Raw genomic sequence first — 56,937 nt, 5'->3', positions numbered from 1 at the left:
AACCGGTCGGCATGGGCGCCCCTTCTGTGGTGTGATCCGTGAAACGTATTTTCGATACAGATACGTATCCTACAGTGAGTGCACGCAAAATAGCTGGAGAAACCGCGAGATGGCGGTAGGGCGATTCGCGACGATCAGTCATCTGGTTGATCTGTAATCAAGCATTATTCGTGCCAGCATCTTCGGATGCAGCTCCTCTTGACGGGTTTTCCGCAGCGGGGGTAGCTTGTGATCATCAGATACAGATATGTATTGAAAGGTGGGTACATGACCTCCGGAGATGTTGTGGTGGACGAGGGATTGTCCGCGTACATGGTCGGTTCCGCCGATGCCGTCCCGATGAGTCCGGCCCCGGCGGCGACGGTCGAGCAGGAGCGTGATCGCCGACTGCGTGAGTTGGCAGCCGCATTCCGGATATTCGGGGCATTCGGCTTCTCCGAAGGGGTGGCCGGGCACATCACCGTCCGGGACCCGGAGTTCCCCGATACGTTCTGGGTGAACCCCTTCGGCATGAACTTCCGGCACATCACCGTGTCCGACCTGATCCAGGTCGATCACGACGGCAACGTGATCACCGGCAGCCGGCCGGTGAACAGGGCGGCGTTCTGCATTCACTCCGAGGTGCACAAGGCCAGGCCCGATGTGATCGCCGCGGCGCACGCGCACTCGATACATGGCAAGGCGTTCTCATCGCTGGGGCAGCCGCTACTGCCCATCACGCAGGATGCATGCGCCTTTTACGAAGACCACGCGGTGTACACCGACTACCGCGGCGTGGTTAGCGACCTCGAAGAAGGCCGGGCGATCGGATCCGCGCTCGGGTCCACCAAGGCGGTGATCTTGCAGAATCACGGGCTGCTTACCGTGGGCCACTCGGTGGCGGAGGCCGCCTGGTGGTTCATCACGATGGAACGCTCCTGCCAGGCGCAGCTGCTCGCGATGGCCGCTGGTGAACCACGATCGATCGACCATGACACCGCCGTCTCGGTCTACAACCAGATCGGCACCCCCGCCGCCGGATGGTTCCAGTTCCGGCCGCTCTGGGACGACGTGATCAAAACCGCCCCCGAGGCCCTCCAATGATGCCCGGAATCGCGAGGCGCCCGATATGAGCACCACGGTCGAGCAAGCCAGGAAGCTCAACGACACCGCGCTGACCATCGACATGCACACCCACGGCCTGAGCATTGTGCCGCGATGGCTGCGCACATTGGGCGCCAAGACAATAGACATGCAGTCCGAACCGCTGTCGCAGTTGCCCAAGGGCAAGGTGAACCTCGCTATCGTCACCGCAGTCGGGGACGCATTGCTGGGTACCGCATGGCGACTGCGCTCGCCATGGAATGGCGTGAAGGCCCAGCTGGAGCTGGCCCGGGCCGAGGCCTCCGCGGCGGGTATCGCGGTGGTGGAGACCGTAGAGCAGATCGAAGCAGGCGACACTGCCACAGTCATGCTCGGTGTCGAAGGCGCCGATGTGGTGGGAGCACAACCGGATCGGCTGATCGACCTTCACCGCATGGGGGTGCGGGTGCTGGGTCTGGTGCACTACGCGGACAACGCCCTTGGAACGATCGGTACGTCGCTATCCGGGAGTAGGGGCAGCAGGGCAGTGCGGTCCGGACGATACTCCTCGGGTCTGACCGCCCTCGGTAAAGAGGTTGTCGCAGAAGCCAACCGGCTGGGCATGCTGATAGATCTGGCGCACGCCGACGCGGCTACCACTTTGGCCGTCTGCGATCAGACGTCCGCACCGGTGGTCAGTTCGCACACCGGCGCATTGGCGGTCCATGAATTTCCGCGCTACATCAGCGACGAGGAGGCGCGTGCGATATCCGCCACCGGCGGCCTGATCGGATTGTGGCCGATGGGATTTCGCGGCATCGGCATGCGAGACCTGGATGAATTCGCTCGGCACGCCTCGCACCTGGCAGAGCTGGTCGGCCCCGAGCACCTCTGCATTGGAACGGATATGAACGGCATACCCAGGTATGTCCCGGGGTTCGACGGGCCCACCGGATTTCCGTCGCTGATCGACGCACTGTTGCGCACCGGCTTCGATGCGTCCGGGGCAGCCGGGGTTCTCGGCGGCAATGCCCTGCGCGTCCTGAGAGAAACCCTTCCCCGCCCGTCCTCGAGCGGACCCACCTCATAACCGTCTCATTCATTTGGTAGCAAAGGAGTTCGGATGGCCAAGGCTCAGATCGAAACCAACGCGGCGCCAGATCCCGTCGGCGCCTACTCGCAAGCCATACGCATTGGTGACACCCTGCAGGTGTCCGGGCAAGTGGGGATCAATGCCCAGACCCGTTCGCTGGCCGGAGAGACCGTCTACGCGCAGACCGTCCAGGCATTGCGCAACATCGAGGCGATCTTGAATGCGGCCGGAGCCGATTTCGGCGATGTGCTGATGCTGCGGGTATTCCTTCACGCACCAGAAGGATTCGCCGAGCTGAACAAGGCGTTCGAGGACACCATCAGCAAGCCCTACCCGGCGCGGACCACCCTTTTTGGTGGGCTCCCGCCCGGGCTGCTGGTGGAGATAGATGCGCTCGCGAAGCTTTCCGGGTCAGAGGATTAACCATGCGCATTCATCACCTGAACTGTGGCACGATGGCGCCCGTCGGGAAACGGCTCATGGAAGGCGCGGGAGCACCCTGGCAGCGCGGCCGGCTGATTTGCCATTGTCTGCTCGTCGACACCGGAACGCGGCTGCTGCTTGTCGACACCGGATTCGGCCTGCGCGATGTCGCCGATCCGGTGGCCAGGATCGGCCGTCCCCTCAAGCTTCTGCTCAACCCTCGGTTCGCCGAATCGGAGGCAGCGGTGCGCCAGGTGCAGGCACTCGGTTATGACCCTGCCGATGTCACCGACATCGTGCTCACCCATCACGACCACGATCACGTCGGCGGAGTCGACGACTTTCCCAACGCGCGTTTGCATGTGCACGCGATCGAAGCAGAATCCATACGTGCGCAGCTGACACTTCACGACAAGGTGCGCTACAGCGGGCAGCCCGAACTCATGGGACGTAGAGAAGGTGACCGCTGGTCCGAGTATTCGATCGGTGGCGATCAGTGGTTCGGCTTCCGCGCCGTGCGGCAACTCCACGGTCTGCCCGAGGAGATCGCGATCATTCCGCTTCCGGGGCATAGCCGTGGGCATGTCGGCGTGGTGATCGACACCGGTGGCATCGGGCGCCCGCGGTGGCTCGTACACGCGGGTGATGCCTTCATGCACCCCGATGAAATGCTCACAGATCCGCGATGCCCGTTGGTGTTCAAGGTGTTTCAGAGTCTGGTGCAGGCCGATGCCACCTCGCGGCTGTACAACGCGCAACAGCTACGTGAGCTGGTCACGCGCGACGATGTGGAGGTCATCAACTCGCACAATCCGTACTATTGGGATCGTGCCCGCGCGACCGCGCAGAGCGTTGAGTTTGGAGCCCAATGAGAATCGCTGTCGCGGGGGCCGGAAGCATCGGCTGTTATGTGGGCGGCAGGCTGCAGGCCGCCGGGCATGACTTGGTGTACATCGGCCGCGCCGCCCTAGGCGAGTCGATCACCGAGCGTGGTCTCGCTCTTTCGGACTATCTGGGTTGGTCGGCGACGATTCCCGGAGACAAATGCGTGTTCTCCGAAGACATCGATGCGGTCCGCGCCGCCGATGTGGTGCTGGTGACGGTGAAATCGGCCGCGACCGCGGAGATGGCGGCGTCGCTGGCCGACCGGCTCCGGCCCGGAGCTGTGGTGGTCAGTCTGCAGAACGGGATACGCAACCCCACCGAGATATCGCGATACGTCACGCAGCACCGCGTCATTACCGGAATGGTCGGCTTCAACGTCGCGCAGGTCGGGCCGGCGCACTTTCATCAGGGCACGCAGGGAAAGTTGTCGATCTCTACGGGTGCGGAGTCCCTGGCACAGGCACTGACCGAGAGCGGGTTGCCTACCGCCGTGCGTGAGGACATGTCGGCGGTTCAGTGGGGAAAGCTCGTGGTCAACCTCAACAATGCGGTCAACGCACTCTCGGGCTTGCCGCTGAAAGCCGAACTGGGACAGCGGGACTACCGTCTGGTCCTGGCCGCCGCGCAACGCGAGGCACTGGGGCTGCTGCGCCGCAGTGGCCAGGCAGTGGTCAGTCCTCTTGCGGCGCCGCTCGCGTTCATGCCCTGGGTGCTGCGGATGCCGGACGCCGTGTTCGCCCGGGCGGCTCGGCAGATGGTCGAGATTGACCCTCAGGCGCGCTCGTCCATGCTGGACGACCTCACCCGTGGCAGGCCGACCGAAATCGACTACATCAACGGGGAAGTAGTCGAGCTTGCCAAGAAGCTCGGCGTCAGTGCGCCGGTCAACGCCGCGCTCGTCAGCCTGATCCACCAGGCAACCGCATCCGGTGAGAAGTGGTCGGGGCCAGAACTGCGCCGCGAAATCGACGATCGCACGGCAGCGAAAGTCCGCTAGTAGACAGCCCCACAGCGATCCGGCAGGGTTAACGCGCCACGAACGGCGGTGAAACTCCTTCTAGGATCGCGTTTCCTGCGCCAGGATGGCCGCATGGCTGAGATCGACCTCTCGCTGTTGGACGTCCCGCGAACCGGGCCCGTCCCAGATCCCGAGGCCTACTTGCGTGCCGCGATCGCCTGGCATTTCGGCGAGGACACCGGGTCGGCGTTCTGGTTGCGCACCGCGCAGACCCTGAACTTCGACCCGTTGACCGACGTAAAGGTTTTCGAGGACCTTCGGCTGTTCCCGAACCTGGTCAACGAGCTGCGTGATGCACCCGTCGAGGACCTCATCCCGCGCGGCTATGGAACCCCGGCGCCGGTGCCCAAGATCTTCGAATCCGGTGGCACCACCGGTGCACCCAAACGCACGGCGCAACTACCCGATTGGGTTGAGCAGGTCACGCAATGGCAGGTCGAGGACTTCACCGCCGGCGGCTTCGTAGCAGGGCAGGGTCTGTTGTTCCTCATGCCCAGTGGCCCGCACGGGGTCGGTCATTTCTCGCGTGCGGTCAGCGAGCGGCTGGGTTCGGTGTTCTATGCGGTGGACCTCGACCCACGGTGGGTCAAGAAACTCTCCGCACGCAACGCCACCGCCGAAGTGTCTGGGTATGTCGAGCACGTCCTGGAGCAGGCCAGGTTCGTGCTGCAGACCCAGCGGGTCGCCAACCTGCACACCAGCCCGCCGCTGCTGGGCGCCATCGCCCGCGACGACGCCATGGTGGACCTGGTCAACCAGAAGATCCGCTACATACTGATCAGCGGCGCCCACGTAGACCTGGACACTCTCGATCTGCTCCGCGAGATCTTCCCGACGGCCGAGATCGCGATGGCCTTCGGTAGCACAATGATCTTGTCCCAGGCAAGGACTCGCGTTGACGGGGACGCCTTCGTCTTCGATCCGCGCTCACCCTACGTGGTGTTCTGGGTGATCGATCCCGATACGGGGGAGTGTGTGCCCTACGGTGAGCGCGGCCAGGTGGTGATGAATCACATCAGCAAGGGCATGTTCATTCCGAACAACCTCGAACGCGACACTGCGATTCGAAGGAATGGCCCGGACAATCAGATTGGTGATTCCGTCAGTGAAGTGGTCCCGGTCGCCAACTTTGAGGGTGAGCCGGTGATCGAGGGCGTTTACTGATCGTGATCGCACTTGACGCCCTTGGCCCCGGTGGCGAGTACCGCACCCGAAACCGTGAGGTGATCACCGATGTGGCCGGAGCGCCGGTCGCCGAGCTGAGCATCGCGCCCCCGCTGTATGTGAGCCGCAGCATTCAGGCGCAACGCACGGTCAAGCCCCTCCCACACGATCGGTGTAACGCCGCGCTGGCAGACGCTGCCGCGATCTTCGTCGACGCGCAGCTCGGCGGCCTCGGCTTCGAGCAATACGTCGAGGTGGTCAGCCGGGTGTCGGGGCTACCGATCGCGATTGCACGGGCCAGTGCCCGTGGTGTCGCGGACGCGGTACGGGTCGCGGCCGATTCGGTGGCGCCTGCCCGCCCGATGGGCGCCGCCATCGACTGGCGCGACGAGCGCACCCGGCGAGGAAGCGCGGTGTGGGCGCGCCGCGGTGAGGTGCTCGCCGTGCACGCGTCGGGGAACAGCCCCGGTGTGCACAGCACGTGGGCGCAGGCGCTGGCGGTGGGTTACCGGGTGGCAATCCGTCCATCGCGGCGCGAACCCTTCACCGGACACCGGCTTGTCAATGCCCTACGCCAGGCCGGATTTCGGCCCGAAGACGCCCTCTATCTACCCACCGACCATGCGGGCGCGGCCGAGATCATCACCGCCGCCGACCTCGCCGTCGTCTACGGGGGACAAGACGTCGTCGACGGCTATGCCGACGACCCGACGGTGCTGACGAACGGGCCGGGCCGCACCAAGATCTTGATCACCGCCGAACAGGACTGGCGCGACTACCTTGACGTCATCGTCGAGTCGATCAGCGGGCAGGGCGGGATGGCCTGCACCAACGCCACCGCCGTTCTCTACGAAGGCGATCCGCGACCCCTGGCCGAAGCGATCACCGCCAGGCTGGCGACGATCCCCGCGCTTCCGATCACCGACGAACGTGCTGCGCTACCAGCTCAGCCCATAGCGGCGGCCAGACGCTATGCCGAGCACCTGGCGGCCGTATCTGTCGGCACCACAGCGCTGCTGGGCGCCGACCAGGTGGTCGCAGACCTCGGTGACGGCTCGGCGGTACTGCGACCGGCAGTACACCTGCTGGCGCGACCAGACATCGGCCCACTCAACACGGAGCTGGCGTTCCCATGCGTGTGGGTCTCGCCGTGGACACGCGCCGACGGCCTTGCCCCGCTGCGGCATTCCTTGGTGATCAACGCGATTACCAAGGACGAGGAGCTGATCGACGATCTGCTCAACGAGCCTACGGTGGCCAACGTGTACAGCGGCAGGCATCTCACGTCGTATGCGGACCCCGAGGTCCCACACGACGGATTTCTCGCGGACTTCTTGATGCGCACCAAGGGCATCGTCCGCGACTGATGTCAGGGTTGTGGCGCCCAGGGGCCGTGGCCGCCAACCGACTCGACACGGATGCGGGTGAGGTACCCCTCGGGAGAGCCGGGCGGCGGGAAGTGCTCGTCGGAGCCCAGCAGGGCGATCGCGAGCTGACTGAGCAGCTCGGGTGCGCCGCCTTCTACTACGCGAGCCGAACCGGTCACGGACAGGTACTCGCGCTGCTGTCCGGGCTGGCTGGGCGCCAGGATGGTCACCGCGACATGGGGATCGCGCCGGATGTTGCGCAGCTTCTTGTAATTGCCGGACAGATGAGCGGCCACTAGCTCGTCGCCCTCGGGCGTGGATTGCAGGGCTACCCACACCACGGACACCTGTGGAGTGCCGTCGGGATTGATGGTGACCAGCGTGGCATCAGCACCCGCCCCGATGAGTGTGCGCGCGGCCTCATGGAGTTCCATGTCAGCTTTATACCTCGCGGAGGCGGGTCTTATTCCCGTGAGCGGAATCTGCTGGAGACGGCGGTGTCCGGCCGACGACGTTGTCAACCGGGCACCGTGCCGAAATCTTTTATTGCAGAACGGTTGTGGTATTCGTGCCGTAGGGGACCTGCGGGTTGGTGCCCAGCGGCGTGCGTGGGTTGGCGCCCTCATGGGTGGGCTCGTGAAATCCGCGGTCGTACAGGTTGGTGCCGGGCTGGGTGCAGGCCCCGCCGACGCGCGGTGCGCCGCCCGCGCACGCGGTCCGGCAGCTGTGGTTGTACGGCGTCTCGCCGGCCGAACACACCGGGAGGTCTGCAGCCGCCACCGGGGCGATGAACATCGCGGCCGAGGCGCCCAGGGCTCCGGCGAACAGCGCGATGCCAGCGGGCAGGGAAACCATGAGGTTCAGAGCTCCTAAAAACGCATGAATCGAAGTTGAACAAAAGGTTACACATCATAACGATTCGAATGCTCGGAAGATTTGCTGAACAATGCGCCTGTTTGTCTTTCGGCGCTAAATGACCAAGACACGCCCGCTTATTCGACGCGCCAGTGAAGTAGCTGTATCCGTCACCCAGCTAACATGTAGGTTACCGGGGGAGGGTTATGTGTGCAGCAACCGATCGCGCGTCGCTCACAGTGCGTGCAGGTAGCGCTGAGTTACCACACGTTGTAGCTGCTTGACCACCAGATTGCCCACCCGGACCCACCAGTACGACGGCCTGGAGAATGCGGTTATCTCTACGGAGACAACGTCATTGGATGGATCAAAGCGCACGATGAAGACCTCTTCGCCGGTTTCCGGGTGTCCTCGAAGCGTGCCGTATGCGAAACCGCGCCGATTCGGCTCGTCCACCACGTACACGATGCGGCACAGCGCCCAGAACGGCCATAGCCGCGTCATCACGTTCACGCCGGCGGCGGCCTCCGGTGCCGACGTCTGTACGGGCAGCCCGATCCCACGTTGGATACCGAATCGCATGAGGCTTGCGGCAGCATCGTCGAACCGCGCCCTACCCGTTCCGATCTGCCGAGATTCGCGCACATGGTGATATCCGGCGGGTAACTCGGTGGCCGTCGCGCCGATCTCGGAGTAGGTGAACGGGAGCTGGCTCAGCCGTGCAATATCCACCCCAATAACGTAGGGGAGTATGACCACCGAGGAAGCAGTAACAGCGCATGAGGGTGGCGGGTTCAATCCGCCCGACCCGACCCTCAAGGGCGGCCCCGACTACGGCCGTTTCATCGATGCACTGCGGACTCTGCAGGATCGCGCTCGCGCCGCCCTGCCACCCGATGAGGTGATCACCAATCTGGCCAACCAGCTCGAGGCCATGAACGAGCTGCTGGACCCGTACGAGGTTTCGGAGTGGGACTCGCCCTCGGGCCGTCGCACCGATCTTCCGCTGCGTGGAAACATCCTGCTGGTCCCGATGACAATCGATAGCTTCGACAACGGAGTGCTCACCGGCACAGCCACTTTCGGGCGCTACCACCTGGGCCGAAACGGGGCGGTGCATGGCGGATGTCTCGGCCTGCTCTTCGACACGATCATCGGCACCGGCACGATGCTGCTCACGGACCTGCGCAAGCTGCGTACTGCGTACCTGAACATCAACTACCGCAAGGTCACGCCGATCGAGAAGGAGCTGCAGTTCGACTGCACCCTGGACCGCGTCGAGGGCCGCAAGGTGTACCTGACCAGCAGATTGCTCGACGGCGACGATGTGCTCGCCGAGGCCGACGCTCTCTTTGTGAAGCTCAATCCCGGTCAGCCGTGAGCGGCCGTACCCGTCGGTGGGCCCGATGGCGCGACGGGGTGCGGGACCGTCCGGCATTGAACGTCTTTTACCGCATGGCGGTTGCGATCATCGGTCTGGCAGTGCTGGGTGCGGGCATCATTGCTATCCCCTATCCGGGGCCCGGCTGGGCGATCGTCTTCCTCGGCCTGGCGATTCTTGCCTCCGAGTTCTCTTGGGCAAGAAAGCTTCTTCACGCAGTCAGGGCCCGGTACGACAGGTTCATGGCCTGGTTTTCCACTCAACCTCAGTGGTTGCGGGGGATCGGGGTGCTGTTCACCGCGGCGTTGGTGGTGGTCACGCTGTGGGTGTTGGGTGCGGTCGGCTGGGTCGCCGCGCTGGCCGGAATCGAGGCGCATTGGCTGAAGAGCCCGCTAGGGCTTGGCGGCTGACCTTCGCCGCACCCGGTCGATGACGTTCGCCCACAGCACCTTCGAGCCCGCCACGACCTCCGCGCCGGCATCGCGTGCCGAGATCATGCCCTTCATCATCAGCACCGCATCTGCCTTGTTGCGGGCCGAGGCCTTGCTGATGTGGCCGGTATCGAATGGCGGCCGCGGGTCGTATTCGATGCACAGCTGAGTGGCCTCGGCGCGCGGCTGTCCGGCGATCTCGCCGACGAGCCACAGACCAAGATCGAGCCCTGCGGACACCCCTGCGGCGGTAATCACCTTGCCGTCACGGACGATTCGCTTGTCCCGCTGGGGATTGGCCCCAAAGGTCGTGAGCACCCGCTGCCCGGCCCAATGGCAGGTGGCGTCCTTTCCCCGCAAGATCCCGGCGGCACCGAGAATGAGCGACCCGCTACATACCGATGCGGTCCACGTCGTGCCCAGGTGAACCTTCCGCAGCCAGGTGAGAACGCCGTCGTCGGCGGCGGTGCTCATGGTGGCCGGTATCGAGCCGCCGATCAGGACGATGTCCGGTGCCGGGGTCTCCTGGAAGGAATGCGTGGCGCCGACCACCAGGACACAGCTATCGGTCACTATCGGCCCCGGCTCGTGCCAGACGAATCGAAACTCGGCCTCGGGCAGCCCCCTCAGCATTTCGTAGGGGCCTATCGCGTCGAGCGCCGTCATGCCCGGGTACGCCAGGATCGCTATCTGCATGATTGCCATGGTTGTCGGCCGATCACGGCGGCAGAAGTGGCCAGATAGACAGTACCCAACGAGATATTGCCAACAACGAGTTACGCTCGCCGCATGCATTCCGTTCCGGGCTGTTCGGGCGAGCCTCACTCGGTGCTCTTGGGTCGTTCGGGCGAGCCTCACTCGGTACTCGTCCTCGCCCTTCCCGACACCATCGGGTTCGACCTGGCGACCGCTGTGGAGGTGTTTCGCCGCGTGCACCTCGCCGACGGCACCCGGCCCTACCGGGTGCGGGTGTGCGGCACGGCACCCGTCGTCTCTGCCGGACCGTTCGGCATCGCCACAGATCTTGGGCTTGAGGCTCTTTCGAACGCCGACACGATCGTGGTGCCCGCGCGCAACGACGTGACCGCGCCCACGCCCGACGGCGTCATCGAGGCACTGCAGGCCGCGCACGCCCGCGGTGCGCGCATCGCTTCCATCTGCGCCGGAGCCTTCACGCTCGCCGAGGCCGGAATTCTGGACGGCAAGCGTGCCACCACGCACTGGCTCGCCGCTGACCTGTTTCGGCAGATGTATCCGGACGTACGCCTGGATGCCGATGTGCTGTACGTGGACGAGGGCCAGGTGCTCACCTCCGCCGGGGCTTCGGCCGGGCTCGATCTGTGTTTGCACATGGTCACGTGCGATCACGGCACGGCGGTCGCTGCCGAGGCGGCCCGGGTGGCCGTGGCGCCGCTGCACCGGGACGGCGGTCAAGCTCAATACGTCATCCGGAACCGTCAGCGCACCGAGGCAGGCCTCGGCGAGATGCTGGCGTGGATCGAGCACAACGCCCATCGAGAACTTTCCCTGGAGGACCTCGCGGTCCAGGCATCAACCAGCGTGCGCAGCCTCAACCGGCGATTTCGGGCCGAAACGGGACAGACGCCGATGCAGTGGCTCACCGGCGTGCGGGTCCGTCATGCCCAGCAGCTGCTGGAATGTTCGGCGGACTCCGTGGAGTGGATCGGGCGCGAGGTGGGGTTCGGTTCACCTGCGAATTTCCGGGAGCAGTTCCGTCGGCTCACCGGGGTCTCCCCGCTCGCTTACCGGAATACCTTCCGGGCGCGCTCGGCCTGAGTGCTCTCGGTGCCCATCGGCTGGGAAGGCGCTGGTGTGGACCGATAGCATGAGTTCGCAAACCCCCCGTCTCTGAAGTGGAGAACTGCTGATGACTGCGCCCAACCCGTCTTCCCCTGTGCCCCCTATCCGGGTGCCGGCCGGGACGACGGCGGGGACTGCGGTGCGCGAGGCTGGTCTGCCGGGCAAGGGCGAGGACGCCATCGTCGTCGTCCGGGTGGACGGTGGGTTGAAGGATCTGTCGTGGACTCCTGAGGTCGACACCGAGGTAGAGCCGGTCGCGGCCAACACTGAGGACGGGCGCAGCGTCATCCGGCACTCGGCCGCCCACGTGCTGGCGCAGGCAGTGCAGGACCTCTTCCCGAAGGCCAAGCTTGGTATCGGTCCGCCGATCACCGATGGCTTCTACTACGACTTCGGGATCGATCACGCCTTCACACCTGAGGACCTGGCGGCCCTCGAAAAGAAGATGAAGCAGATCATCAAAGAGGGGCAACGCTTTTCACGCCGGGTGTACGGCTCGGTGGAAGAGGCGCAGGCGGAATTGGCCAACGAGCCGTTCAAGCTGGAGCTTGTCTCCGATAAGTCGGGCGCCGACGATCCCGAGGTGATGGAGGTCGGTGGCGACGAGCTGTCCGCCTACGACAACCTGAATCCTCGTACCGGGGAACGGGAATGGTTCGACCTGTGCCGTGGCCCGCACATTCCCACCACCAAACACATCCCGGCGTTCCGGCTCACTCGCAGCTCGGCCGCCTACTGGCGCGGCAATCAGGCCAACGCCAGCATGCAGCGCGTCTACGGCACCGCCTGGGAGTCGCAAGAGGCGCTCGACAAGCACCTCGAACTGCTGGAAGAGGCGCTGCGGCGCGACCACCGCAAGCTCGGTGTGGAGCTCGATCTGTTCAGCTTCCCCGACGAAATCGGTTCCGGTCTGCCGGTTTTCCACCCCAAGGGTGGCATCATCCGCAAGGAACTTGAGGACTACTCGCGCGCCAAGCACACCGCCGCCGGGTACGAATTCGTCAACACTCCGCACATCACCAAGGAAAACCTGTACCAGACCTCTGGGCACCTGGACTGGTACTCCGACGGCATGTTCCCTCCCATGCACATCGACGCCGAACTCAATGACGACGGCACCGTGCGCAAGCCGGGGCAGAACTACTACCTCAAGCCCATGAACTGCCCGATGCACCACCTGATCTACCGGGCGCGGGGCCGTTCATACCGTGAATTGCCGTTGCGGCTCTTCGAATTCGGATCGGTGTACCGATACGAGAAATCCGGTGTGGTGCACGGTCTGACCCGGGTGCGGGGCATGACGCAGGACGACGCGCACATCTACACCACCCGCGAGCAGATGCACGAAGAGCTGACGTCGCTGCTGCGGTTCGTGCTGGATCTTTTGTCCGATTACGGGCTCGACGACTTCTACCTGGAGCTGTCGACCAAGGATGAGACGAAATTCGTTGGATCCGATGAGGACTGGGAGCAAGCGACCAAGACCCTGGAACAGGTGGCGCTCGACTCCGGGCTGCAGCTGGTCCCGGATCCGGGTGGCGCGGCGTTCTACGGTCCTAAGATCTCGGTACAGGCCAAGGACGCGCTGGGCCGGTCTTGGCAGATGTCGACCATCCAGCTCGACTTCAACATGCCGGAGCGATTCGAACTGGAGTACACCGCTGCCGACGGAACCCGTCAGCGTCCGGTGCTCATCCACCGCGCACTGTTCGGGTCTATCGAGCGGTTCTTCGGTGTGCTCACCGAGCACTACGCGGGTGCCTTCCCGGCCTGGCTATCGCCGGTGCAGGTTGTTGGTATCCCGATTGCCGACGCCCACGCGCCGTACCTGAGCGACATTGTCTCGCAGCTCAAATCGCAGGGCATTCGGGCCGAGATCGATGTCAGCGATGACCGCATGAACAAGAAGATCGTCAACCACACCAACCAGCGTGTGCCGTTCCTGCTGCTGGCCGGCGATCGTGACGTGGAGGCGGGCGCGGTGAGCTTCCGCTTCCGCGACCGTACCCAGGTGAACGGAGTGCCCCGTGATGAGGCCGTGGCCGCCATCATCGATTGGGTGAACAGACACGAGAACGTTTCTCCGACCGCCGAACTGATGAAGCTGGGGACCCGTGACTGACGAGGACTCGACCATCACCGACCGGGGAGTGGGCGACCCCGATCACCTGCAGCGGCTCTGGACCCCGCACCGGATGACCTATCTGGTGGAGGCGGTGAAGTCGAGTGGGGCGGAGTCCGCTCCGTTCACCGACATTCCCGAGATGGCCGACGAAGACGGTCTGGTGGTGGCGCGCGGGGAGCACGTGTACGCGGTGCTCAACCTGTACCCGTACAACCCGGGACATCTCATGGTGGTGCCGTATCGGCAGGTCGCCGAGCTCGAGGACCTCACCGAGAATGAGAGTCGCGAGCTGATGGCGTTCACCCAGAAGGCGATTCGGGTGATCAAAAAGGTGTCACGCCCGCACGGTTTCAACGTGGGACTCAACCTGGGCACGGCGGCAGGTGGATCGCTGGCCGAACATTTGCATCAGCACGTGGTGCCGCGCTGGGGCGGCGACGCCAACTTCATCACCATCATCGGCGACTCCAAGGTGCTGCCGCAGCTCCTGCGGGACACCCGCCAGCTACTCGCCAGCGCCTGGGAGCAGCTGCCATGAGCGGCTTCTTGTCCCGGGAGACGTTCGCGAAGATCATCAACCCGCTTGCCGGCGCGGTGCTGCGCGCCGGATTCACCCCGGACACCGTCACCATCTTCGGGACCGCGGCGACGGTCGTCGCCGCGCTCACCCTGTTCCCGACGGGCCACCTGTTCTGGGGTGGCATGGCGGTCTGGCTGTTCACCATGTTCGACATGCTCGATGGAGCGATGGCGCGAGCCCGTGGTGGTGGCACCAGATTCGGCGCGGTGCTGGATGCCACATGTGATCGTGTGGCCGATGGCGCGGTGTTCGCCGGACTGCTGTGGTGGGCGGCATTCGGTTGGGGATCAACGTCTTTGGTCGTGGCCACGCTGATCTGCATGATCACCTCGCAGGTGATCTCGTACGTGAAGGCGCGGGCCGAGGCCTCCGGGCTGCGTGCCGACGGTGGGCTGATCGAGCGCCCGGAACGGCTCATCATCGTGCTTGCCGGAGCGATCTTCAGCGGCGGGTTCGGGTTACCGGAGCCGCTGCATGTAGCGATGTGGGTGCTCGCGATCGCGAGCCTGGTGACGGTGGCGCAGCGCATGCATGCGGTGCGCACATCTCCCGGCGCACTTGATCTGCTGCCCAATTCCGATGCCGGACAGGACACCGCGGAGACGAATCAGTCATGAGTGTGTGGGGCGAACGTGCTGCTGACTGGGGGTATGCCGCCGGCTGGAATCTGACGCAGATGACGCCAGATCTGCTCGCCCGCGCCATATTCGATGTCGGTGCCATGGTGGGTGCCCGCAACGGTGGACCCGAACAGCTGCGTAAGAACTTGGCCCGCGTGCTTGGCGTGCATCCGCGCGAGGTGCCTGACCGGCTGATGATCGACTCGATGCGTTCCTACGCCCGGTACTGGCGTGAAGCATTCCGGCTGCCGTCGCACAACATGGAGCGCCTGGCCGCTCGCCTGGACAGTTCCCTGTTCGGTCGCCGGAATCTCGATGAGTCGCAGGCCCAGGGACGGGGCACGATCATCGCCCTGCCGCACAGCGGAAACTGGGACATGGCGGGGGTGTGGCTGGCCCAAACCTACGGGACCTTCACCACGGTGGCCGAGCGTCTCAAACCCGAGTCGCTGTACCGCCGCTTTCTGGACTACCGGGAAACCCTGGGCTTCGAGGTGCTCGCATCCAGCGGCGACTCCACCGGGCCGTACGAGACGCTGGTAACGCGGCTGCGGGAAAACCGCGTCGTCTGTCTCATGGCCGATCGCGATTTGAGCCGCAGTGGTGTCCCCGTCGACTTCTTCGGCGCAGAAGCTCGGATGCCCGCGGGCCCGGCCCGGTTGGCGATCGACACCGGAGCACGCTTGCTGCCGGCACACTGCTGGTTCGAGCCGCACGGTCAATGGGGCGTGCGGATCCAGGCGCCCATCGATACGTCATCGGGCGATGTCGCGGTCGTCATCCAGGCGCTCGCCGATGAGTTCGCCGCCAATATCGCCGAGCGCCCCGCGGACTGGCATATGTTGCAGCCGCTGTGGCTTGACGACCTGTCCGAAGAGCGTCGAACTAGGTTGCGGACCTCGCCGGTCCAACCGGCGCCGGAGAACCATCCCGCGCCCGCCCCGGAATCGGACACTGATGGTCGGGCAGCCCCCCGGGAGACTGATCCCGTTGGTGGGCAGGCGTAATGCGCATCGGGATGGTCTGCCCGTACTCCTTTGATGTACCGGGTGGCGTCCAGTCCCATGTGGTGCAGCTGGCGGAGGTCATGAGGGACCGCGGACACCACGTCAGCCTGCTCGCACCGTCCTCGTCGGACGTTGAGCTGCCCGAGTTCGTGGTATCCGGCGGCAAGGCCGTCCCGATTCCGTACAACGGTTCGGTAGCGCGGCTGCGGTTCGGTCCGGCCACCTATGCCAAGACCCGGCGCTGGCTGGTCGACGGCGACTTCGATGTATTGCACCTGCATGAACCGAACGCGCCGAGTCTGTCCATGCTGGCGCTCATGGTGGCCGAGGGCCCGATCGTCGCCACCTTCCACACGTCTACCACGAAGTCGTTGACGCTGAGCGTCTTTCAGGCGGTGCTGCGCCCGTGGCACGAAAAGATCGTCGGTCGGATCGCGGTCTCGGAGTTGGCCCGGCGCTGGCAGATGGAAGCACTCGGATCTGACGCGGTCGAGATTCCCAACGGCGTCGATGTCCGGTCCTTTTCCGGCGCGCCGATGCTGGAGGGCTACCCGCGGGCAGGTAAGACGGTGCTTTTCCTGGGCCGCTATGACGAGCCACGCAAAGGTATGGACGTGTTGATGGGGGCGCTGCCGAAGATCGCGGCCAGTTTCTCCGATGTGGAGATCCTGATCGTCGGTCGAGGAGATGAGGCCGAACTGCGCACGCAGGCAGGGCCGTTGGCGAAACATCTGCGCTTCCTGGGGCAGGTGGACGATGCCACCAAGGCCTCGGCCATGCGCAGCGCCGACGTCTACTGCGCCCCCAACATCGGCGGCGAGAGCTTCGGCATCGTGTTGGTGGAGGCGATGGCGGCGGGTACCGCGGTGGTCGCCAGCTCGCTGGACGCCTTCCGCCGTGTGCTCCTGGACGGCTCGGCAGGCCGGTTGACACCCACCGGTGATGCGGATGCCTTGGCGGCGGCCATCATCGACGTGCTCGGCGACGACGAGGGGCGCGCGAAGCTGGTGACGGCAGGCACCGAGGCAGTGCAGCGGTACGACTGGTCGGTGGTCGCGCAGCAGATCATGCTCGTCTACGAGACCGTCACCGCGTCCGGTGCGCGTGTGAAGGTCGACAGTTGGTGACCTTCTCGGCGTTGACCGTCATCGTCATCGCCCTCATCGGCACGCTGGTCGCGCTGGGCCTGCTGTGGGCCTATCTGGTGGCCAACCGGCTGGACCGACTGCACGTGCGCAGCGACCTGTCCTGGCAGGCCCTCGATGCCGCGATGGCACGCCGCGCCGTCGTCGCACGGGCGGTAGGAGATGCGCTCAAGGACGACCAACTGATCAAACTCGCCGCGAAAGCCGAGCGGGCCGAACGTGACCGGCGCGAGTATGCGGAGAACCAGCTGGCCTCAGCGTTGTCCACCGTCGACTCCGAGCGGCTGCGCCCTGCGCTGGTGGCCGAGCTCGCCGACGCCGAGACGCGGGTGCTGATCGCGCGGCGCTTCCACAACGACGCGGTACGCGACACTCTGGCCCTGCGGGTGCGCCGACCGGTGCGCTGGTTGCGTCTGGGCGGAACCGCACCGATGCCAACGTATTTCGAGATCATTGACCGCCAGGGCGCGGGCACCGAAGACCCGGCCCTGGCCAACTTCCGCACCTCGGCGCGGATCATCCTGCTCGACGAGGATGGCCGGGTGCTGCTGCTGCGCGGCTTCGATCCCGCCGCCCCCAGCCCGGCGGTGCATTGGTGGTTCACCGTGGGCGGACAGACGTTGCCGGGGGAGAAGCTGTGCGACGGCGCGGTGCGCGAGCTGGTCGAGGAGACCGGCTTATCGGTTCCCTCCGGGCGCCTGGTGGGCCCGCTGTGGCGTCGGGTGGCTGTCTTCGACTTCAACGGAACCACCATCCGCTCCGAGGAATTGTTCTTCGTGCACCGGACCAAGAGGTTCGAACCGGCCACGGACGGCCGCACCAATTTGGAGCAGCGCTACATCACCGGGCACCGCTGGTGCGACGCCGAGGAGATCGCCGCACTCGCGGCCTCGGGGGAGCAGGTGTTCCCGAATCAGCTGGGAGAGCTGCTCGGAGAGGCCGCCACTGCCGCGGATGCGGTGGCCGCCGGTGGGCGCCGCGACCCGATCCTCATCGGGTGAGGCCGGTCACCGCACCTCCCGGGACAAAATCGCTGGTGTGGCCGCATTAGACTGGTGCCAGAAACCGACATCCAGGAGCCCTCAGTTGACTAGCACGACCAACGGAACGTCCCCCGAGACCGGAACCGGCACTGCGCGCGTCAAGCGCGGCATGGCCGAGATGCTCAAGGGCGGCGTCATCATGGACGTCGTTACGCCGGAACAGGCGAAGATCGCCGAAGATGCCGGTGCTGTCGCTGTCATGGCGCTGGAGCGCGTACCCGCGGACATTCGCGCGCAGGGCGGCGTGTCCCGCATGAGCGACCCGGACATGATCGACGGCATCATCAGCACTGTCAGCATTCCCGTCATGGCCAAGGCTCGCATCGGGCACTTCGTCGAGGCGCAGATCCTGCAGAGCCTGGGCGTGGACTACATCGACGAGTCGGAGGTGCTGACCCCGGCCGACTACACCAACCATATCGACAAGTGGAAGTTCACCGTGCCGTTCGTGTGCGGTGCCACCAACCTGGGCGAGGCGCTGCGCCGCATCACCGAGGGTGCGGCCATGATCCGTTCCAAGGGTGAGGCCGGTACCGGCGACGTGTCCAACGCGACGACGCACATGCGCAAGATCGGTGGCGAGATCCGTCGGCTCACCTCGCTATCCGAGGACGAGTTGTACGTTGCCGCAAAGGAATTGCAAGCACCGTATGACCTTGTGGTCGAGGTCGCGCGCGCCGGCAAGCTGCCGGTCACGCTGTTCACCGCTGGCGGCATCGCCACCCCGGCCGATGCCGCGATGATGATGCAGCTGGGCGCCGAGGGTGTGTTCGTCGGATCCGGAATCTTCAAGTCCGGCAACCCCGAGCAGCGCGCCGCGGCGATCGTGAAGGCCACCACCTTCTACGACGACCCGGACGTGCTGGCCAAGGTGTCGCGCGGACTGGGTGAAGCGATGGTCGGCATCAATGTGGAGGACATCGCGCAGCCGCATCGGCTCGCCGAGCGCGGCTGGTAAAACCATCTGATGGCCGATATCGAAGAGATCCTGACGCTCGAGCAGCTCGAAAAGGACATCTTCCGAGGAAACGTGACCCCGAGCAGCCTGCGCCGCACCTTCGGTGGCCAGGTTGCGGGGCAATCGTTGGTCTCGGCCGTCCGCACCGTCGAGCCTCAGTACCTGGTGCATTCCCTGCACGGATACTTCCTGCGGCCCGGAAATCCCAACGAGCCCACTGTGTTTCTCGTTGATCGGGTACGCGACGGCCGCTCGTTCAGCACCCGCCGGGTCACTGCGATCCAGGACGGGCAGGCGATCTTCAGCATGTCGGCCTCCTTCCAGACGCTGGACACCGGCATTGAGCATCAGGATCTGATGCCGCCCGTCCCGGCCCCCGAGGACCTGCCCGATGTGCAGGACGCGGAGGGGTCGTTCAGTCACGATCTCTTCCGGCAGTTCGCCGAATGGGACATCCGGATCGTCCCCGACGAGCTGATGGACCGGAACCCGCGGCTGGCCGCGCAGCAGCGGGTGTGGTTCCGCTGCCGCAAGCAGCTTCCCGATGATCCGGTGCTGCACATCTGCGCGCTGGCCTACATGAGCGATCTGACGCTGCTGAGCTCTTCCAAGGTGCCGCACCGCGACGCGGTACTGCAGACCGCGTCCCTGGATCACGCGCTGTGGTTCCTGCGTCCGTTCCGTGCCGATGAATGGCTGCTGTACGACGAGACGTCGCCGTCGGCCGGATACGGACGGGCGCTGACTCAGGGCCGGATTTTCGATCGCGAGGGCCGGATGGTCGCGGCGGTGGTACAGGAGGGGCTGACCCGGTACGAGCGCAACCCCGACGAGGCGTCGATCGCCAAGGGGAACATGGCGTGAGCCCGTTGATCGGCGTGCTGGCATTACAGGGTGATGTCAGGGAACATGTTGCTGCTCTGGAAGATTCGGGTGCGGACGCGCTTGGCGTGCGCCGTCCCGAGGAACTCTCCAAGATAGACGGGCTGGTCATTCCCGGCGGGGAGTCGACCACCATGAGCAACTTGCTGCGCGTGTTCGAACTGCTGGACCCGCTCACCGAGCGTCTGCGTGGTGGTCTGCCGGTTTACGGATCCTGCGCGGGCATGATTCTGCTGGCTAGCGAGATACTCGATACCCGCCCGGATGCGGTGGCGCTGGGCGCGATCGATATGACGGTGCGGCGCAATGCGTTCGGGCGCCAGGTGGACTCATTCGAGGGTGATCTGGATTTCGTGGGGCTCGATGGTGGGCTGCACGCGGTGTTCATCAGGGCGCCGTGGGTGGAGCGGGTCGGCACCGATGTCGAGGTGCTGGCCACCGCGCAAGGGCATCCGGTCGCGGTGCGGCAGGGCAGCGCGTTGGCGACGTCGTTTCACCCCGAGGTCACCGGAGACCGGCGAGTGCACCAGCTGTTCGTCGACATGGTGCGCGGGGCCTGACGCCGAGCGCATACCAGGCGCAGCGATTCTGCTCGATTCATCTGCGTGCGGTATGCACTCGACGCGGTGGTTACCAGCGCAGCATGGGCATCGGGCGTGACGGGTGCTTGAGCGTCCACTTTCCGGCGGTTCGCAATAAGAATCCGTGAAATCCGCCGTAGGGGAGTGCCTCGACCACCTCGCGCACATCGGCACGTTCCAGTCCGGTCCAGGCGTACAGGCCGCGGAAAGCATCGATCCGATCGCCCAGCCGGAAGGTCTCGACCCATAGATCGTCGGCCGACCTGAGCTTGTGGTGGTCGGCCACCATTGCCTTGAGACGATCGATATCGGTGATACCGAACTCCGGTGCCAGCTGCTCGGCGAGTGCCACCGAGGGATCCAGATAGTCCCAGGTCCCCGCCGTCCAGATGCCGATATCGTGCGTCGCCCACGCCAGCGCGATCTCGGGCGGCGCCTGCGTCATGCCGAGAAGACGGAGCTGGTAGTTCATGCCCCTGTACAGATGATTGCGGTAATCGGTGAGGCTGTCTCCGACGGTTGACGCGTATCGGTCCAGGACAGTGTCGACAATCGGGTCGGCTACCAGGACAGTCATGTGATTCACCCTAGGTGCGCGAGTACACTCGGGCAGCGCAGAAGTGCGACAGAACCTAGAGAAAGTAGTACACGGGTACATGAGCGGCCATTCCAAGTGGGCCACCACCAAGCATCAGAAGGCCGTCAAAGACGCGCGCCGTGGCAAAGAGTTCGCCAAGCTGATCAAGAACATCGAGGTCGCCGCGCGTACCGGTGGCGGAGACCCGGCTGGCAACCCGACGCTCTATGACGCCATCCAGAAGGCCAAGAAGACCTCGGTGCCCAACGACAACATCGAGCGGGCCCGCAAGCGCGGTGCCGGCGAGGAAGCCGGTGGCGCCGACTGGCAGACCATCATGTACGAGGGCTATGGCCCCAACGGCGTCGCGGTGCTTATCGAGTGCCTGAGTGACAACCGCAACCGCGCTGCCGGTGAGGTTCGGGTCGCGATGACCCGCAACGGTGGCAGCATGGCCGATCCGGGATCGGTGTCGTACCTGTTCTCTCGCAAGGGTGTTGTGACGCTGGAGAAGAACGGTCTGTCCGAGGACGACGTGCTCACGGCCGTACTGGAGGCGGGCGCCGAGGAGGTCAACGACCTGGGCGAGACCTTCGAAGTCATCTCCGAGCCCACCGACTTGATCGCGGTCCGTCAGTCACTGCAAGAGGCCGGGATCGACTACGAGTCGGCGGAGGCCAGCTTCCAGCCGTCGATGAGCGTGCCGGTCGATGTCGACACCGCCCGCAAGGTGTTCAAACTGGTCGACGCACTGGAAGACAGCGACGACGTGCAGAACGTCTACACCAACGTGGATTTGTCCGACGAGGTGCTCGCCGCGCTCGACGAAGACTGACCTGCAGCCCAGAACGCCAGGGTCACGACCGCGGTGGTGACCAGGACGGCACCGATGGTGTCGGTGAAGTAGTGATACCCGCAGGCGACCTGCCCGAGTAGTCCGAGCATGCTGACAATCGCGGCCGCGATGTATGCCCAGAGGGCTCCGCCGGCGACCAGCACCAGCATCCCCGTCACGGCCACCACGAAAGTGGTGTGGCCGCTGGGATACGCGAGGTATCCGCCCTTCTCGCGCCCGACGAGCATCTTGGTGGCCTGGGTGGTCCAGTTCGCGATGAAGGGGCAGACGAGGACAACTGTCGCGACCCGCCAACGCCGCCGATACAGCTCGAACCCGATGCACACCACGAGCACCGGAACCAGGAACACCCAATCGGTGAAGAACAGCAGCCAGCGTGGCTGCACCCCGAACGCGACCTGGGTCGCATCGAAAAACCACCTGTCGAACGGCGTTGAGCCTTTCCCCACGGAGAACCCGAGTATCAGCATCAAGATCACGCCGAGGGGAGGCCACCACTGAACCGTTTTCTCGCTGGGCAGTTTTCCGACAGACACTCCGACGACAGTAATCGGACCCAGACGGCGGGCCCGAATCGTGCCGATGGCCGGGAATCAAATGTCACTGGACGGCGTTACTGTGACGTCAACAACTGTTGGTCAACATCTGTTGACTTGAATGTCAAGCAGGCGTACATATAAGACATCCACGAGTGAGGGGAGGCCCGTCATGGCCACACAAACAGTCGCCCCGGCGCCTGAAACGACAACCCTGTGGCGCACTGCGCGCGCGGTTCTCGCGCTGCCGGTCACCGTGACGGTTCTGATCCCGTTGGTGATCCTCTACGGATCCGGCATGCAGGTGCCGTCGTGGATGTCGGATCAGATGTCGATGACGGCGACGGTGATCGGGACCCTGCTGGTGGCCGCCGGCCTGTTCCTGGTGACGCGCACCGTCATGCTCTTCCATCAGACCGGCAAGGGCTCCCTGGCGCCCTTCGATCCTCCAGTACGTCTCGTCGTGCTTGGCCCGTACCGCCACATGCGCAACCCCATGATCACCGGCGTCATCGCCATTCTGTTGGGTGAGGCGCTGGCGGTGAACTCCATGGGATTGCTGATCTACGCGGCCGTTTTCGTGGCCGTCAACGCGATCTACTTCCCGCTGGTCGAAGAGCGCGGCCTGCTGCGGCGGTTCGGCCGCGACTATGCGGAGTACGCACAGCACGTACCGCGGTGGGTGCCACGGCTGAGCCCGTGGACGCAGCCCGAGAGCGCGCGTTAAGGCGCCTCGCAATCGCAGTCGCAATCTAGGTAAGCCTGGATGGTCGGCGCGATGAGTTCGATGATCTGTTCGTGCGTCATCGCGGGTACGTTGCCGAGCCGGATGACGTAACGGCACATCGCTAGGCCGATCATTTGGGTACCGATCAGCGCCGCGCGTTCCATGGCCCGATCCGCGGTCAATGACTCGATGACCGGAACCATCTGGCAGCTAAAAATCTCCTCCATGCGCGCCCGTGCGGACTCGTGGGACACCGCGGCCCGTAGCAACGCGACCATGGTGTCGTCGGCTTCCCATTGGGTAAGGAAGTGCTGGACCAAGCTCGCTCCGAGTTGATCACGCGGAATCTCGGCTAGTTCTTCGGGAAAATGTATGTCGAAGTTGGCCGCGGCGGTGAACAGTTTGGCCTTGTTGCCGTAGTAGCGCATGACCAGGGACGGGTCGATGCCCGCAGTTGCGGCGATGGCCCGTATGGTTGCCTTCTCGTAGCCGACGCCCGCGAAGTGTTCCTGGGCGGCCTCGAGGATGGCCGCGCGAGTGGCGTCCGATCGCCGAGGTTCGGTAGACATGCGCTGAGCTTAGGCCAACGGATGTTGACATTTGCAGAGCCCTCGCGTGTTGCTATGCCGAATGGGTGATCTCTCTCGATATGCTATCGAACAACTGTTCTACGGCGAGAGGGCTGGCGCGTGCGAGTGATGGGAGTCGACCCGGGGCTCACCCGGTGTGGTCTGTCCATGGTCGAGGCATCCTCGGGTCGCAAGGTGGTGGCCCTGGATGTCGACGTCGTGCGCACTCCGGCCAATCAGCCTCTGCCGCAACGGCTTTTGGCGATCAGTGAGGTCGTCGAGCATTGGATGGACACCCACCGTCCCGACGTGGTGGCCATCGAGCGCGTCTTCGCTCAGCAGAACGTGTCGACCGTGATGGGTACCGCCCAAGCGGGCGGAATAGTCGCGCTCAGTGCCGCAAAGCGGGGCATCGAGGTGTATTTCCATACCCCGTCGGAGGTCAAGGCGGCCGTCACCGGCAATGGCCGGGCAGATAAATCCCAGGTGACCGCAATGATCACGCGCATCCTGCAGTTGCAGACGGCGCCGAAGCCCGCCGACGCGGCCGACGCCCTGGCCCTGGCAATCTGTCACTGCTGGCGTGCGCCCATGCTGGCGAGAATGGCGAAAGCGGAGGCCGCCGCCGAAGAGCAGCGGAAAGCCTTCGCGGCCCGGATGAAGGCGGTAGCCCGATGATTGCTTCGGTCAATGGCGAGGTCATCGACATCGCGCTCGATCATGTGGTGATCGAGGCCGCCGGAGTCGGATACCGCGTCAACGCCACCCCGGCCACGCTGTCGACGCTTCGGCGCGGCGCCCAGGTGCGGCTGATCACGGCGATGATCGTGCGCGAGGACTCGATGACGTTGTACGGCTTCACAGATACAGATGCCCGCGACCTGTTCCTGACGCTGCTCGGTGTCTCCGGCGTGGGGCCCAAGATCGCGATGGCCACGCTCGCGGTCTACGACGCGTCGGCCCTGCGCCAGGCGCTGGCCGATGGTGATGTCAATGCGCTGACCCGGGTGCCGGGGATCGGCAAGCGTGGCGCCGAGCGCATGGTGCTGGAGCTGCGCGAGAAGGTGGCGGCGGCTCCCGGTGGCACCACCGAGCTGGGCCGGGGTACCGCATCGTTGGTGCGCACCCAGGTCGTCGAGGCCCTCATCGGCCTCGGATTCGCCGCCAAACAAGCCGAACAGGCCACCGATACCGTTCTGGCTCAAGACAATTCCGAGGGAGACACCTCGACCGTGCTGCGGTCGGCGCTGACGTTACTGGGTAAGACACGATGAGCCGCTTCGACGAGTTTGATGGCGCGGAGGACGACTTCGATGCCGGTCCCGAGCTGTCTGGTGCGCTCACCGTCGGGGAGAACGATATCGACGCCGGACTTCGGCCCAAGTCGCTGCGGGAGTTCATCGGCCAGCCGCGGGTGCGTGAGCAGCTGGATCTGGTGTTGTCCGGTGCGAAAAATCGCGGCGGTACTCCCGATCACATCCTGCTGTCCGGACCGCCTGGGCTGGGGAAGACCTCGCTGGCGATGATCATCGCCGCCGAGCTGGGCTCTTCGCTGCGGGTGACCTCGGGCCCGGCGCTGGAGCGGGCGGGTGACCTAGCGGCGATGCTGAGCAATCTGGTCGAAAACGATGTGCTCTTCATCGACGAGATTCACCGCATCGCCCGGCCCGCCGAGGAAATGCTGTACCTGGCCATGGAGGACTTCCGGGTCGACATCGTCGTTGGCAAGGGCCCCGGTGCGACGTCCATCCCCCTGGAGGTGGCGCCCTTCACGTTGGTCGGCGCGACAACCCGTTCGGGGTCGCTGACCGGGCCGCTACGTGATCGCTTCGGATTCACGGCGCACATGGACTTCTACGAGTCCGAAGAGCTCGAACTCGTGCTCGCCCGATCGGCCGGAATCCTCGGCATTGAGCTGGGAGCCGACGCGGGCGTGGAGATTGCCCGGCGTTCGCGCGGCACCCCGCGCATCGCCAACCGATTGTTGCGCCGGGTCCGTGACTATGCGGAAGTGCGTGCCGACGGCGTCATCACCGTGGACGTTGCGAAGTCCGCTCTAGAGGTCTACGACGTGGACGAACTCGGGCTGGATCGCCTGGACCGGGCGGTGCTTTCCGCGCTGACCCGCAGCTTCGGCGGCGGGCCGGTGGGGCTGTCGACCTTGGCGGTGGCCGTCGGGGAGGAGTCGACCACCGTCGAAGAGGTATGCGAGCCGTTCCTGGTGCGCGCCGGGATGCTCGCGCGAACGCCGCGCGGGCGGGTGGCCACGGCGTTGGCGTGGACGCATCTGGGTCTCACCCCGCCGCCGCAAGTGCTGGGGCAGGCCGGGCTGTTCGATTGAGAGGACGCTTGAGTCCAGGACGCGCAGGTCCGGGGTTCGCGTCAATTCCACAGAGTCGGATGGCACACTGGTGACTTGTCGCGTGCTTGTTTCACGCAGACCCTGCCTGACCTCGTGAAGACCCAACGGAAAGAATCCCGAAAGCCGCCATGGAATCGATCATCGTCTTTTTGCCGCTCATCCTCGTTATGGGCGCGTTCCTCTTCTTCGCGAACCGGCGGCAGCGCAAAGCTCTGGACGCCACCATCGAGCTTCACGAGTCCCTGGCGATCGGTGACCGGGTGCACACCACCTCCGGCCTGCAGGGCACCATCGCCGCCGTCACCGACGACACCGTGGACCTGGAGATCGCGCCGGGTGTCGTGACGCGCTGGATGAAGCTCGCAATCCGCGACAAGATCGTCGATGAGGCCGAGGACGCCGATGACACCGCTGGCGAGGCATCGCGCGACGTCGAGAGCTCCGGGGTCGAGCTGACCAAGGAGTAACGGCTCCGCCGTTACTCACCCCTGAAAGCCTCCCGACCCGCCCTCGACAAGCAAGGAGACCGGACACGTGGCCTCGCCATCGGCCCCTGTGCACCCCGCGCGTTATCTAGCTGCCTTCCTGGTGTTGCTGATTGGCGCTTACCTGCTGGTGTTCCTGACCGGCGACAAGCACGCCAAACCCAAGCTCGGTATCGACCTGCAGGGTGGAACCCGCGTCACGCTGACGGCGCGCACCCCTGACGGTTCCAAGCCGACCAAGGAAGCACTGACGCAGGCGCAGCAGATCATCAATGCGCGCGTCAACGGACTCGGCGTCTCCGGGTCCGAGGTCATCATCGATGGCGACAACCTCGTCATCACCGTGCCGGGTAACGACGGCAGCGAGGCCCGCAACCTCGGTCAGACCGCCAAGCTCTACATCCGGCCCGTCATTCAGATGGTGCCGGCGCAGCCCAGGGAGAATCCCCAGCCCGGGGCCCCACAGGGCGGTCAGCCGGGCGGCGCCGGCCAGGAGGCGACACCACCGGAGCCCGGCGGTGGCAAGCCCGCACCCGCGGCGCCTTCACCGAAACCGCAGCCTCGTCCGTATCCGGCGCAAACCACCACGATGCCGCCACCTCCGCCGCCAGCACCGGCGACGCAGCCCGCGACGCCGAATGCCACAACGTCTCCGGCGGCTCCGCCCGCCGATCTGCCGCCCAAGCCGGGTAGCGGCGAGGAACGCAAGCAACTGATCGACTTCGAGAAGCAGATCAGGCAGAGCGAGGATCCGCGGATCCAGATGCTGGCCCTGCAGGTTCAGTCCTCGCGCTGCTTCGACCCCGATGACCCGCTCGCGGGCAACGACGATCCGAACCTTCCGTTGGTCACCTGCGGTGACGACAGCCAGGGTGGCAAGGCCGCCTACCTGCTGGACAAGTCGATCATCAGCGGGGAAGAGATCAAGGACGCCAGTTCCGGACTCGACCAGCAGCGCGGTATCTATGTGGTGAGCATGGAATTCAAGCCGACCGGCGCGAAGGTCTGGGCGGACTACACCTCTGCGCATTGGCAGCAGGGCACCCAAACGGCATTCACGTTGGACTCCAAGGTGATCAGCGCTCCGGCCATCCGCGAACCCATCCCGGGCGGCAAGACCGAAATCAGCGGGCAGTTCACGTCGGACTCGGCCAAGCAGCTCGCCGCGGCGCTCAAGTACGGTTCACTGCCACTGTCGTTTGAATCCTCCGATGCCGAAACCGTTTCAGCCACACTCGGATTGACCTCGCTCAAGGCCGGTCTGATCGCGGGCGCCATCGGGTTGGCGATTGTGCTGCTGTACTCACTGATCTATTACCGCGTGCTCGGCATCCTGACCGCGCTGTCCCTGGTCGCCTCCGGCGCCATGGTGTTCGCCATCCTGGTCCTGCTGGGCCGGTACATCTCGTACACCCTGGACCTGGCCGGCATCGCCGGTTTGATCATCGGCATCGGCACCACCGCGGACTCCTTCGTGGTGTTCTTCGAGCGCATCAAAGATGAGATACGAGAAGGCCGTTCCTACCGTTCGGCGGTGCCGCGCGGTTGGGCTCGTGCCCGTAAGACGATCCTGTCGGGCAACGCGGTGACCCTGCTGGCCGCCGTGGTGCTCTACGCCCTGGCCATCGGGCAGGTGAAGGGCTTCGCGTTCACCCTGGGCCTCACCACCATCCTGGACGTCGTGGTGGTGTTCCTGGTGACGTGGCCGCTTGTCTACCTGTCCTCCAAGTCCGCGACCCTGTCCAAGCCCGTGTACAACGGGCTCGGCGCGGTCCAGCAGATTGCCCGCGAACGTAAGGCGGCGGCACACGCATGAGCACCAGCAACGACACCGTGAGCAACGGCAACGGGACCGAAAAGGACGTCGTGGACGGCACGGACAAGGCCACCGCGACGGACGCCAAGTCCAGCGCGGTGGAAACCACCACTGCGGCACCAGAACACGGGTTCTTCTATCGGCTGTACACCGGAACCGGTGCCGTCGACGTCGTCGGCAAGCGCACCCTGTGGTTCGCGATCAGTGGCGCGTTCATGGTGGTCGCGATCTTGTCGATCGCGATCAAGGGATTCGTCTTCGGTATCGACTTCGAGGGCGGCACCAAGGTGTCGTTCCCGAAGGGCCAGGCCACCGTCCAGCAGACCGAGGACGTCTTCAGTCAAACACTGGGCCGCGATGCCGAATCGATCGTCGTCACGGGAACCGGTGACTCGGCCTCGATTCAGATTCGCACCGAGACACTCGACAACGAGGAATCGACGAAGCTCCACAAGGCGCTCTTCGATCGGTTCGCGCCCAAGGGATCTGACGGCAAGCCGTCCATCAACGCCATCAGCGATTCGGCGGTATCGGAAACCTGGGGCGGACAGATCACCAACAAGGCGCTGTGGGCGCTGGGTGTGTTCCTGGTGCTGTCCGGTATCTACATTGCCGTACGTTACGAGCGCTACATGGCCATCGCCGCACTGGCCGCGCTGGTATTCGACCTGCTGGTCACCGCGGGTGTGTACTCGCTGGTGGGCTTCGAGGTCACCCCGGCGACGGTGATCGGTCTGCTCACGATCCTCGGATTCTCCTTGTACGACACCGTGATCGTGTTCGACAAGGTCGAGGAAAATACGCACGGATTCCAGCACACGTCGCGGCGTACCTTCGCCGAGCACGCCAACCTGGCCGTGAACCAGACCTTCATGCGCTCCATCAACACCAGCCTCATCTCGGTGATCCCGGTGCTCTCGCTCATCGTGGTGGCCATTTGGCTGCTGGGGGTGGGCACGCTGAAAGACCTTGCGCTGGTTCAGCTTGTCGGCATCCTGGTGGGCACGTATTCGTCCATCTTCTTCGCGACCCCGCTGTTGGTGGCATTGCGTGAGCGCACTGAGCTGGTGGCGAGCCACACCAAGAAGGTGCTGAGCCGCCGCAAGCCGGACGCCGCGCCCCTGGCCGATACCGGCTCGGGAACCAAGACGGTCAAGGCAGCGGCATTGGCTACCTCCGACACCTCGACAACCACGGTGCGACCAGCGAAACCCAGGCCCGGCGCCCGCCCTCAAGGTAAGCGGAACGTACGGCGGCACTGATGGATTCACGGAGTCCAGCACGGACCGGGGCAAGACGGATCGCTCGAATCGGCGCCATCGCGACCACGGTGCTACTGGCGGCGGGGTTGCTGACCTCGTGTTGGACCTCGGCGGCGAAAACGCTTGACTACGCCGTCGATGGCCGCCTGACGACGTACAACGTCAACAGTGTCGCGGGGAATGCCTCGGCGGGGGCACAGGCCTTCAATCGAGTGCTCACCGGGTTCGGCTTTCACGGACCTGACGGTCAGGTGATCGCTGATCACGACTTCGGCAGCGTCGAGGTCGTCGGCCGCATTCCGCTGGTGCTCGACTACACCATCAACGAAAAGGCCGTCTACTCCGACGGCAAGCCGGTGACCTGTGAAGACATGGTGCTGTCCTGGTTCGCGCAATCCGGCAGGCTGCCCGACTTCGATGCGGCAAGCACGGCGGGATACGCCGACATCTCCACGGTGGATTGCAAGCCCGGACAGAAGACCGCCCGGGTGACCTTCGCGCCGGATCGAGCCTTCACCGACTGGACCCAGTTGTTCGCCGCCACCACGATGTTGCCGTGGCATGTGATCGCCGACAAGCTCGGTGGGGGCGCGGACCTGATCGGCGCCATCTCCGCCAATGACGTTCCGACACTGCAGAAGATCGCCGAGTTCTGGAACAACCAGTGGAATCTGGGCTCCGATCTGGACCTCTCGAAGTTCCCCTCGTCAGGGCCCTACAAGCTCGACGGATACAACGACGATGGTTCGGTTGTGCTTGTCGCCAACGACAAGTGGTGGGGGAGCCCGCCGGTGACCAAGCGGGTCACGGTGTGGCCCAGCGGGATCGACGTGCAAAAGCGGCTGTCCGACGGTGATCTCGAGGTTGTCGACGTCGCTGCCGGATCAGCCGGGACGCTCACCGCGCCTGACGGGTTCGCGCGTACCGAGGAGCCCGGTTCCGGTGTGGAACAACTCATCTTCGGCGCCGGGGGATCGGTCGGAGCTCCCGACCTGCGCCGGGCGGTCGCACTGTGCACTCCGCGCGATGCCATCGCGGGAATCGCCGGGGTGCCGGTGATGAATGCGCGACTGGATACCAGCATCGGGGACTCGTTCGCCTCGGTGGAGGCCGCCGCCGAGGCGGGACGGTTCATGCGTTCGGACCCCGTCGCGGCCCGCGCTGCCGCGGCCAATCGTCCGCTGACGGTCCGGGTGGGATACCAGGCGCCCAACCCGCGCCGCGCGGCCATCGTCTCCGCCATGGCGCAGGCCTGCGAACCCGCCGGAATCACCGTGCAGGACGTCAGCTCGCCCGAGATCACCCCACAGTCGTTGCGGAACAACCAGATTGATGCGCTGCTCAGCTCCATCGGCGGAGCCCCCGGAAGTGGATCGACGGGTTCGTGGCTCATGGATGCGTACGCCCTGCGTTCCCGCGAGGGGAAGAACCCGGCGAACTATGCCAACGGCCAGATCGACGGCATCATCGCTGCCTTGGCGGTGACCACCAACGCCCGGGATCAGAGCAGGCTGCTCGCCGATGCTTCGGCGATTTTGTGGAATGACCTGCCGACGCTGCCGCTGTACCGGCAGCCGCGCGTACTGATCGCACCCAAGACGATGTACGCCGCCACCCCGAGCGTCACCCGGTGGGGCACCGGCTGGAACATGGACCGTTGGGTGTTGCCCGCGTGACCTCGGCCGACGCCGTGACGGCGCTCATCGACGGGCTGACCCGGAAGGTCGCCGACTTCCCCGAGCCCGGGGTCCAGTTCAAGGATCTGACGCCGTTGTTCGCCGACGCCGATGGCCTCTCACAGGTCACCGATGCGTTGGCGCAGGCGGCCTCGGGTGCCACGCTCATCGCCGGTATCGACGCCAGGGGCTTCCTGCTCGGCGCGGCCGTGGCGATTCGCCTCGGGGTAGGCGTCCTGGCGGTACGCAAGGCCGGAAAGTTGCCGCCGCCGGTGCATTCTCAGACCTATGAACTCGAGTACGGCACCGCGGCGCTGGAGATTCCCGCTGACGGGGTGGACCTGACCGGCCACCGCGTGGCGATCATCGATGATGTGCTGGCGACCGGGGGCACGCTCGCGGCGACAGTGAAGCTCTTGAGCACCGCCGGAGCAGAGGTTGTCAGCGCCGGTGTTGTTCTGGAACTCGCTGGTCTGGGCGGCCGTGCGGTCGTGGCGCCGCTGCCATTAACTGCGCTCCGTGTGATCTGAGCGTTAATCTAGGCGGTAGGAGGTGAACCGTGGCTGACGAGCAAGCGCCCAGCGAGAATCAGGTCGCGGTCGAATCCCTGCCTGTCGTGAGCGATCCAGCCACACCGACCTCGGATTCGCTGCGGGTCAGCGGCACCATGAGTGCTTCGCGCCGGGTGCGGGCCCGGCTGGCCCGCCGGATGACAGCCCAGCGTGGCGCCGTCAGCCCGGTCCTGGAACCGCTGCTTGCCGTCCATCGCGAGTTCTACCCCAAGGCCGACCGTTCGGTGCTGCAGCGCGCATACGAGGTGGCAGAGAGCCGGCACGCCGAACAGTTCCGCAAGTCGGGCGATCCCTACATCACCCACCCGATCGCCGTGGCCAACATCCTGGCGGAGCTGGGCATGGACACCACCACACTGGTTGCCGCGATCCTGCATGACACCGTCGAGGACACCGGCTACAGCCTGGAGCAGCTGACCACCGAATTCGGCACCGAAGTCGCCCACCTGGTCGACGGCGTGACCAAGCTCGACAAAGTGGTGCTGGGCAACGCGGCCGAGGGCGAAACCATCCGCAAGATGATCATCGCGATGGCACGTGACCCTCGAGTGCTGGTGATCAAGGTCGCCGACCGGCTGCACAACATGCGCACCATGCGGTTCCTGCCGCCCGAGAAGCAGGCGCGCAAGGCCCGCGAGACGCTCGAAGTCATTGCCCCACTGGCGCATCGCCTGGGTATGGCCACGGTCAAGTGGGAGCTCGAAGATCTGTCCTTCGCGATTCTGCACCCCAAGAAGTACGAGGAGATCGTGCGGCTAGTCGCCGACCGGGCACCGTCGCGCGATACCTATCTGGCCAAGGTGCGCGCGGAAATCGTTGCCACGCTCAATGGTTCGCGAATCAGTGCCACCGTTGAGGGGCGACCCAAGCATTACTGGTCGATCTATCAGAAGATGATCGTCAAGGGCCGTGACTTCGACGATATCCACGACCTGGTGGGTGTGCGGATTCTGTGCGACGAGATTCGTGACTGTTACGCCGCGGTCGGCGTGGTCCACTCCCTGTGGCAGCCGATGGCGGGCCGGTTCAAGGATTACATCGCCCAGCCGCGTTTCGGTGTTTACCAGTCCTTGCACACCACTGTCGTGGGCCCCGAGGGGAAGCCGCTGGAGGTGCAGATCCGTACCCGCGATATGCACCGTACCGCCGAGTACGGCATTGCCGCGCACTGGCGGTACAAGGAAGCTAAGGGCCGCAACGCGGTACCGCAGTCACATGCGGCGGCCGAGATCGACGATATGGCGTGGATGCGTCAGCTGCTCGACTGGCAGCGTGAGGCCGCCGACCCGGGCGAGTTCCTGGAATCGTTGCGCTACGACCTGGCGGTGCAGGAGATATTCGTCTTCACCCCCAAGGGTGATGTCATCACCTTGCCCGCCGGATCGACCCCCGTCGACTTCGCGTACGCGGTGCATACCGAGGTGGGACATCGCTGCATCGGCGCCCGGGTCAACGGACGGCTGGTGGCGCTGGAGCGCAAGCTCGAAAACGGGGAAGTGGTGGAGGTCTTCACCTCGAAGGCCGCCAACGCCGGTCCCTCACGCGACTGGCAGACCTTTGTGGTGTCGCCGCGCGCCAAGGCGAAGATCCGGCAGTGGTTCGCAAAGGAGCGCCGCGAAGAGGCGCTCGAGGCCGGTAAGGACGCGATCGCGCGTGAGGTGCGCCGTGGTGGACTTCCGTTGCAGCGCTTGGTCAATGGCGAAGGTATGGCCTCGCTGGCCCGCGAGCTGCGCTACCAGGACACCTCGCAGCTCTACACCGCGGTGGGCGAGGGGCATGTGTCGGCGCGGCATGTCGTGCAGCGACTGGTCGCTCAGCTCGGTGGTGTGGACAGTGCTGAAGAGGAACTGGCCGAACGGTCCACACCGTCGACCATGCCGATTCGCCAGCGGCGTTCCGATGATGTGGGCGTGGCCGTCCCGGGCGCACCGGGTGTGCTGACCAAGCTCGCGAAATGCTGCACCCCGGTGCCCGGGGACCAGATCCTTGGATTCGTCACGCGCGGCGGGGGAGTCAGCGTGCACCGTACCGACTGCACCAACGCCGAATCTCTGCAGCAGCAATCGGAACGGATCATCGAAGTGAATTGGGCGCCGTCGGCGTCCTCGGTCTTCCTGGTCGCCATCCAGGTGGAGGCGCTGGACCGGCACCGGTTGCTCTCCGATGTGACGCGCGCCCTGGCCGACGAACGGGTGAACATCCTGTCGGCCTCGGTGACCACTTCGAATGATCGCGTGGCCATCAGCCGCTTCACATTTGAGATGGGCGACCCCAAGCATCTGGGCCACGTTCTCAACGTGGTGCGCAACGTCGAGGGCGTCTACGACGTTTATCGGGTGACGTCGGCCGCCTAACGCCCGTTATCGGCGCGCCAGACGGCTAGGCGCCGAATGCCTTGAGCGCGATGCGGGTGGCCGCCGCGATGGTCGGCTTGCCCTGAGTGGACTTCGGATCATCGGGGACCGTCAGCACGGCGACGACAATCGGCGCACGGCCGGTCGGCCAGATTACCGCGATGTCATTGGTCTCACCTTTGAATCCGCTGCCGGTCTTGTCGCCGACCGTCCATGCCGTCGGGACTCCCGCCCGAATCGACTGGTCGCCGGTGGTGTTGCGCTTCAACCAGTCGGTGAGCAGATCACGGCCCTGCGCATCGAGCCCCTCGTCGAGCACCAGCCTGCGCAGATTGGTCACCAGCTGCTGCGGGGTCGAGGTGTCCAGATCGCCGTCCGGGACGTTCAGCTGATCCTCGGTGCGATCCATGCGAGAGACGTTGTCGCCCAGGCTCCGAACGAATTTCTCTGTCTGCTTCGGACCACCGAGCTGCGCGATCAACAGGTTGGCGCCGGTGTTGTCGCTGTAGCGCAGGGTTGCATCGCACAGTTCCGAGACGGTCATGCCCTCGGCCACATGCTGGGACGTGACCGGTGCCCACTCCAAGAGGTCGGACTGCGCGTACCGAATCCGCTTGTCCAGCAACCCCGGTTCACTCAGGCGGCGGTGCAGGATGGCCGACACGATGAAGGTCTTCACGGTCGAGCACATCAGGAAGCGTTCATCTGCCCGGTGGCCCAGGGTGGCGCCCGAACCCGTATCCAGCGCGAACACGCCGACGCGTCCACCGAAATCCTTTTCGAGGGAGGCGAGTTCGGATGGCGAGGTTCGGCTTTCGGTGCTTTGTGAACAACCAACAGCCGCCAGAGCAACTGCCGACAATCCACCTACGAGTGCTGCGCGACGCGAGATCATGTCAGTCGAGCTGCAAATCGATGATCTTCACTTCTTGCGCGGGTGCGCCATCGCCCGCGCCACGTGGCCCGGGCTTGATCCCGTTCTTGGCGATCTTGGCGAGGGTGTCCATCCCGGTCTTATCGATGGTGCCGAACACCGTGTACTGCGGTGGCAGCTTCGAATCCTTGTAGACCATGAAGAACTGGCTGCCATTGGTCCCTGGCCCCGCATTGGCCATCGCCAACGTGCCGGCCGGATAGACAACGGCTTGCTGGGCGGCCGGATCATCGGCCTTGTACGCAGTGGTCGGGTACTCGTTGTCGAACTCGTATCCCGGACCGCCCGAACCGGTGCCCTTGGGGTCGCCACACTGCAGTACCGACAACCCGCCGCTGGTGATCCGGTGGCAGATGGTGTTGTCGAAGTAGCCGCCCTGCGCCAGGCTGGCGAAGCTGTTCACCGTGCACGGAGCCTTGGCGTTGTCCAGAACAAGGCCGATATTGCCCTGGCTGGTCTTCATGCTGGCGGTGAGGGTCGGCGGATCGGTTGGGATCTTGCCGGACCGTGGCATCTGCTTCTCGATGGTCTTGGCGGGCGCATCTGCCGGCCGGTACTGGCAGTTGGCGCCCACCTCCGCGGAGGGTACGAACTTCGGAAGCGCGGGCCCGGTGACGGGCGGTTCATCGGGTGTCGGCAACGAAGAGGTTGGTGGCGCGTCGACCGTGGAGACCGGGGTGGTGGAGGCGTCCAGAGCCGCATCGGTCTTATCGCTCTTGCTGATGGCCAGCCACGCGGTGATGGCCACGGCCACGACGACGGCGACGACCGCGGCACCGCTGATCGCCCAGATCCGCTGCTTACGGGCGCGCTCTGCACGGTTCTCCAGCTGTCGCTCCAGCTTGCGCTTGGCAGTCTGGCGTCGCTGCTCGTTGGTCGGCACCGGGTTCTCCTTTAGGGCTTTCGTTGAAGAATTTGGGTCGCCAGAGAGTGTGCCAGCCACACCTGAGAGATGGGGCAGGACCCGCCGCCTAAGCTGGTCGGGTGCTGATCACCGGTTTTCCCGCGGGCATGTTCGCCACGAACTGCTATATCGTGGCGCCCCACGAGGGCGGCCCTGCCGTCATCGTCGACCCCGGCCAGGAGGCGATCCCTGGTGTCAAGGAGATCCTCGCCGAGCGCGACCTCACCCCTGAGGCGGTGCTACTCACTCATGGGCATCTGGATCACACCTGGACCGCGCAGCCGCTCGCCGATGAGTACGGGATTCCCGTCTACATCCACCCCGACGACCGCGTGATGCTCGCCGACCCGCTCGCCGGCATCGGTCCGGGGCTGGCTCAGTTCATCCAGGGCGTGGAGTTCACCGAGCCCAAGGAGCTCGTCGAGATCGGTGATGGGGACAAGCTCGAGCTCGCCGGGATCACACTCACCGTCGACCACACGCCAGGGCACACCCGTGGCTCTGTGGTGTTCGGCATCGAGGTCGACAGTGACAACGGGCCCATCGACGTGGTCTTCAGCGGAGACACCCTCTTCCAGATGTCGATCGGGCGCACCGATCTGCCCGGTGGGAACCATCAGCAGCTGCTTGATTCCATTGCGGCCAAGTTGCTCACCCGCGACGACTCCACCGTCGTGTTGCCGGGGCACGGCAACGCCACCAGCATCGGCGACGAGCGTCGCGCCAACCCGTTTCTCGAGGGAATCCAGTGAGCGAGAAGACTTTTAGTGCCCCCAAGGGCATCCCGGATTATGTGCCGCCGGACTCCGCGCAGTTCCTGGCTGTTCGTGACGGGCTACTGGAGCAGGCACGGCTGGCCGGGTACGGCTACATCGAGCTGCCCGTGTTCGAGGACACCGGGCTGTTCGCGCGTGGAGTGGGCGAGTCCACCGATGTGGTGAGCAAGGAGATGTACACCTTCGCCGACCGCGGTGATCGGTCGGTGACCTTACGTCCGGAGGGCACGGCCTCGGTGATGCGTGCGGTCATCGAGCATGGCCTGGATCGTGGCCAGCTTCCGATGAAACTGCGTTACGCCGGCCCCTTTTTCCGCTATGAGCGACCGCAGGCCGGTCGCTACCGTCAGCTGCAGCAGGTCGGCGTGGAAGCGATCGGCGTGGACGATCCGGCCCTGGACGCTGAGGTGATCGCCATCGCCGACGCCGGGTACCGCTCTCTGGGCCTGACCGGCTTCCGGTTGGAGATCAGCTCGCTGGGCGACGCCTCCTGCCGCCCGCAGTACCGAGAGCTGTTGCAGGAATTTCTCTTTGGCTTGGATTTGGATGAGGCGACGCGAGAGCGGGCCCGTATCAACCCGATTCGGGTGCTCGACGACAAACGCCCCGAGGTGCGCGAGATGACGGCCGATGCGCCACTCATGCTCGACCATCTCTCTGAGGAGTCCAAGGCACATTTCGATCAGGTTCTGGGCCATCTGGATGCGCTGGGCGTGCAATACGTGGTGAACCCCCGGCTGGTGCGCGGCCTTGACTACTACACCAAGACCACATTCGAGTTCGTGCATGACGGCCTCGGTGCGCAATCCGGGATCGGTGGCGGAGGTCGCTATGACGGACTGATGGCGCAGCTTGGTGGACAGTCGTTGTCGGGTATCGGATTTGGGCTCGGTGTGGACAGAACCCTGCTCGCCCTGCAGGCCGAGGGTGTGACGGTGGGCGATAGCGGTCGCTGCGAGGTGTTCTGCGTGCCCCTTGGACAGGACGCGAAATCGGCGCTCGTCAAGGTGGCGGCGCAACTGCGCACCGCGGGTATTCGCACCGATATCGCGTACGGCGACCGCGGGCTCAAGGGAGCGATGCGCGGCGCCGATCGCTCTGGAGCCTCGATTGCGCTGGTCGCCGGGGACCGGGAAATCGGTGAGGGAAACATCGAGCTCAAGACGCTGGCGGACGGAGTTCAGCAGCCCGTGCCGATCGGTTCGATTGTCGACGAAGTAACGGCGCGGCTAGCATCGCGGATATGACACGTATGGGACGTATCACAGCAGCTCTGCTCGCCACGACCAGTACCGCAACGTTGACGCTGGCGTCGATGGCCATGGCCCCGATGGCGGAGGCGGCACCGCACCAGGTGAAGTATGTGATCAGCTCCGACCGTGACTTCCTGTCGCAGACCCTTGTGCTGCAGAACGAGCCGCCGAGCGCATCGGCGTATGACTCGGAGTCGAGCAAGTATCTGGTGCGCGCATCGACCCGCATCGCACCCGATGCTCCATTCGTCGTGGAGACCACGTTGAACGATCCGACTCAGTGGGCATATGTGAGTGCGAGCGCGGCGGCCAAGGCCGTTACCGGCGCACCTGTCTTCCACTGTGAGGTGTACGTGGATGGTGCCCTGGCCACCCAGGCCGATGGCGAAACCGCCGTCACCTGCTCGCTGCGAAAGTGGTAACCCGCTAGCCGGCGAATACGTAGACCCAGGCCGTCGCGCCCGAGCGTAATGGCACCGAAATGCGTTGGTAGTCATCGACTTCGTACTCGTCGGCAGCGGCCAGCTGCTCCGCGGTGATCGAGAAGACCGTGCCAGGGACCTGCGCTGCGGAATCAGCCGAGGGGCGCAGGATGGGGTGGCGGTCGCTGCCGCTGGTCGCGATGACATGCGGGTCGGTGATGGTCACGTAGTCCAGATCGAATCCCACGATGGCATCGGCATGGCCGTCCAGTTCCTGCCCGAACGTGGTGCGCTGGACCTCGGCCTGCTGCAGGGTGCCATAGGAGAACAAGAGCTCGGTTGGGGTATCCGTCACGCGGTCAGTCAACCAGGGCGGCACCTGGAGTGCATCTGGATGCTCAGCTGCCGAGGTACACGACGCCGTCCGGGTCTATCCGCCAGCCGGGGTTATGGGCGATTTCCCAGATCAGCCCGTTGGGGTCCTGAATGTGGGCGTGGAACACCCCGCCGAATTGCCCCGGCTGCGGCGGCTTGAGAACCGTGCCGCCGGCGGCCGCCATCGTGCCGGAGAGCGCGGTCACGTCCTCGGGAGAATCGACGTTGTGTGCCAGGGTGATCCCGGAGACTCGCGAATGGTCACCGGGTGTGGCGAGATCTTCGTTGAACTTGTCTGCCAGGAAGAAGCCCAGCAGCTGCCCGGGTGCTGACTGGTAGAAGACGATCTCGCCTTCCACGTCGAGCAGTGGAGTCCAGCCCAACGCGCCATAGAAATGTCGCGTCGCATCCAGATCCGTTGCGGCAATGGTGACGAAGTGCAACTGCTGCTTCATGAAACCCAGCCTAGTTTTGTGTTCCGACACTGGATGAGGGGATTGACAGCGGTATCGAACATATGTTCGCATAAGGGTATGCGGTGGGATGGTCAGACGCTGGCGGCCGACGACGGTGCACTCCCTGGCTTGGAACGTATTGGCTTGGTGCGCAGCGTCCGTACGCCCGAGTTCGAGGGCATCACCTTTCATGAGGTGTTGTGTAAGTCCGCGCTCAACAAGGTGCCCGCGGTGTCGATGCTGCCGTTTCGGTTTACTGTCAACGCGTTTCGTGGATGCGCGCATGCCTGTCGCTACTGTTTCGCGCGTCCGACCCACGAATATCTGGAGTTTGACAGCGGCGCCGACTTTGACAGTCAGATCATCGTGAAGACCAATCTGGTGCCGGTGCTCAGGAAGGAACTGGGGCGAAAGTCCTGGAACCGTGAGACGGTCGCACTGGGTACCAACACCGATCCCTATCAACGGGCCGAGGGGCGCTATCAGCTGATGCCGGGAGTTATTGCGGCCCTGGCGGATTCGGGAACGCCGGTGTCGATTCTCACCAAGGGCACCCTGCTGCGCCGGGATCTGCCGCTGCTCGCCGAGGCGGCCCAGCAGGTCCCGGTGAGCCTGGGAGTATCGCTGGCCATCGGCGACGAGACGTTGCACCAGGCGGTTGAGCCGGGGGTGCCGACACCGCAGGCGAGGCTGTCGCTGATCGCCGCGGCGCGTGAGGCCGGGTTTGAACCGCACGTGATGGTGGCGCCGGTGCTTCCGTTCCTCACCGACACGGTGGAGCATCTCGACGACCTATTGGGCCGCATCGCCGATGCCGGTGCCGCCGGTGTCACCGTGTTTCCTCTGCACTTGCGTGGGACAACACGCGGCTGGTTCATGTCATGGGTATCGCAAGCGCACCCCGAACTCGTCGGTCGATACCGGGAGCTGTACCGCAAGGGCGCGTACGTACCCGCCGAGTACCGGGCGTGGCTGCGTGATCGTGTGGGGCCATTGGTGAGTAAGCACGGGCTGGCGTCGCATCGTGAGGAAACCCCTACGAGGCCAGTTAAATTGACGCCCGCGTTGGAGCCCACACTGTTCTGATCGCCGGGCGCCGGGCCTAGTTCAGATTGTCGGCGTTGAAGGTGTCGCAGGTGCGGAAGTCGCCGGTGTCGTACCCCTGGGTAAACCACCGCTGACGCTGCTCGGATGAGCCGTGCGACCACGCCTCGGGGTTGACCCGCCCCGTGGCCCGCTTCTGGATCCGGTCATCGCCCACGGAGGACGCTGCCGACAATGCATCCCGAATGTCTTGCTCCGTCAAGGGTTTCAGGAACGGAACGCCGCTGCCTTCCTGGACGGTGGTCGAGGCATGCTTTGCCCATACGCCGGCGTAGCAGTCGGCCTGCAGCTCGGTGCACACGCCGCCACCTGCTTGCCCCTCGGCGCAACGGTGGTTCTTACCCAGCACGCCGAACAAGTTCTGTACGTGATGCCCGAACTCGTGCGCCACCACGTACTCCTGGGCCAACGGGCCACCACTGGATCCGAACTGGTCCACCAGCACCTGGAAAAAGCTGGTATCGAAGTACGCGGTTTGGTCGGCGGGGCAGTAGAAGGGGCCGACCTCCGTGGAGGCGGCGCCGCATCCGGTGTTCACCTGACCGCTGAACAGCTTCACGCCCGGCCGCGGGTACTTGGGCCCGAGGATCTGCGTCCACACGGCATCCACCGAGTTCCCGGTGGCGATGATGCGGCAGTCCAACGACTTGTTCGCGTCGGCGCCTGTCTTGCAGTGGCTGAAGTCCTGCGCCTGTTCCTGCGCGGGGCCTGCCTGCTGCTGGCCTTGTTGTTGCAGAACCTGGCTCGGGTCGCCGCCGAGCAGCAACACCACCACCGCGATCAGCAACCCGCCGACGCCGCCGCCGATGGCCATCTTGGGGCCGCGCCCCATGCCGCCACCCGAGGTGGTGCTGGTGTCGATCTGCATGCCTTCGTTGAAGGTCATTGGTCTGTCACTCCCGTGTCGTAGCTCTGCCACTCAGCTATTGACTGCTGCCGGCTGCCGATACCTTTGCATACTCCACAGACGCACGTACCGCTACATGGCGAAGAGTTCATGTCGGGTCCGGGACTTTCCGGCGGGGCCTATCGGCTCTGGAGCGCTCTTGCGCATTACGATTCGATGCGTGGCCGTTGACGTCGCCCTGCCGACCGTCGTGCGCACGCCGTTGGGGGACCTGCGCGGAACCACCGAAGGCGGTGTTTCGGTCTGGCGCGGGGTGCCGTACGCGCGTCAGCCGGTAGAGCAGCTCAGGTTCCTGGCACCTGTCCCCTTGGAACCCTGGGACGGCGTACGTGACGCCATCGAGCACGCGCCATTGCCTCCGCAAGGAAAATCGTTCGTGGGCGCAGGCCGGGACGACCCCAAGGTTCGCGGCGAAGACTGCCTGACGGTCACGGTCTGGTCACCGGACATCCACGCAAACCTGCCCGTCATGGTGTGGATTCCGGGGGGAGCCTTCGTTTTCGGCGCCGGACAGCTGGAGCTCTACAGCGGTGCGCGGCTCGCGGCCAACGGCAACGTCGTGGTCGTCAACGTCACCTACCGGATCGGAGCCCTGGGCGGGCTGGAACTCAGTGCCCTGGGTGAAGGTTTCGACGACAACCTGGCGCTGCGTGATCAAATCGCGGCGCTGACGTGGGTGCGTGACAACATCGCGGCGTTCGGCGGTGACCCTGACCGCGTCACGATCTTCGGCGAGTCGGCCGGGGCGACGTCGGTGCTGGCACTGCTGGCGACTCCGGCAGCAGGGGGTCTGTTCGGGCGTGCCATCGCGCAGAGCCCGGCATTGCCGCTGATTGCCGACAAGGCGCTGCGGGACCGGCGTGCACATCGGTATCTCGAACTGCTCGATGTGACCGATCCCAGTCGGCTCAAGGTCTTGCCGCAACGGGAGCTGCGCCGCGGTGCAGCCAAGCTGCAGATCGAGAGCGCGACCGAGACTCCTGTCCTGGGCTACGGGCTGACGCACGGCACCGATCTGCTGCCGCATCACCCTGTTGAGGCTGCGCGACGCGGCGAGGTGCATCAGGTGCCGCTCATCATCGGGTCAAACAGCCACGAGGCGTCGATGTTCGCGCGCGTAAAACCGCCGATGCTGCCCACCACCGAGCCGACCGTCAACGGTTACTTCAATCGGATAGGCCCGGAGTATCAAGACGCGATCATTGCCGCGTACCCGCAGTACCCGAGCCGTTCGGCGCTGGTGGCGGTGGGTTCCGATGCCATGTTCGCCGCGCCCATGTGGGCTTTCGCCGATGCCTACAGCGCCTTTGTCGACACTTACATGTACAGGTTCGACCACACGGCATGGGGCCTCCGGCTCCTGGGTCTCGGGGCCACCCACGGCAGCGAGATCGTGCATGTCCACCACAGCTACGGTTCCTTCGTCGGGATGCTGCTGAGCCCACTGGGCGCACGGATGATGCCCTCGGTCGGGCGCCGCATGCAGCGAGCTTGGCTGGATTTCGCCACCGGGGGCAGCCCCGACGACTGGCCGCTCTACGGCGCGGACGGCAGACGCACCCGAATCATCCGGTCTCGCTCCGACGTCACCATGGAAGATCCCGACTCGGTGCGCCGGATCGCCTGGGCCCAGGTGCACTGAGCCTCGACACGGCGCACCCGACAGGGCAACGAACGCGGGCCGCTAGGCTCAAACGTCTAATACTGGCCTCTTGTAGAACAAGCACTGTCGAAGGGATCTTTTGTGCTGCGCACTCACGACGCGGGGACGTTGCGGGAGTCGGACGCCGGGCAGCGTGTGACGCTTGCCGGCTGGGTGGCTCGACGGCGCGACCATGGCGGCGTCATCTTCATCGACCTGCGTGATGCCTCCGGCGTATCTCAGGTGGTGTTCCGTGACGACGCGGTGCTCGAACAGGCGCATCGTTTGCGCGCCGAATTCTGTGTCGAGGTCACCGGTGTGGTCGAGGTCCGGCCAGAGGGCAACGCCAACGCCGAGATTCCGACCGGCCAGATCGAGGTCAACGCCGCCGAACTGATCGTGCTCAACGAAAGTGCGCCGCTGCCGTTCCAGCTGGACGAGACCGCAGGTGAAGAGGCACGCCTGAAGTATCGCTACCTGGATCTGCGCCGCGAGGGGCCGGGTAACGCAATCAGGTTGCGCTCCAAGGCAAACGCTTCGGCACGAAGCGTGCTGGCACGCCATGATTTCGTGGAGGTGGAAACCCCGACGCTGACGCGGTCGACGCCTGAGGGTGCGCGCGATTTCCTGGTGCCGGCGCGTCTGCAGCCGGGTAGTTTCTACGCGCTGCCGCAGAGCCCACAGTTGTTCAAGCAGTTGCTGATGGTCGCGGGTATGGAGCGGTACTACCAGATCGCGCGCTGTTACCGGGATGAGGACTTCCGGGCGGACCGTCAGCCCGAGTTCACTCAGCTCGATATCGAGATGAGCTTCGTGGACCAGGACGACATCATCACCCTGGCGGAGGAGATTCTGGTCGCGCTGTGGGATCTGATCGGCTATCACGTGCCGACCCCGATCGCCCGCATCACGTACGCCGAAGCAATGCGCCGCTATGGCAGCGACAAGCCGGATCTGCGATTCGGACTGGAGCTGGTGGAATGCACGGAGTACTTCTCCGACACCAGCTTCCGGGTATTCCAGGCGCCCTATGTGGGTGCGGTGGTGATGCCCGGCGGCGCAGATCAACCGCGCCGCACCCTGGACGGCTGGCAAGAGTTCGCCAAGCAGCGCGGGCACAAGGGTCTGGCCTACGTGCTGGTGGCGGAGGATGGCACCCTCGGCGGTCCCGTCGCCAAGAACTTGACCGACGCCGAACGCGACGGGCTGGCGGCCCACGTCGGCGCCAAACCCGGCGACTGCATCTTCTTCTCTGCCGGCGGGGTCAAGTCCTCGCGCGCGTTGTTGGGCTCGGTGCGTGGCGAGGTCGCGCAGCGTCTCGGATTGATCGACCCGGACGCCTGGGCATTTACCTGGGTGGTCGACGCCCCACTTTTCGAGCCAGCCGACGAGGCGACAGCGGCCGGTGATGTGGCTGTCGGTTCGGGCGCCTGGACCGCCGTACACCACGCCTTCACCTCACCGAAGCCGGAGTCGGAGAACACCTTCGACACCGATCCGGGAACAGCCCTCGCCTACGCCTACGACATCGTGTGCAACGGACACGAAATCGGCGGCGGATCGATTCGTATCCATCGCCGCGACGTGCAGGAACGCGTGTTCAAGGTGATGGGCATCAGCAATGAAGAGGCGCAGGACAAGTTCGGCTTCCTGTTGGACGCCTTCGCCTTCGGTGCACCCCCGCATGGCGGCATCGCCTTCGGGTGGGACCGGGTGACCGCGTTGCTGGCGGGTACACCGTCGATCCGGGAAGTCATCGCCTTCCCGAAGTCCGGTGGCGGTGTCGATCCGCTCACGGATGCTCCGGCGCCGATCACGGCGGCCCAGCGCAAGGAATCGGGCATCGATGCCAAGCCCGAGAAGGCGGACAAACCGGCTAAGCCGGACGCGTAACCCACGTGCTGCACGTTCGGGTCATAGCACCCGCCGATCTCTCCGACCAGGTGGTGGAGTTCCTCGCCACCACAGCGGGAGTCGCGCACATCGTGCGGGTGACCGAGGCGGCGATCAGCCCGGCGGGTGACGTGATCACCGCCGACGTGGCTCGTGAGACGGCCAACGACGTACTCAACGGGCTCAAGGCGATCGATATCGACAAGCGGGGATCGATCACCGCCGAAGTGCTCGATACGGTGATCTCGCAGACCGCCTACGAGGCCGAGGACGACGCCGAAGGCGACCCCGCCGACGCAGTCATCTGGGATGAGCTGATTGGGCGCACCCGCGAGGAATCCGCCCTCAACCTGACCTTTCTGGCCTTCTTGTGTCTGGCCTGCCTGATTGCCGCGGTCGGTGTGGTCACCGATTCGCCGGTCACCATCGTCGGTGCCATGGTTGTCGGGCCGGAGTTTGGTCCGCTTGCCGCGCTGGCGGTTTCGATTGTGCGGCGTAAATGGTCGCTTGCCCGCCGGTCGCTGCTGGCGTTGGTGGTGGGATTCCCAGTGGCGATGGCGGTGACTGCCGCCGGGGCGCTGGCCGCCGAGAGCGCAGGGTGGGTGACCTTGAAGAGCGTGCGTGAACTGCAGCAGGTCGACTTCATCTTCCAGGTGGGGCCGTTCTCATTGGTGGTCGCGTTGTTGGCGGGCGCGGCCGGCATGCTCTCGCTGATGTCCGCGAAATCGGCCGCGCTGGTGGGTGTCTTCATCTCGGTGACCACCGTGCCCGCAGCGGGTTTCGCTGTGGTGGCGGCGACCGTGGGGGAATGGGAGATCGCGGGACTGTCCGCGCTGCAACTGGCGGTCAACCTCTTCGGCATCGTCCTGGCCGGGGTGCTGGTCCTGCTGGTGCGGCCGCGCCGATTGCGCTAGGCGATAGCGCCGATATCGGTGACCCGCTGATCGAATTCCCGGTCGGGGTCGTCGTGAGCCAGCGCGGGATCTCCGTACTCGTAAGGCCGCGACACGAAGACGGTACCCATGCCGATCTCTTGTGCGGCACGCAGGTCGTACGGATGCGCGGCCACCATCGCCGCCTCGTGGGGCTCCACCCCGAGGTAACGGAGCGCGCGCCGGTAGACCATCGGGTCCGGTTTGAAGCTGCCGAATACCTCTGCGGTGAGCACCGCATCCCACGAAATGCCCAGGCGTTTGAACAGATTGACCATGGTGGCCATGTCGGTGTTGGACAACGTGGCGATAACGGTCTGCGAACGCAGACCAGACAGTCCGATGGGTACGTCCGGCCAGGGAACGAGGCGCTGCCAGCCCGATGCGACTACCTCGGCAGTCGCAGAGTCGGGGCGCCGCAGCCCGAAGCTCTCACAGACATCGGCAAAGCCGTGTGCGTACAGATCCTGTACCCGCGTCCAGCCATCGACCGACTGTGCCAGGTTGGCGACGCGGTCGAAATAGTCAGCGCGCCAGGCACGGGTGAAGGCGGCAGCGTCGATGTCGGGGTCGTACTCGGCAACCGCGTGCGACACCGGCTCAAAGAAGTCCAGCAGCGTGCCCTGCACATCGAACAGGTATGCCTTGTACCGCAACGTCACTCCGTTCAGTAGGTGCTCTTGGGCGGGTCGGTGCGGGTGATACCGGCGACCTCGATCGCCGGAATCGACGACGGGCCGCGATAGCTCTGTCCGCCGGGTACGGTCCCGGTCACCGAGATCCAAGTGTTCTCGGGAAGCGTCGATGCCGATGCGGCGGCGGGTCCCGTCATGTGCAGTCGGGCCAACTGGGCGTCGGCGGCACAACAGACGATGACTATCTTCGCCAGGTCGGTGCGTTCACCGTCCTTGAAGGTGAAGCCGGTGACGGTGATTGTGCGTCCGCTCAACGTGTCCGAGGACCCTGCGGCGATGCGCATCAGAATCTCGGGCAGCGGCACCGACGGTGCGTCGCCGGGTGGCAGTGGGGGAAATGCTCGCCGGGGCGTGTTGGCCGAGGCGGAGATGTTGGCCGGCGCGATGGATCGAGCGCTCAGGGCCGGGGGCACGATGAAGATCAGCAAGACGATTGGTAACACCAGAAACCATGTGGCGCCGTGCTTGTGGCTGTGGTCTCCGTGACCCTCGTGGTTGTGGTCATGCTCGGTGTGGCCGCGGCGCACATCGCGGATGATCGCGGCCAGACCTAGTCCGATCACGATGACCGCCGAACAGGCGAGCCACGGCAGCAGCCCGGGTTTGACGTAGCGCGTGAAGGTTCCGGTCACCGCGATCATGGCAACACTGACCCCCAACAGGATCAGCAGGGTGTTCTCCGTATCGCGCCTCATGAGGTTCCCAGCACAGCCAGTCCGACGGCTGTCGCGACGGCGGTGGCCACCACGAATGTCACCGGTGCGAACCGAGCGGCGAACGCGCGCCCGAACATCCCCGACTGCATCGCGATCAGCTTCACATCGACAGCCGGTCCGACCACGAGGAACACCAAGCGCGGGATCAGCGGCATCATCGTGATGCTGGCGGCGACGAAGGCGTCGGCTTCCGAGCACAACGCCAGCACCACGGCCAGCAGCGCCATGGTCACCACACCGACGACAAGGTTGCCCGCCAGATGCTCGAAAACCCAGGCCGGTACCAGCACGTGCAAGGCCGCCGCGGCCACCGCCCCGATCGCCAGGTACGAGGCCGCCTGTAGAAAGTCGTGGCGGGCTGCCTCGGTGAATGTCGTCCAGCGGGAGCCGGATCCGGCGTGGGCCGTGGGCAGCTTGCGGGTGACCCAGCTGTCCCGCCCCCACCGCGACCACACCATCCCCATGATTATCGCGGTGAGCAGTGAGGCCACCGCACGCGCCAGCACCATCTTCGGCTGGCCGGGGAACGCGACCGCGGTAGCGACCAGTACTACCGGGTTGATCGCCGGCGCCGACAACATGAAGGTCAGTGCGGCGGCACCCACCGATCCCGGCCCGTACAGCCGGCGTGCCACCGGCACCGATCCGCATTCGCAGCCGGGCAGCGCGGCGCCACTGACTCCCGCCACCGCCACCGCGGCAACGGACCGGTTCGGCAACCAGCGCGCCAGACGTTCCGGGGTGACGAACGTCGCGACGAGCCCGCTCACGATCACGCCGAGTGCAAGGAAGGGGACGGCCTGGACGAACACCCCACAGAACACCGTTCCGGCGGTGGCCAGCTTCTCGTTGGCGTCGACGATCCCGCGTAACCGGCTGGCAGCCAGGGCCATCAGGATTAGAGCCACCACCAAGACCTCGGTCGAGCCGAACCAGCGTCGTTCCCGGGAGGCGGCCACCGTCATCCAGTCATCCTGACAGTGCAACCTGAGAACCCGGCGCAGCGGTGGCACTCTGGTGAGGTGACTGATGACACACCCTTCAATGAGCAGCCCGCCGCGGTGATCAACGAATTCAATGACGGCGTAACTCAGGAATTCCGCGCCAACGGTGGACAGGTCGGTGGTCAATTCGCCGGCGTTCCGATCCTGCTGCTGACCAACACCGGTGCCAAGAGCGGAAAGGAGCGTCTGAATCCGCTGGCCTACTTCGATATCGACGGCAAGATCTACATCGTCGGTTCCTTCGGCGGTGCGGACAAGGACCCCGCATGGGTGCATAACCTGCGGGCACATCCGCATGCGCATATCGACATCGGAACTGACGGTTACGACGTGGTAGCCCATGAGCTTTCACTCAGCGAGCGCGATGCGCTGTACCCGAAGGTTGTTGAGCAGGTTCCCGTGTTCGCCGACTATCAGGAGAAGACCGACCGGGCGATTCCGATCTTTGAACTGCGACGTCACTAGCCGAGAGCGGTCGCCGATGAGCTACCGGTAGAGCGTCTGCGCGGCCTCTGCGGGCCTGCGGGTTGGTTGTGTGCCGATTCGCAGGCCATGCGGGTGAGGCCAGGTTATGGTGGGATCAGCCGATGGGCATCAAGGTGGCGCTGGAGCATCGGACCAGCTACGCATTCGACAGACTCGTGCAGGTGCATCCGCACGAGATTCGATTGCGCCCCGCGCCGCATACCAGGACACCGATCGAGGCGTACTCGTTGCGTATCGCCCCCGATGATCACTTCATCAACTGGCAACAGGATGCCTTCGGGAATTTCCTTGCCCGCGTGGTCTTTCCGAACCGGACCCGTCGATTGTCGATCACCGTGGGGCTCATCGCCGACCTGAAGTCGGTCAATCCGTTCGACTTCTTCATCGAGGAGTGGGCCGAACACATCGGTTTCGCCTACCCGCCCGCGTTGGCCGCCGATCTGGAGCCTTATCTCAAGCCGGTGGACGAATCGATTCCCGGCTCGGGGCCCGGTGAGCTGGCCCGCGCGTGGGTGGCCAATTTCACGATGGCGCCAGACACACGCATCATCGACTACCTCGTCACCATCAATCAGGCGCTGTGCTCGGATGTCGGCTACGCCGTGCGCTTGGAGCCCGGGGTCCAGAGCCCCGACACCACCCTGGCGGTGGGTATCGGTTCCTGCCGTGACACTGCCTGGTTACTGGTCTCGATTCTGCGGCAGAAGGGTCTTGCCGCTCGCTTCGTGTCCGGGTACCTGGTCCAGCTGACGTCGGATATCGCCGCAATCGACGGGCCTTCCGGTCCGGTGGCCGACTTCACCGATCTGCACGCCTGGGCTGAGGTCTACATCCCCGGCGCGGGGTGGGTCGGTCTGGACCCCACATCGGGGCTGCTCGCGGGGGAAGGGCACATTCCGCTCTCGGCGACACCGCATCCGTCGACATCGGCCGCAATCTCCGGCGCCACCGACGTGTGCGAGTCCACGCTCGATTTCTCCAACACGGTCACTCGCGTGCATGAGGACCCCCGAGTCACGCTGCCCTACACGGCATCGGCGTGGGAGGCGGTCACCGCGCTGGGTGCGGAGATCGATGTCCGGCTTGATAGCGCTGGGGTGGGGTTGACGATGGGCGGCGAGCCGACCTTCGTCTCGGTCGATCACCAGGTTGCCGAGGAATGGAACACCGCGGCCGACGGCCCCCAGAAGCGGGTCCGTGCCTCCGATCTGACTGCCCGCCTGAAATCGCTCTGGGCGCCAACCGGTTTGGTGCAGCGCAGTCAGGGGAAGTGGTACCCGGGTGAACCGTTGCCGCGATGGCAGATCGGCTTGTACTGGCGCCGCGACGGCCAGCCGCTGTGGTCTGACCCCGATCTGCTGGCGGACCCGTGGGCCGAGGACCGGGAATGGTCCACGCCGGACGGTGCTGACCGTGCGTTGTTGATCGCGCTGGCCGGCGATCTTGGGCTGCCCGAGAGTCAGGTGCGCGCGGCGTACGAGGATCCGCTGACCCGACTGGCCGCATCGGTTCGGCGCCCGGCCGGAGATCCGGTATCAACGGCCGATGACTTAGCGCCGCAGGAAGATTCGGAAGAGCGGCGTTCGGAGCTGCTGGCAGGCCTGGACGAACAGGTGACCCGGCCGGCCGCGCATCTGCTGCCCCTGCACCGCGGGGAGGACGGCAGCGGCTGGGAAAGCGCCGACTGGCAACTGCGTCGCGGCCGGATCGTGCTGACGGAAGGACGGTCTCCGGCAGGTCTGCGGCTCCCACTGGCCGCCGTCTCCTGGAAGCCGGCCCCACACCCGGCCGAGGCGGATCCGCTCAGCGCTGCAGCCGAACTCGATACGCAGCGATCCGGATCCGCGGCCGTCGTGCCCGCGGACGGTGTACCCACCACAGCCATGGTTGCCGAAATCCGCGACGGGCTGCTGTACCTGTTCCTGCCGCCCCTGGAGAGCCTCGACGATTTCGTAGATCTCATCGCCCGCGTCGAGGCGGCAGCCACCTGCCCACTGGTGATCGAAGGGTATGGGCCGCCGCCGGACCCTCGGCTCGAAGCCATGAGCGTGACTCCCGACCCGGGTGTCATCGAGGTCAACGTGACACCCACCGGCAGCTTCGCCGAGCAGTCCCGCCAGCTCGAGGTGTTGTACGAGGAGGCACGGAAAGCCCGGCTGACCACCGAATCGTTCGACACCGACGGCACCCACACCGGGACCGGAGGGGGTAACCACATCACGTTGGGGGGCCGGACCCCGGCGACGTCGCCGTTGTTGCGGCGGCCCGATCTACTGGTCTCGCTGCTGACCTACTGGCAGCATCACCCCGCGTTGTCGTATCTGTTCTCGGGACGATTCGTCGGCACCACCTCGCAGGCCCCACGTGTCGACGAGGGGCGCGAAGAGGCGTTGTACGAGTTGGAGATCGCCTTCGCGGAGATCGAGAGATTGACGACATCGCCCGGCCCCGACCGTGCTGCGGACGCCGCGCCGTGGCATGTGGACAGGGCGCTGCGGCACCTGCTCACCGACATCACCGGGAACACCCACCGTGCGGAGTTCTGCATCGACAAGCTGTACAGCCCCGACAGTGCGCGCGGGCGTCTGGGCCTGTTGGAGCTGCGGGGATTCGAGATGCCTCCGCATTTCCAGATGGCGATGGTCCAGTCTCTGTTGGTGCGCGCGCTGGTCGCCAAGTTCTGGGAACAACCCCTACGGGCGCCGCTGATACGACACGGTGCAAATCTTCATGGCCGTTACTTGTTGCCACACTTCATCATTCACGACATCGCTCAGGTTGCCGCCGATCTGCGCGCGCACGGCATCGCTTTCGAGACAAGCTGGCTCGATCCCTTCACCGAGTTCCGGTTCCCACGGATCGGCACCGCGGTGTTCGACGGTATCGAGGTCGAACTGCGCGGGGCCATCGAACCGTGGCGGGTGCTGGGGGAGGAGGCGACCGCAGGAGGCACCGCGCGCTACGTCGATTCCTCCATCGAACGCGTGCAGGTGCGGGTCATCGGCGCCGACCGATCCCGGTACGTCATCACCTGCAACGGTCAGCCCATCCCGCTGCTCTCGACGGCAAACCCGGATGTGCAGGTGGCCGGAGTCCGTTATCGGGCCTGGCAGCCGCCCAGCGCTCTGCACCCGAGCATCACCGTCGATGACCCGTTGCGATTCGAGCTCATCGACACCGCTAACGCCCTGTCTCGCGGCGGCTGTACGTACCACGTATCGCACCCGGGCGGCCGTGCGTATGACGATCCTCCGGTCAATGCGGTGGCGGCCGAAGCACGCCGCGGTCGGCGTTTCGATGCCACCGGTTACACCACCGGTCGTGTCGATTTGTCAGACTTGCGCGAGAAACAAGCCCGCATGTCCACCGATGCGGTCGCGCCCGGCATCCTGGATTTACGCCGTGCGAGGACGGTGGGGCGCAGGTGAGAGAGCGGAACAGGAAGGAAGGTAGCGACGGTGGCAGCACCTGCTTCGGGGGCTCCCGCCGGACCCGGCTACCCGTTGACCGATAACCCGCTGATCGCGCAGTACCGCAGCGCGCGCGCCCAGGGAGCACTGTTCGAGGTCGGCCGGCGGGGCAGTCAGGCTGGGTACGACGAGTTCCTGGCGCCCGACGGGAACGTCCGCCCGGCGTGGACCGACTTGGCCGACGCCATCGCCCAACGCGGCCGTCCCGGTTTGGACCGTCTGCTGGATCGCGTCCGCACTCTGATCGACAGCGACGGCATCACCTACATGGATCCCCGGCGCGTCGCGGGATCTGCGTCCGGGCCCGATGCGCCCACCCATCCGGTGCCGTGGCGTCTGGATGGGCTCCCGTTATTACTCGACCCCGCTGACTGGAGCGTGCTGGAGGTTGGTCTCACCCAGCGGGCCACGCTGCTGGACGCCGTTCTCAGCGACCTGTACGGGCCTCAGGAACTGATCAGATCCGGCGCGTTGCCACCGCAGCTGCTCTTTGCCCATCCCGGTTATGTGCGGGCCGCCCACGGCATGGCCCTGCCCGGTAGGCATCAGCTCTTTCTGCTCGGATGCGATATCGGCCGCACGAGCGTTGGCGACTTCCGGGTGAACGCCGACTGGACACAGGCGCCCTCGGGTGCCGGGTATGCGATGGCGGATCGCCGCGTGGTCGCGCACGCCGCTCCCGATCTCTACGAGAAGGTCGCGCCAAGGCCGACCTCATCGTTCGCGCAAGCGCTGCGCCTGGCGCTCATCGATGTCGCCCCCGAATCGGTCGAGGATCCGACGGTGGTCGTGCTCAGCCCAGGCATCCACTCCGAGACATCATTCGACCAGGCCTACCTCGCGTCGGTACTGGGATTTCCACTGGTCGAGTCCGCGGATCTGGTGGTACGTGACGGCAAACTCTGGATGAGATCGCTGGGCACCCTGCGCCGAGTGGATGTGGTGCTACGCCGCGTCGACGCCGGCTACTCCGATCCGCTGGACTTGCGGGCAGACTCGCGTCTGGGGGTTGTTGGCCTGGTCGAGGTGCTGCGCCGGGGTGCGGTCACCGTCGTCAACTCGTTGGGCAGCGGGATCCTGGAAAATCCGGGCCTGGCCCGTTTCCTGCCGGAGCTGTCGTATCGCCTGCTCGAGGAGCCGCTCGCGTTGCCGGGCGTCCAGACCTGGTGGGGCGGCATCGATGCGGAGCGTTCGCACCTGCTCGCCAACCTGGGCACGCTGTTGGTCAAATCGACAGTGGCGGACGAGGTGTATACCGGACCGTTGCAGTCCTCGGAGACACTGGAGACATTGCGGGCACGTATCGAGGCGGCACCCTGGCGCTGGGTTGGTCAGGAACTTCCCGAACTGTCGGTGGCCCCCACCTATCTGCGGCCGGGCGCCCTGACCGCGGCACCGATCGGCATGCGGCTGTTCACCGTCGCGCAGCGCGGCGGGTATGCGCCGATGATCGGTGGTCTCGGTTATGTCGCTGCTTCCGGGTACTCGGGATCGACACTCAACAGCCTTGCCGCCAAAGATATCTGGGTCCAGCAGCCGGATCGCGATCAGACCGAGCGGGCACTGACCGTCGCGCCGCTGGATCTGCCCGCCGGGCGATTGGCGGGCGCCGACGCGGTCAGCTCGCCGCGCGTGTTGTCCGATCTGTTCTGGCTCGGGCGATACGGAGAGCGCGCCGAGAATCTCGTTCGGCTGTTGTCTGTTACCCGGGAACGGTTCCACGAGTATCGGTATCGGCAGTTCATGGAGGCCAGTGAATGCGTCCCGGTGCTGCTGAAGGCGCTCGGCGATATCACCGGCACCGACACCGGATCCGAAGATCTGGGAACTCAAGTGTGGTCGCTGACGGTGGACAAGGAGCGGGTCGGTTCCCTGGCCCAATCGGTGGAGCGCCTCGGCCTGGCCGCCCGCGCGGTTCGCGACCAGATGTCCAACGACACCTGGATGGTGCTCGGTGGCATGGACCGGGCCATCGCCGCGGCGGCGGCGGAGTACGACGACAGCACGCGTTCGGGAGGCAACTCCACTCGCGCCGATGACACAGTGCTCGCCGCCACCCAAACGCAAGTATTGGCAGGGCTTCTCGCGCTATCAGGCCTGGCGGCGGAGTCGACAGTTCACGACATCGGCTGGACGATCATGGATATCGGCAAGCGCATCGAGCGTGGCCTCGGCCTGACGGCGCTGTTGCGTTCCACGCTGACGGCGGTCCGCGGCCGCGCGGCCGAGCAGTCGGTCACTGAATCCACGCTGGTGGCTTGCGAGTCCTCGGTGATGTACCGCCGCCGCACCCGCGGCAAGATCAGCCTGGAGGCGGTGGCCGACCTGCTGCTGTTCGATGCTGTGAACCCGAGATCGCTTCTGTATCAGGTGGAATCGCTGCGCACCGACCTCAAGTCACTGCCGAGCGCCTCGGGGACCTCGCGTCCCGAGCGGCTGGTGGAGGATCTGGTGACGCAGTTGCGGCGGATTGATCCGTCCGATCTGGATGCCGCCGGTGAGGATGGGCAGCGCGATACGCTTGCTGAAACTCTCGACAACGTGCATCAGGCATTGCGCGAGTTGTCCACCGTGGTCACGAGGACACACTTGTCCATGCCGACCGGAATGCAGCCACTGTGGGGACCCGACACGACGCGGAGGTTGCCGTGACCGACGGTCTTGGCCCAAGCGGCTCAGCGGTCACCCGGTATCAGGTGACGCACCGCACCCTGTACCAATACTCCGACGACGTCACAAGCTCCTATGGCCGTGGCTATCTCACGCCACGTGACACCGATTGGCAACGTTGCGAATCAAACGAGCTGATCGTCGAGCCGGAACCCTCGGACAGTTCCACCGGTAGAGACCTCTACGGGAACCTCAGTTCGTACTTCCACGTCACCACGCCACACCGCGAGCTGAGCGTGACTGCCCGCTCCATCGTCGACGTCAGTGCCCCGTCACCACCCGGCGCGGGGTGGGAGCAGGCATGGGAGCTGGCCCGTCCGGCCTATGCGGAATCGTCGGGGGCGGGAGCGCTGGCCACCGAGTTCGTGCTGGATTTAGTGCCTCCGGAGATTACCGACGACGTAGAGGCCTACGCCGCAGTGAGTTTCACAGCAGGACGTCCGCTCGGGGAGGCTGTCGTGGATCTGATGGGCCGGATCTATCGCGATTTCCAGTACCGGTCGGGATCGACCACCATTTCCACGAAGGTCAGCGAGGTGCTGGCCGCGGGGGAAGGCGTCTGTCAGGATTTCGCGCGCATGGCGGTCACGGCGCTGCGCACCCAGGGACTCGCGGCACGTTACGTCTCCGGCTATCTGGCGACGAATCCGCCGCCGGGGCAGCCCCGCCTCGTCGGTGCCGACGCCACCCATGCCTGGGCGGCGGTGTGGGTTCCACCCGACGGATGGGTCGCGTTCGACCCGACGAATGACACCGTCGCCGACGAGCGGTACGTCACCGTCGCGTGGGGTCGCGATTACGCCGATGTACCGCCGCTGCGCGGCATCATCTACACCGACTCCGAAAGCAGCACGATCAAAGTGTCGGTGGACGTCGCACCGTGTGAGGAGAGCCCAGCGCATGCGTGACTTCATCTGCCCGCAGTGTGGTCAGCATCTGGCATTCGAAAATTCGGTGTGCCTGTCCTGTGGCAGTCACGTCGGGTTTTCGCTTCAGGACAAGGCGCTGTTGGTGATCGCCAACGACGACGGACCCGGGTTCGTCGACTCCGATGATCACCGCCTGTGTGCGAACCTTCATGTGGCCGAATGCAATTGGCTGGTGTACGGCACGGCGTCGGGCACGTTATGCGCATCCTGTGAGCTCACACGCACCCGGCCCAACGACTCTGACAGCACAGCCCTGCCTGCGTTCGCGGAGGCGGAGAAGGCCAAGCGCCGGCTCATCGCCGAACTCGCGGAGCTGCGGCTACCGGTGACGGGGCGTGATGTCGATACCGAGTTCGGGCTGGCCTTCGATCTGCTCTCCAGCGAGCAGGAACCGGTGATGACGGGACATCACAACGGGGTGATCACCCTGGATCTCGCCGAGGGTGATGACGTGCATCGCGAGCAGCTTCGCATCTCCATGGACGAGCCGTATCGCACCCTGCTCGGACATTTCCGTCACGAGATCGGGCATTACTTCTACTACCGGCTCGTCGGGGTTTCTGCGGACTATGTCCAGAGATTCCGTGCACTGTTCGGTGATGCGGATGCCGACTACCAGGCCGCATTGGATCGCCACTATCAGCAGGGCGTGCCCGAGGGGTGGGAGGCCAATTTTGTCTCCTCCTATGCCACCATGCATCCCGCCGAGGACTGGGCGGAGACCTTCGCGCACTATCTGCATATCCGCGACACGTTGGACACCGCAGCTTCCTTCGCGCTGGCGCCGGCGGGCGGCACCTTCGATCGCCGGGTTCTAGGTCCCAGCGGATTCGACACCATCATCGAGATGTGGCTGCCGCTGGCGTGGTCGCTCAATATGGTCAACCGCTCCATGGGGCGCGATGACCTGTACCCCTTCGTGCTGCCCGGTCCGGTGCTGGAGAAGATGCGGCTGATCCACGAGATTGTCGTGGCGGCGGGGGATGCTGCCGCCTAACTACCCGCCAGGGGTGGGCAGATCTGCGCTGGTAGGTGCCCGGCAAATGCGTGGAGGTGAATACCGGGAGGAATGTGTGCCGCCCCACAGTCTTATAAAGACGAGGTAAGGTGAGGCGGTAATGACGACACTATTGGCAG

Annotated in this window: 58 protein-coding genes and 1 pseudogene (2 of these 59 running past the window's edge); 43 read left to right on the top strand and 16 right to left on the bottom strand. The window is 65.1% G+C overall.

All coding sequences use genetic code 11. The annotated features are described in order from the left end of the window. Positions 1-13 carry the 5' portion of a TetR/AcrR family transcriptional regulator gene (locus tag HBA99_RS14625; protein WP_057966914.1) on the bottom strand. Its footprint begins 617 nt before the window's first position, so only the first 13 of its 630 coding nucleotides appear in the window; its start codon is at positions 11-13; its stop codon lies off the left edge, out of view. A gap of 254 nt (positions 14-267) precedes the next feature. Here HBA99_RS14625 and HBA99_RS14620 point away from each other — a divergent pair, with 254 nt between their 5' ends. The 7 genes from HBA99_RS14620 (at position 268) to HBA99_RS14590 (ending at position 7,012) form a co-directional block, all read left to right on the top strand. Then, positions 268-1,083: a class II aldolase/adducin family protein gene (locus tag HBA99_RS14620; RefSeq protein WP_070949529.1), complete on the top strand. Its 816-nt coding sequence runs from the start codon at positions 268-270 to the stop codon at positions 1,081-1,083. Between the two features lie 25 nt (positions 1,084-1,108). Beyond that, positions 1,109-2,152 (top strand): dipeptidase, encoded by a 1,044-nt coding sequence (locus HBA99_RS14615; RefSeq protein WP_070931197.1) that lies wholly within the window; start codon positions 1,109-1,111, stop codon positions 2,150-2,152. A gap of 33 nt (positions 2,153-2,185) precedes the next feature. Next, positions 2,186-2,578, top strand: coding sequence for a RidA family protein (locus tag HBA99_RS14610; protein ID WP_070931196.1), 393 nt, complete (start codon positions 2,186-2,188; stop codon positions 2,576-2,578). A gap of 2 nt (positions 2,579-2,580) precedes the next feature. After that, positions 2,581-3,450, top strand: a complete 870-nt coding sequence (locus tag HBA99_RS14605) for an MBL fold metallo-hydrolase (protein ID WP_070931195.1) — start codon at positions 2,581-2,583, stop codon at positions 3,448-3,450. Next, a complete protein-coding gene (locus HBA99_RS14600) occupies positions 3,447-4,460 on the top strand; it encodes a 2-dehydropantoate 2-reductase (RefSeq protein ID WP_070931194.1) in 1,014 nt (337 codons plus the stop codon). Before HBA99_RS14605 ends, HBA99_RS14600 begins: the two co-directional genes overlap by 4 nt. Before the next feature lie 93 nt (positions 4,461-4,553). After that, the gene (locus HBA99_RS14595) at positions 4,554-5,645 is read left to right on the top strand and encodes an acyl-CoA synthetase family protein (RefSeq protein WP_070931406.1); all 1,092 of its coding nucleotides are present in this window, start codon (positions 4,554-4,556) and stop codon (positions 5,643-5,645) included. 2 nt (positions 5,646-5,647) lie between these two features. After that, entirely contained in the window at positions 5,648-7,012 is a 1,365-nt protein-coding gene (locus HBA99_RS14590) for an aldehyde dehydrogenase family protein (RefSeq protein ID WP_070931193.1), read from the top strand. Between the two features lie 2 nt (positions 7,013-7,014). Here the strand turns inward: HBA99_RS14590 and HBA99_RS14585 are convergent, their stop codons facing one another. The 3 genes from HBA99_RS14585 to HBA99_RS14575 form a co-directional block, all read right to left on the bottom strand. Beyond that, positions 7,015-7,446, bottom strand: coding sequence for a PPOX class F420-dependent oxidoreductase (locus tag HBA99_RS14585; RefSeq protein ID WP_070931192.1), 432 nt, complete (start codon positions 7,444-7,446; stop codon positions 7,015-7,017). Between the two features lie 109 nt (positions 7,447-7,555). Further along, positions 7,556-7,867: a hypothetical protein gene (locus HBA99_RS14580; protein WP_070917519.1), complete on the bottom strand. Its 312-nt coding sequence runs from the start codon at positions 7,865-7,867 to the stop codon at positions 7,556-7,558. A 234-nt stretch (positions 7,868-8,101) separates the two neighbouring features. After that, positions 8,102-8,599 carry a DUF1990 family protein gene (locus HBA99_RS14575; protein ID WP_070952610.1) on the bottom strand — a complete coding sequence of 166 codons (498 nt, stop codon included), beginning with the start codon at positions 8,597-8,599 and terminating at the stop codon, positions 8,102-8,104. A gap of 19 nt (positions 8,600-8,618) precedes the next feature. Between HBA99_RS14575 and HBA99_RS24855 the strand changes: the two genes are divergently transcribed. Together HBA99_RS24855 and HBA99_RS24850 are read left to right on the top strand one after the other, a co-directional pair. After that, positions 8,619-9,248, top strand: coding sequence for a PaaI family thioesterase (locus HBA99_RS24855; protein WP_030093632.1), 630 nt, complete (start codon positions 8,619-8,621; stop codon positions 9,246-9,248). Next, positions 9,245-9,658: a TIGR02611 family protein gene (locus HBA99_RS24850; RefSeq protein ID WP_057966927.1), complete on the top strand. Its 414-nt coding sequence runs from the start codon at positions 9,245-9,247 to the stop codon at positions 9,656-9,658. Before HBA99_RS24855 ends, HBA99_RS24850 begins: the two co-directional genes overlap by 4 nt. Here HBA99_RS24850 and HBA99_RS14565 read toward each other — a convergent pair. Next, entirely contained in the window at positions 9,641-10,375 is a 735-nt protein-coding gene (locus tag HBA99_RS14565) for a DJ-1/PfpI family protein (protein ID WP_070952653.1), read from the bottom strand. The genes HBA99_RS24850 and HBA99_RS14565 overlap by 18 nt on opposite strands. A gap of 93 nt (positions 10,376-10,468) precedes the next feature. Between HBA99_RS14565 and HBA99_RS14560 the strand changes: the two genes are divergently transcribed. The 10 genes from HBA99_RS14560 to pdxT all read left to right on the top strand — a co-directional run bounded on the left by HBA99_RS14560 (position 10,469) and on the right by pdxT (position 20,420). Continuing rightward, positions 10,469-11,476 carry a GlxA family transcriptional regulator gene (locus HBA99_RS14560; RefSeq protein WP_081347757.1) on the top strand — a complete coding sequence of 336 codons (1,008 nt, stop codon included), beginning with the start codon at positions 10,469-10,471 and terminating at the stop codon, positions 11,474-11,476. 91 nt (positions 11,477-11,567) lie between these two features. Continuing rightward, complete coding sequence (thrS, locus tag HBA99_RS14555; RefSeq protein ID WP_030093628.1) at positions 11,568-13,622, top strand: threonine--tRNA ligase; 2,055 nt, start codon at positions 11,568-11,570, stop codon at positions 13,620-13,622. After that, positions 13,615-14,163 carry an ATP adenylyltransferase gene (locus HBA99_RS14550; RefSeq protein ID WP_030093627.1) on the top strand — a complete coding sequence of 183 codons (549 nt, stop codon included), beginning with the start codon at positions 13,615-13,617 and terminating at the stop codon, positions 14,161-14,163. Before thrS ends, HBA99_RS14550 begins: the two co-directional genes overlap by 8 nt. Beyond that, positions 14,160-14,822 carry a phosphatidylinositol phosphate synthase gene (gene pgsA / locus HBA99_RS14545; RefSeq protein ID WP_064409017.1) on the top strand — a complete coding sequence of 221 codons (663 nt, stop codon included), beginning with the start codon at positions 14,160-14,162 and terminating at the stop codon, positions 14,820-14,822. Before HBA99_RS14550 ends, pgsA begins: the two co-directional genes overlap by 4 nt. Beyond that, positions 14,819-15,832 (top strand): phosphatidylinositol mannoside acyltransferase, encoded by a 1,014-nt coding sequence (locus HBA99_RS14540; RefSeq protein WP_081347756.1) that lies wholly within the window; start codon positions 14,819-14,821, stop codon positions 15,830-15,832. Before pgsA ends, HBA99_RS14540 begins: the two co-directional genes overlap by 4 nt. After that, the gene (locus tag HBA99_RS14535) at positions 15,832-16,959 is read left to right on the top strand and encodes a glycosyltransferase family 4 protein (protein WP_030093624.1); all 1,128 of its coding nucleotides are present in this window, start codon (positions 15,832-15,834) and stop codon (positions 16,957-16,959) included. Before HBA99_RS14540 ends, HBA99_RS14535 begins: the two co-directional genes overlap by 1 nt. After that, the gene (locus HBA99_RS14530) at positions 16,956-17,978 is read left to right on the top strand and encodes an NUDIX hydrolase (RefSeq protein WP_070952609.1); all 1,023 of its coding nucleotides are present in this window, start codon (positions 16,956-16,958) and stop codon (positions 17,976-17,978) included. The genes HBA99_RS14535 and HBA99_RS14530 overlap by 4 nt, the downstream gene beginning before the upstream one ends. 85 nt (positions 17,979-18,063) lie before the next feature. After that, positions 18,064-18,978 carry a pyridoxal 5'-phosphate synthase lyase subunit PdxS gene (gene pdxS, locus HBA99_RS14525; RefSeq protein WP_030093622.1) on the top strand — a complete coding sequence of 305 codons (915 nt, stop codon included), beginning with the start codon at positions 18,064-18,066 and terminating at the stop codon, positions 18,976-18,978. A 9-nt stretch (positions 18,979-18,987) separates the two neighbouring features. After that, complete coding sequence (locus HBA99_RS14520) at positions 18,988-19,842, top strand: acyl-CoA thioesterase (protein ID WP_030093621.1); 855 nt, start codon at positions 18,988-18,990, stop codon at positions 19,840-19,842. An 8-nt stretch (positions 19,843-19,850) separates the two neighbouring features. Then, positions 19,851-20,420 (top strand): pyridoxal 5'-phosphate synthase glutaminase subunit PdxT, encoded by a 570-nt coding sequence (gene pdxT, locus HBA99_RS14515; protein ID WP_064410340.1) that lies wholly within the window; start codon positions 19,851-19,853, stop codon positions 20,418-20,420. Positions 20,421-20,490: 70 nt separating this feature from the next. Here the strand turns inward: pdxT and HBA99_RS14510 are convergent, their stop codons facing one another. Then, positions 20,491-21,018, bottom strand: coding sequence for a hypothetical protein (locus tag HBA99_RS14510; RefSeq protein ID WP_057965990.1), 528 nt, complete (start codon positions 21,016-21,018; stop codon positions 20,491-20,493). Between the two features lie 79 nt (positions 21,019-21,097). Between HBA99_RS14510 and HBA99_RS14505 the strand changes: the two genes are divergently transcribed. Beyond that, positions 21,098-21,853, top strand: coding sequence for a YebC/PmpR family DNA-binding transcriptional regulator (locus HBA99_RS14505; RefSeq protein WP_030093618.1), 756 nt, complete (start codon positions 21,098-21,100; stop codon positions 21,851-21,853). On the opposite strand, the gene HBA99_RS14500 is transcribed toward HBA99_RS14505, so the two are convergent. Next, on the bottom strand, positions 21,799-22,410 hold the full coding sequence (locus HBA99_RS14500; protein WP_109398735.1) for a phosphatase PAP2 family protein: 612 nt from the start codon (positions 22,408-22,410) through the stop codon (positions 21,799-21,801). The two genes, HBA99_RS14505 and HBA99_RS14500, sit on opposite strands and share 55 nt — an antisense overlap. A gap of 172 nt (positions 22,411-22,582) precedes the next feature. Here HBA99_RS14500 and HBA99_RS14495 point away from each other — a divergent pair. Then, a pseudogene (locus tag HBA99_RS14495) lies at positions 22,583-23,044 on the top strand (methyltransferase family protein); the annotation flags it as partial. A gap of 89 nt (positions 23,045-23,133) precedes the next feature. Here the strand turns inward: HBA99_RS14495 and HBA99_RS14490 are convergent. Then, entirely contained in the window at positions 23,134-23,706 is a 573-nt protein-coding gene (locus tag HBA99_RS14490; protein ID WP_030093615.1) for a TetR/AcrR family transcriptional regulator, read from the bottom strand. Between the two features lie 120 nt (positions 23,707-23,826). On the opposite strand from HBA99_RS14490, the gene ruvC reads away from it, so the two are divergent. The 9 genes from ruvC to HBA99_RS14445 all read left to right on the top strand — a co-directional run bounded on the left by ruvC (position 23,827) and on the right by HBA99_RS14445 (position 34,233). Next, entirely contained in the window at positions 23,827-24,384 is a 558-nt protein-coding gene (ruvC, locus tag HBA99_RS14485) for a crossover junction endodeoxyribonuclease RuvC (RefSeq protein ID WP_044103943.1), read from the top strand. Continuing rightward, positions 24,381-24,980, top strand: a complete 600-nt coding sequence (ruvA, locus tag HBA99_RS14480; protein ID WP_046253950.1) for a Holliday junction branch migration protein RuvA — start codon at positions 24,381-24,383, stop codon at positions 24,978-24,980. The genes ruvC and ruvA overlap by 4 nt, the downstream gene beginning before the upstream one ends. Beyond that, on the top strand, positions 24,977-26,047 hold the full coding sequence (gene ruvB, locus HBA99_RS14475) for a Holliday junction branch migration DNA helicase RuvB (protein ID WP_070952608.1): 1,071 nt from the start codon (positions 24,977-24,979) through the stop codon (positions 26,045-26,047). The genes ruvA and ruvB overlap by 4 nt, the downstream gene beginning before the upstream one ends. Positions 26,048-26,196: 149 nt before the next feature. Further along, the gene (yajC, locus tag HBA99_RS14470) at positions 26,197-26,535 is read left to right on the top strand and encodes a preprotein translocase subunit YajC (protein ID WP_030093611.1); all 339 of its coding nucleotides are present in this window, start codon (positions 26,197-26,199) and stop codon (positions 26,533-26,535) included. Between the two features lie 67 nt (positions 26,536-26,602). Then, the gene (gene secD / locus HBA99_RS14465) at positions 26,603-28,369 is read left to right on the top strand and encodes a protein translocase subunit SecD (protein WP_057966936.1); all 1,767 of its coding nucleotides are present in this window, start codon (positions 26,603-26,605) and stop codon (positions 28,367-28,369) included. A gap of 17 nt (positions 28,370-28,386) precedes the next feature. Next, a complete protein-coding gene (gene secF / locus HBA99_RS14460; RefSeq protein ID WP_070931402.1) occupies positions 28,387-29,631 on the top strand; it encodes a protein translocase subunit SecF in 1,245 nt (414 codons plus the stop codon). Next, positions 29,631-31,307, top strand: coding sequence for an ABC transporter substrate-binding protein (locus tag HBA99_RS14455; RefSeq protein ID WP_070931188.1), 1,677 nt, complete (start codon positions 29,631-29,633; stop codon positions 31,305-31,307). Before secF ends, HBA99_RS14455 begins: the two co-directional genes overlap by 1 nt. After that, positions 31,304-31,837 (top strand): adenine phosphoribosyltransferase, encoded by a 534-nt coding sequence (locus HBA99_RS14450; RefSeq protein WP_057966938.1) that lies wholly within the window; start codon positions 31,304-31,306, stop codon positions 31,835-31,837. Before HBA99_RS14455 ends, HBA99_RS14450 begins: the two co-directional genes overlap by 4 nt. Positions 31,838-31,866: 29 nt before the next feature. Further along, complete coding sequence (locus HBA99_RS14445; protein ID WP_030093606.1) at positions 31,867-34,233, top strand: RelA/SpoT family protein; 2,367 nt, start codon at positions 31,867-31,869, stop codon at positions 34,231-34,233. A gap of 25 nt (positions 34,234-34,258) precedes the next feature. Here HBA99_RS14445 and blaMAB read toward each other — a convergent pair whose 3' ends face one another. Next, the gene (blaMAB, locus tag HBA99_RS14440) at positions 34,259-35,128 is read right to left on the bottom strand and encodes an MAB family class A beta-lactamase (protein ID WP_070924341.1); all 870 of its coding nucleotides are present in this window, start codon (positions 35,126-35,128) and stop codon (positions 34,259-34,261) included. A 1-nt stretch (position 35,129) separates the two neighbouring features. Next, positions 35,130-36,050: a peptidylprolyl isomerase gene (locus HBA99_RS14435; protein ID WP_070924340.1), complete on the bottom strand. Its 921-nt coding sequence runs from the start codon at positions 36,048-36,050 to the stop codon at positions 35,130-35,132. Between the two features lie 101 nt (positions 36,051-36,151). Between HBA99_RS14435 and HBA99_RS14430 the strand changes: the two genes are divergently transcribed. From HBA99_RS14430 to HBA99_RS14420, 3 genes are read left to right on the top strand one after another with little or no spacing between them, the layout of a single operon-like run. Next, a complete protein-coding gene (locus HBA99_RS14430) occupies positions 36,152-36,823 on the top strand; it encodes an MBL fold metallo-hydrolase (RefSeq protein ID WP_030093603.1) in 672 nt (223 codons plus the stop codon). Next, entirely contained in the window at positions 36,820-38,094 is a 1,275-nt protein-coding gene (gene hisS / locus HBA99_RS14425; RefSeq protein ID WP_030093602.1) for a histidine--tRNA ligase, read from the top strand. Before HBA99_RS14430 ends, hisS begins: the two co-directional genes overlap by 4 nt. 5 nt (positions 38,095-38,099) lie before the next feature. Beyond that, a complete protein-coding gene (locus HBA99_RS14420; protein WP_070924339.1) occupies positions 38,100-38,522 on the top strand; it encodes a hypothetical protein in 423 nt (140 codons plus the stop codon). Between the two features lie 4 nt (positions 38,523-38,526). On the opposite strand, the gene HBA99_RS14415 is transcribed toward HBA99_RS14420, so the two are convergent. Together HBA99_RS14415 and HBA99_RS14410 are read right to left on the bottom strand one after the other, a co-directional pair. Then, complete coding sequence (locus HBA99_RS14415) at positions 38,527-38,877, bottom strand: gamma-glutamylcyclotransferase family protein (RefSeq protein WP_070924338.1); 351 nt, start codon at positions 38,875-38,877, stop codon at positions 38,527-38,529. A 43-nt stretch (positions 38,878-38,920) separates the two neighbouring features. Beyond that, a complete protein-coding gene (locus HBA99_RS14410) occupies positions 38,921-39,352 on the bottom strand; it encodes a VOC family protein (protein ID WP_070952652.1) in 432 nt (143 codons plus the stop codon). Between the two features lie 78 nt (positions 39,353-39,430). On the opposite strand from HBA99_RS14410, the gene HBA99_RS14405 reads away from it, so the two are divergent. After that, positions 39,431-40,438: an Rv2578c family radical SAM protein gene (locus HBA99_RS14405; RefSeq protein ID WP_070952607.1), complete on the top strand. Its 1,008-nt coding sequence runs from the start codon at positions 39,431-39,433 to the stop codon at positions 40,436-40,438. A 16-nt stretch (positions 40,439-40,454) separates the two neighbouring features. On the opposite strand, the gene ypfJ is transcribed toward HBA99_RS14405, so the two are convergent. Continuing rightward, positions 40,455-41,342 carry a KPN_02809 family neutral zinc metallopeptidase gene (gene ypfJ, locus HBA99_RS14400; protein WP_070952606.1) on the bottom strand — a complete coding sequence of 296 codons (888 nt, stop codon included), beginning with the start codon at positions 41,340-41,342 and terminating at the stop codon, positions 40,455-40,457. 142 nt (positions 41,343-41,484) lie between these two features. Between ypfJ and HBA99_RS14395 the strand changes: the two genes are divergently transcribed. The 3 genes from HBA99_RS14395 to HBA99_RS14385 all read left to right on the top strand — a co-directional run bounded on the left by HBA99_RS14395 (position 41,485) and on the right by HBA99_RS14385 (position 45,812). Continuing rightward, positions 41,485-43,005: a carboxylesterase/lipase family protein gene (locus HBA99_RS14395; RefSeq protein WP_420063471.1), complete on the top strand. Its 1,521-nt coding sequence runs from the start codon at positions 41,485-41,487 to the stop codon at positions 43,003-43,005. Between the two features lie 102 nt (positions 43,006-43,107). After that, positions 43,108-44,898 carry an aspartate--tRNA ligase gene (gene aspS, locus HBA99_RS14390; protein WP_070924335.1) on the top strand — a complete coding sequence of 597 codons (1,791 nt, stop codon included), beginning with the start codon at positions 43,108-43,110 and terminating at the stop codon, positions 44,896-44,898. 5 nt (positions 44,899-44,903) lie between these two features. Further along, on the top strand, positions 44,904-45,812 hold the full coding sequence (locus tag HBA99_RS14385; protein ID WP_070924334.1) for a DUF389 domain-containing protein: 909 nt from the start codon (positions 44,904-44,906) through the stop codon (positions 45,810-45,812). Here HBA99_RS14385 and HBA99_RS14380 read toward each other — a convergent pair. From HBA99_RS14380 to HBA99_RS14370, 3 genes are read right to left on the bottom strand one after another with little or no spacing between them, the layout of a single operon-like run. Next, positions 45,809-46,486: a haloacid dehalogenase type II gene (locus HBA99_RS14380; protein ID WP_030093586.1), complete on the bottom strand. Its 678-nt coding sequence runs from the start codon at positions 46,484-46,486 to the stop codon at positions 45,809-45,811. The genes HBA99_RS14385 and HBA99_RS14380 overlap by 4 nt on opposite strands. 11 nt (positions 46,487-46,497) lie before the next feature. Beyond that, entirely contained in the window at positions 46,498-47,220 is a 723-nt protein-coding gene (locus HBA99_RS14375) for a TIGR03943 family putative permease subunit (RefSeq protein WP_070930683.1), read from the bottom strand. Continuing rightward, entirely contained in the window at positions 47,217-48,206 is a 990-nt protein-coding gene (locus HBA99_RS14370; protein WP_057965982.1) for a permease, read from the bottom strand. The genes HBA99_RS14375 and HBA99_RS14370 overlap by 4 nt, the downstream gene beginning before the upstream one ends. 57 nt (positions 48,207-48,263) lie before the next feature. On the opposite strand from HBA99_RS14370, the gene HBA99_RS14365 reads away from it, so the two are divergent. The 6 genes from HBA99_RS14365 to HBA99_RS14340 form a co-directional block, all read left to right on the top strand. Further along, complete coding sequence (locus HBA99_RS14365; RefSeq protein WP_030093583.1) at positions 48,264-48,710, top strand: nitroreductase family deazaflavin-dependent oxidoreductase; 447 nt, start codon at positions 48,264-48,266, stop codon at positions 48,708-48,710. A 122-nt stretch (positions 48,711-48,832) separates the two neighbouring features. Then, positions 48,833-52,159 (top strand): transglutaminase family protein, encoded by a 3,327-nt coding sequence (locus HBA99_RS14360; protein ID WP_070952605.1) that lies wholly within the window; start codon positions 48,833-48,835, stop codon positions 52,157-52,159. Between the two features lie 90 nt (positions 52,160-52,249). After that, the gene (locus HBA99_RS14355) at positions 52,250-54,853 is read left to right on the top strand and encodes a circularly permuted type 2 ATP-grasp protein (protein WP_070952651.1); all 2,604 of its coding nucleotides are present in this window, start codon (positions 52,250-52,252) and stop codon (positions 54,851-54,853) included. Then, on the top strand, positions 54,850-55,779 hold the full coding sequence (locus HBA99_RS14350; RefSeq protein WP_070952650.1) for a transglutaminase family protein: 930 nt from the start codon (positions 54,850-54,852) through the stop codon (positions 55,777-55,779). Before HBA99_RS14355 ends, HBA99_RS14350 begins: the two co-directional genes overlap by 4 nt. Then, positions 55,772-56,797, top strand: a complete 1,026-nt coding sequence (locus HBA99_RS14345) for a zinc-binding metallopeptidase family protein (protein WP_070952604.1) — start codon at positions 55,772-55,774, stop codon at positions 56,795-56,797. The genes HBA99_RS14350 and HBA99_RS14345 overlap by 8 nt, the downstream gene beginning before the upstream one ends. Positions 56,798-56,918: 121 nt before the next feature. Further along, positions 56,919-56,937, top strand: partial view of a kinase gene (locus HBA99_RS14340; RefSeq protein WP_070920062.1) — the 5' portion only. Its footprint extends 1,130 nt past the window's final position; only the first 19 of its 1,149 coding nucleotides appear in the window; its start codon is at positions 56,919-56,921; its stop codon lies beyond the right edge, outside the window.

Origin of the sequence: Mycobacteroides chelonae, assembly GCF_016767715.1 — a bacterium.
Lineage (GTDB): Bacteria > Actinomycetota > Actinomycetes > Mycobacteriales > Mycobacteriaceae > Mycobacterium > Mycobacterium gwanakae.
Note: the sequence above shows the minus strand (reverse complement) of the source record. Positions and strands in the feature narration are given on the sequence as shown.

Excerpts from the sequence above, each read along its gene's own strand:
- HBA99_RS14620 (WP_070949529.1), top strand. The coding sequence starts at position 268 with ATGACCTCCGGAGATGTTGTGGTGGACGAGGGATTGTCCGCGTACATG.
- HBA99_RS14615 (WP_070931197.1), top strand. The coding sequence starts at position 1,109 with ATGAGCACCACGGTCGAGCAAGCCAGGAAGCTCAACGACACCGCGCTG.
- HBA99_RS14610 (WP_070931196.1), top strand. The coding sequence starts at position 2,186 with ATGGCCAAGGCTCAGATCGAAACCAACGCGGCGCCAGATCCCGTCGGC.
- HBA99_RS14605 (WP_070931195.1), top strand. The coding sequence starts at position 2,581 with ATGCGCATTCATCACCTGAACTGTGGCACGATGGCGCCCGTCGGGAAA.
- HBA99_RS14600 (WP_070931194.1), top strand. The coding sequence starts at position 3,447 with ATGAGAATCGCTGTCGCGGGGGCCGGAAGCATCGGCTGTTATGTGGGC.
- HBA99_RS14595 (WP_070931406.1), top strand. The coding sequence starts at position 4,554 with ATGGCTGAGATCGACCTCTCGCTGTTGGACGTCCCGCGAACCGGGCCC.
- HBA99_RS14585 (WP_070931192.1), bottom strand. The coding sequence starts at position 7,446 with ATGGAACTCCATGAGGCCGCGCGCACACTCATCGGGGCGGGTGCTGAT.
- HBA99_RS14580 (WP_070917519.1), bottom strand. The coding sequence starts at position 7,867 with ATGGTTTCCCTGCCCGCTGGCATCGCGCTGTTCGCCGGAGCCCTGGGC.
- HBA99_RS24855 (WP_030093632.1), top strand. The coding sequence starts at position 8,619 with ATGACCACCGAGGAAGCAGTAACAGCGCATGAGGGTGGCGGGTTCAAT.
- HBA99_RS14565 (WP_070952653.1), bottom strand. The coding sequence starts at position 10,375 with ATGCAGATAGCGATCCTGGCGTACCCGGGCATGACGGCGCTCGACGCG.
- HBA99_RS14560 (WP_081347757.1), top strand. The coding sequence starts at position 10,469 with ATGCATTCCGTTCCGGGCTGTTCGGGCGAGCCTCACTCGGTGCTCTTG.
- thrS (WP_030093628.1), top strand. The coding sequence starts at position 11,568 with ATGACTGCGCCCAACCCGTCTTCCCCTGTGCCCCCTATCCGGGTGCCG.
- pgsA (WP_064409017.1), top strand. The coding sequence starts at position 14,160 with ATGAGCGGCTTCTTGTCCCGGGAGACGTTCGCGAAGATCATCAACCCG.
- HBA99_RS14540 (WP_081347756.1), top strand. The coding sequence starts at position 14,819 with ATGAGTGTGTGGGGCGAACGTGCTGCTGACTGGGGGTATGCCGCCGGC.
- HBA99_RS14535 (WP_030093624.1), top strand. The coding sequence starts at position 15,832 with ATGCGCATCGGGATGGTCTGCCCGTACTCCTTTGATGTACCGGGTGGC.
- HBA99_RS14520 (WP_030093621.1), top strand. The coding sequence starts at position 18,988 with ATGGCCGATATCGAAGAGATCCTGACGCTCGAGCAGCTCGAAAAGGAC.
- HBA99_RS14510 (WP_057965990.1), bottom strand. The coding sequence starts at position 21,018 with ATGACTGTCCTGGTAGCCGACCCGATTGTCGACACTGTCCTGGACCGA.
- HBA99_RS14505 (WP_030093618.1), top strand. The coding sequence starts at position 21,098 with ATGAGCGGCCATTCCAAGTGGGCCACCACCAAGCATCAGAAGGCCGTC.
- HBA99_RS14490 (WP_030093615.1), bottom strand. The coding sequence starts at position 23,706 with ATGTCTACCGAACCTCGGCGATCGGACGCCACTCGCGCGGCCATCCTC.
- ruvA (WP_046253950.1), top strand. The coding sequence starts at position 24,381 with ATGATTGCTTCGGTCAATGGCGAGGTCATCGACATCGCGCTCGATCAT.
- ruvB (WP_070952608.1), top strand. The coding sequence starts at position 24,977 with ATGAGCCGCTTCGACGAGTTTGATGGCGCGGAGGACGACTTCGATGCC.
- yajC (WP_030093611.1), top strand. The coding sequence starts at position 26,197 with ATGGAATCGATCATCGTCTTTTTGCCGCTCATCCTCGTTATGGGCGCG.
- HBA99_RS14455 (WP_070931188.1), top strand. The coding sequence starts at position 29,631 with ATGGATTCACGGAGTCCAGCACGGACCGGGGCAAGACGGATCGCTCGA.
- blaMAB (WP_070924341.1), bottom strand. The coding sequence starts at position 35,128 with ATGATCTCGCGTCGCGCAGCACTCGTAGGTGGATTGTCGGCAGTTGCT.
- HBA99_RS14420 (WP_070924339.1), top strand. The coding sequence starts at position 38,100 with ATGGGACGTATCACAGCAGCTCTGCTCGCCACGACCAGTACCGCAACG.
- HBA99_RS14410 (WP_070952652.1), bottom strand. The coding sequence starts at position 39,352 with ATGAAGCAGCAGTTGCACTTCGTCACCATTGCCGCAACGGATCTGGAT.
- HBA99_RS14405 (WP_070952607.1), top strand. The coding sequence starts at position 39,431 with ATGCGGTGGGATGGTCAGACGCTGGCGGCCGACGACGGTGCACTCCCT.
- ypfJ (WP_070952606.1), bottom strand. The coding sequence starts at position 41,342 with ATGACCTTCAACGAAGGCATGCAGATCGACACCAGCACCACCTCGGGT.
- HBA99_RS14375 (WP_070930683.1), bottom strand. The coding sequence starts at position 47,220 with ATGAGGCGCGATACGGAGAACACCCTGCTGATCCTGTTGGGGGTCAGT.
- HBA99_RS14370 (WP_057965982.1), bottom strand. The coding sequence starts at position 48,206 with ATGACGGTGGCCGCCTCCCGGGAACGACGCTGGTTCGGCTCGACCGAG.
- HBA99_RS14360 (WP_070952605.1), top strand. The coding sequence starts at position 48,833 with ATGGGCATCAAGGTGGCGCTGGAGCATCGGACCAGCTACGCATTCGAC.
- HBA99_RS14345 (WP_070952604.1), top strand. The coding sequence starts at position 55,772 with ATGCGTGACTTCATCTGCCCGCAGTGTGGTCAGCATCTGGCATTCGAA.